We start from the raw sequence: 57,416 nt of genomic DNA on the forward strand, positions 1-57,416 counted from the left end.
CCACGAAGGCCGACAACTGCCCGGCCGACTTGTCGATGGGGCCGAGGCCGTAGAAGAGGGGGACGCCGGTCAGCTGGCCGTAGTCCAGGGAGTAGACGCAGTATCCGCGGTCCTTCAGGTACGGGGCGAGGGAGAGCCAGTTGTCGACCGAGTTGCCCAGGGTGCCGTGCACCAGGACGACCGGACGGGGGTGGTCGGCGGAGGGCTTGCAGGAGAAGTCGTTCCAGCCACTGCTGGGGGCTGAGTCGGCAGCGGCAGCCGTTGCGGCGGGAACAGTGGCGACGGCGGCGGTGAGGAGCAGCGCGGCGAGGGGTCTGAGCGCTCGCTTCCAGGGCAGCATCGTGTGATCTCCTTGCGGCTCAAGGGAGGTGGGGGCCTTACCCTGTGATCCGGATCACGAGGATGCTGTTCACTCGTCAAGTTACGGGCGAGTAGCACACGTGTGAAGTTACGCGTCAGTAAAAACTTTCAGTGATAACCGGATCGCCGCCGAACGCTGATGGAACGTCACCAGGCGGGCCTGATCGGACCACAGGGAGCGATCCGCGCCAAACGCTCCCCCAGCGCGCGGACTTCACCCTCGCCCAGCAGTGCGGCCCAGCCCGCCACGACCTCGGCCGCCGCCTCCTCCGCCGCCCGGGTGCAGGCCCAGCCGCGCTCGGTCAGCACGATCAGCCGGGCCCGCGCGTCCCGCGGATGCGGCCGCCGCTCGGCGTAGCCCTTGCGTACGATCTCGTCCACCAGCTGGCTCGCGGCCTGCTTGGTCACCCCGAGGTGCGCCGCGAGGTCGGTGACGGTGGCCCCGTCCGGGGCGAGCCGCGCGAAGGCGAAGCCGTGGGCCGGCCGCAGGTCGGTGAACCCGCGCGCCACCACCCCGTCATGGATGCGCTGCGTGAGGTCACCGGCGGCGGCGAGCAGGGCGGCGGACAGGGCGATGGCTTCGGAGTTGTGCACGGAGGCAATGAAACACCCTTGACACACTGGTCAAGCAGCTTGACCATATAGTCAAGCCACTTGACCACTTGAACGGAGACCACCGCCATGCCCATCGTCCGCTCGTCCGAGGCCACGACCCATGAGATCCACGGCGCCCGCTTCGTCTCGTACGCCGGCCCGCTCACCGGCAGCAAGGAGCTGTGCGCCTGGCGCGGGGAGATCCCGGCAGGCACCAGGGCACCCGCCCACACCGTCAGCCGCGAGGAGATCATCCACCTGCTCGTGGGCGAACTGCTGATCACCCTCGACGGCCGCACCGACCGCATCGGCGCGGGTGACACGGTGATCGTCAACCCCGGTACGACCCTCGCCGTGGAGAACCCGACCGATCACACCGCGCTGTCCTGGGTCACCACTTCCATCGGCCTCGAGGCGGAGTTTGCGGACGGCACCCGGATCACGCCGCCCTGGGCCAACTGACAGCCGTGGAGCCACCGCCGCGCCCCAGCGTCCCCGGCATCACCGCCCTGGGCCCGAACTTCGCCCGCGCGCGGTCCGCGACCTCCTCGATACGGCGGACCCTGTCGTCCACGGGGTCGAAGGTGAGCTGGTAGGAGGCCTGGTCGGCGGGGGCCAGGCCCTCGGCGCGCAGGGCGAGCGCGCGGACCCGGGCGCGCTGCAGGCCGAGCGCCTCGTACATGCCGTAGGCCGCCCTGGTCAGGGCCGCCGAGTGCGCGGTCGGCTCCTTCAGGGTGCGGCTGCGGGTGGTCGAGGACCGGTCGGCGTAGCGCACGGTGAGGGTCAGGGTCCGGCAGACCTTCTCCACCGCGCGCAACCGAAAGCCCAGCTCCTCGGCGGCGGACAGCAGCGCACGGCGGTGCCGGTCGGGATCCAGCTCGTCGATCTCAAAGGCCCGTTCGGAGACCAGCGACCGCGAGACGGCGTTCGGCACGACCCGGCCCCGGTCGATGCCGCTCGCCTTCGCACGCAGCTCGCGGCCGGCCTTCGCACCGATCAGCCGCTGGAGCGTGGACAGCGGCGCGGCGGCGACCAGGCCCAGGGTGTCCAGGCCGTACTCGCCCAGGGTGCGGGCGGTCGCCGCGCCGACGCCGGGCAGCGCGGACACGGGACGCTCGGCGAGGAACTCCGCGATGCCGTCCGGGTCCTCGGGCACGGCACACGTCACCCCGGGCCGGGCATCGCGCAGCGCCACACGGGCCAGCATCGGCCCCGGACCGGCACCGATCACACAGTCGACGCCGTACCGCGCGAGCGCCCGCACCCGGATCACCGAGGCCAGCTCCACCGCGCTGCGCCCGAAGTACCGCTCGGCACCGCGCAGATCGGCCAGCGCCCCGTCCGGTGGCAGCGCCTGGACGACCGGGGTGAAGTCCTCCAGCAACCCGAGCAGTCCCGGCAGGGCCGCCTCGTACATCGGCGGCAGCTGGAAACGTACGCAGAGAATGGTCATCCCGCACTCCCCGGACTCTGGTGCCACAACTTCCGTACGGCAGCAGGCCCTTGTGCGGCCTCCTGCCCCGCGGGCCGCAGATCGGCCCACGGATGCATCTCGTATCCGGTCGGCAGCTGGATCCGCCGCCCACCGGTCGGATCACCGCCCGCACCCTCGGCCACCGGCTCCGCGAGCCGCGCCGCCACCTCGTCAAGACCGCCCTCGGCACGCAGTTCCACCAGCTCGGCGAGGTTCCAGGCGGCGGACCCCACCACGCTCAGGCTGCGCGGACCACGCCGCTGCACCACTCCGCGCACCAGCAGCAGCCACGAGTGGAAGACGGTGTGGGCACAGGCGTCGTGCGAGTCGTCGAAGAACGCCAGATCGACCAGCCCCGTGCCGTCGTCCAGCGTGGAGAAGATGACCCGCTTGCCGGACCGGATCGGCGGGGTCTGGGTGGCCGCCTTGGCCCCCGCGACCAGCACGGTCTCGCCGTGCCGCAGCTCACGCAGCCGGCGCGCGCAGACCACGCCCAGCTCGTCGAGGAACGTGCGGTAGTCGTCCATCAGGTTGCGCGAGGCGTCCATGGACAGCACGCCCAGCTCGGCGCTGAGCTTCTCCGCCGAGGTGAGGTCGGGCAGCCCGGCCGAGGCGGTCTTGCGGCCGCCGGCGAGGGGGAGCTGACCGCCGCCACCGCCCCGGGAGCCCCGGTGCAGCTCGGTCAGATGCAGCTGCAGATCCCGCCGATTGGCGCCGAAGGCGTCCAAGGCCCCCACCTGGGCAAGCCTTTGAGCCAACGGCCGGCTCGGCCGCGCCCGCTCCCAGAAGTCCACCAGGGAGGAGTACGGCTGCCCGTCCGCGATCCGCCGCGCCTCCGCCTCGCTGATGCCGTGCACATCGCAGAGGGCGAGACGAAGTCCCCACACCCCCGAGGATTCAGACACCAGTTCGATCCTATGTGCGACTCCGGACGCGTTCACGTCCAGCGGCAGGATCGGCACCCCACGCCGCCGCGCGTCGGCCAGCAGCAGCCGCTTCGGGTACATCCCGGGGTCGTGCGTGAGCAGCCCGGCGTAGAAAGCGGCCGGGTGATGGGCCTTCAGCCAGGCCGACTGATACGTCGGCACGGCGAACGCGACGGCGTGCGCCTTGCAGAACCCGTAGGACCCGAACGCCTCCACGATCTCCCAGGTCCGCTGAATCGTTTCCGCCCCATACCCCCTGGCCGCGGCCTGCTGCGCGAACCACACCTTGATCCGCCCCTGCGACTCCGGGTCGGACAGCCCCCGCCGCACCCGGTCGGCCTCACCCCGCCCGCACCCGGTCATGACGGCGACGATGTCGATGACCTGCTCGTGGAAGACGACGACCCCGTACGTCTCCTTCAGCGGCCGCTCCAGATCCGGGTGCGGGTAGCGGATGGGCGCCCGCCCGTGCCGCGCCTCGATGAACGGCCGCACCATGTCGGCGGCGACGGGCCCGGGCCGGAACAGCGAAATATCCACGACGAGATCATGAAAGGTGCTCGGCTGCAGCCGCCCCACCAGATCCCGCTGGCCGGGCGACTCGATCTGGAAGCAGCCCAGCGTCTCGGTGGACCGGATCAGCCGATACGTCTCCACATCCCCCGCCGGCAACGCGTCCAGATCGATCCGCTCGCCCGTCACCCGCTCCACCTCGGCCACCGCGTGCGCCATGGCCGACTGCATCCGCACACCCAGCACATCGAGCTTGAGCAGCCCGAGGTCCTCCACGTCCTCCTTGTCGAACTGCGACATCGGCAGCCCCTCGCCGCTGGTCGGCACCACCGGCGTACGGGCCAGGAGGGAGGCGTCGGACAGCAGCACCCCGCACGGATGCATGGCGACCCCACGCGGCAGGGCGTCGAGCGCCTCGACGAGCTCCCACAGCCTGCCGTACCGCCGCTTCTCCCCCGCCAGCTCCTTCAGCTCGGGCAGCTCCTCCAGCGCCGCGCGGGCGTCCCGCGCCCGGATGTGCGGAAAGGACTTGGCCAGCCGATCGATCTCGGCCGGGTCCATGGACAGGGCGGCACCCACGTCCCGGATCGCATGCCGCACCCGATAGGTCTCCGGCATGGAGACGGTCGCGACCCGCTCCTCACCGAACCGCCCGATGATCGCCCGGTACACCTCGAGCCGCCGCGCGGACTCCACATCGATGTCGATATCGGGCAGCACCACACGCTCCCTGGAGAGGAAGCGCTCCATCAGCAGCCCGTGCTCGATCGGATCGGCGTGCGCGATACCCAGGAGGTGGTTGACGAGGGAGCCCGCACCGGAACCACGAGCGGCCACCCGGATCCCCATCTGCCGTACATCGTCGACGACCCGAGCGACCGTCAGAAAGTAGGAAGCGAACCCGTGGTGGCCGATGATGTCCAGCTCGTGGTGCATCCGCTCCCAGTACGCACGCCTCCCGCCGTACCCGAGCCGCACCATCCCCGCCACCGCCCGAGAGGCGAGCGCCCGCTGGGCGGTGCGCCGCCCGGCCCCCACCAGATGCGCCTCGGGAAAGTGAACGGTCCCGATGCCGAGATCCCCTTCGGGATCGACCCGGCACTCGGCGGCCGTGGCCAGGGTCTGCTCCAGCAGCCGATGGGCGGTGTCCCGCCGGTACCCGGCAGCCTCCACGACCCGCTCGGCCACCTGGAACATGGCGGCCGCGTCCTTGAGCCAGGCCTCTCCGGAGTCCAGCTCCTTGGCCGGGTCGATCGGAACCAGCCGCCGCGCGGCATCCAGCACGTCGGCGACAGGGCCCGCCCCCGGATCGGCGTACCGGACGGCATTGCTGAGCACCGGCCGCACCCCCTGCTCGGCGGCGAAGCCGACGGTACGGGCGGCAAGCCGCAGGGAACCGGGCCCGGTACCCATGCGCCCGTGCCAGAGGGCCTCCAGCCGCACCGCGTCGCCGTAGACCTCACGCCAGGGGGCGAGGAGCTCGGCCGCACGGTCGGGGCGGCCCGCGGCCAGGGCTCGGCCGACGTCGGAGGCGGGGCCGAGCAGAACGATCAGACCGTCGCCGTGGTTGTCGGGCCAGGACAGCACGGGGGCGTCCGCGCTCCGGTGCGCCGCCGTGACGAGCCGGCACAGGTCGGCCCAGCCCCGGGCGCCGTCCCGGGCGAGGAAGGTGACCCGGGGTGTCGACTCGTCGATGAAGGCACCGCCGCGGACCGGGGTGCGGCGCCTTTCCCGTCGTAGGAGCGCTTCCATGGGAGCCGCCGCGAGGTTCACCCCGAAGAGCGGCCGGATTCCGGACGTCGCGCACGCCTTGGCGAAGCGGACGCTGCCGGCGAGGGTGTCGCGATCAGTGAGGGCAAGCACATCCATCCCCCGGTCCGAGGCGCGCTCGGCCAGCCGCTCCGGATGGGATGCCCCGTACCTCAGGGAGAACCCGGAGACGGTGTGCAGATGCGCGAAGCCCGGCACACCCACCTCCCGCACTCGTGAGCCCCGAACGGCTCTCGAACATCAGTTCCCTACTTCCGCCTCCACCATACCCCCATTCCCGAACACGTGTGCGACATCCGTTCGACGGCTTCCCACCTGCGCAAACACCCCGCAGCCGGTGCCGCAGGCATGGCGAAGCCCCGCCCCCCTCGGGACGGGGCTCCACCGGACCACATCAGCCGATCTGCGCCCCCGTAGCGGACAGCGCGGCGGTGACCGGCTGGAAGAACGTCTCCCCACCGGAGGTGCAGTCACCACTGCCGCCGGACGTCAGCCCGATGGCATCGCTCCCGGAGAACAGCGAGCCCCCGCTGTCGCCGGGCTCGGCGCACACGTTCGTCTGGATGAGACCGCTGACGGTCCCCTCCTGATAGTTCACCGTGGCGTTCAGCCCGGTGACCGTACCGTCGTGCACCTGGGTCGTGGACCCACTGCGCGTCACCTTCATCCCCACCGTCGCCTCGGCGGCACCGGTGATCTTCTGGGTGGACCCGTTGTACAGGTCGACCTCGCTCGGGTGATCCACCGAAGCCGTGTACTTCACCAGACCGAAGTCGGTCCCCGGGAAGTGCGACTCCGCGTTCTGCCCGATCTCCTTACCGCTGGAGTCCGACCAGGAGGTGATCGCCGCGGTGCAGTGCCCGGCGGTCAGGAAGTACGGCTGCCCGTCCTTGACCACGTTGAACCCGAGCGAGCAACGCCCACCGGACCCGCTGATCGCGTCACCGCCGGCGATGAAGGGCTTGAACTCCCCCTTCGACCGCTTCAGCTCCGCCTTTCCGCCCAGCCCGTCGACCACCTTGCTCAGCTTGGCCCACTCCGCGCCGGAAACCGTCTTGTCGGCCGTGACGACGACCTTGTTGCCGACCGGGTCGGTCGCCCACGACGTCCCCGGAATGGTCGCGTCCTTCTTCAGCGTCGTCCGCGCAGCGTCGAGCGCGGCGAGCGAGTTGGTGACGAGTCTCGCCTTGGCCCCGGCCGCCCGAACGGCGTTCACGGCACTCTGGTCGAGCACGTTGACGACGAGGCTCTTGGCCGAGGCGTCGTAGTAGCTGCCCGCAGCCTCGGACCCGAGGCGGCTCAGCAGCGTGGAGGCGAGGTTTCCGGCCGCCGGGGCGGACAGGACCTTCAGCTCCGGAGCCGGCTTCGCAGGCTCACTGGCGTTCGCATTCTGCAAGGTGACACCCGCGGCGACCAGCGCGGCGATTCCCGCGCCGGCCATGGCGACCCGCCGCCTGGGTATGCGTCGGTGCTTCAACTCACGTCCTCCTGTGGGGGGATGGTCCGCGAGTTGTGGGGACTCGACAGACCGGAAGGCTGGTTGACGAGGGCCTACTCTTCCGAATGGCACAGGGAGCACACAAGGTTGACTTCAGGACGCGCGTAGCGGGAGCTCACACACGCCCCTCTATTTGACCGTGCACAGTCATGCCAGGAAATTTCGCACAGCAAACACGAGACGCAAGTAACCCACGCCGGACGGTGACGACAGCGCCTGGCCGAAACCAAACGCACCAGACCCAACAGGAAGCCCCCGCACACCACATGGCATGCGGGGGCTCCGAGAAGGCCGGGGGCCCAGAGCCGGACCCGGCCGGAGCAGGACGCGCTACGGCAGCGTGACCCCGTAGTAGCTCAGCGCCTCGGTCACCGGCTGGAAGAACGTCGTACCACCGGAGGTGCAGTCACCACTGCCCCCGGAGGTCAGCCCGTACGCCACGGTCCCCGCGTACAGCGGACCACCGCTGTCGCCGCCCTCGGCGCACACCGTGGTCTGGATCAGCCCGTAGACGATGTCACCGCCGCCGTAGTTGACGGTGGCGTTCAGCGCGGTGACCCGCCCGCTGTGCGTACCGGTGGTGGAACCGCGCCGGTACACGGTCGTGCCCACGGACGGCGTGGCCGCGCTGGTGATGGACTGGCCGCCCACGGAACTGGGGTGCGAGATCGAGGAGTTGGTGTACCGCACCAGGGCGAAGTCGTTGCCCGGGAAGCTGTAATTGACATTGGTGCCGAGCACCGTGCTGTGGCTGGAGTTGCTGTACCAGGTGGAGGCCACCTGGCCGCAGTGCCCGGCGGTGAGGAAGTAGTACGTGCTGCCGCTGTGCACGTTGAAGCCGAGCGAGCAGCGGTAGGAGCCGCCGTAGATGGCGTCGCCGCCGCTGATCAGCTTGCTGAACCTGCCGGGGGTGTGCTTGATGGTGAGCGCACCCGCCTCGGTGCCGGCCTGCTTCTTGATCTTGGCGATCTGGGCCGGGGAGACCCTGCTGTCGACGGTGAGGACGACACGGTTGGTCTTGCTATCCACGGCCCAGGCGGTACCGGGCACGTCGGCCTTCAGGACGGAGTCGCTCGCCTTGGCGAGCTGGGTTGCGCTGAACCTGCCGTCGTCGCTGGCGTTCGCGGTGGGGGCGGCGAACGCGGCTGCGGCGAGCAAGCCGGTGGCCACGGCGATCAGCCGGGTCCGTCTCGCAGTGCCCTTACGGGGAGTGATGCGCTTGATCCTCACTTTTCGTTCCCTCCCAGGGAAGTCGGGGGCCCGCGTGGGGTCGGGGCCCGTGAGTCGCAGCCAGGGGGGCCGCCGGATTCCGAACACGCATGCCCCCTGGCAAGCGCTGAGGGGGAGTATTCGGCCGAACGACCGGTCGCCACAAGGGTGCCTTTCGGTCGTCGGACTTTGAACCACTCTTACGCACCAGCCCTTGACATCGGCTCAGCACACGCTGACACCAGCCCGACATATCTGACAATCAGCCAAACGCACGCTCCCCCGCCTCGATCGCCACATCCAGGGTGTTGCCGGGCGGCGGGAAGGGGCAGATGAAGTGGTCGGAGAAGGCGCACGGCGGGAGTTGGGCACGGTTGAAGTCGACGGTCGTACGCCCCTCGGCGTCCGGCACGGCCGGGTAGAGGAAGCGGAACCGGAAACTGGTGTCGCCGCTGGTGGCGTCGGCGAACACCGCCCACAGCAGCCCGTCGCCCTGCCGCGCCACCTGCAGCGCCAGGTCCTGCCGGTCCAGCGTGAAAGCGAGCTCACCGGCGAGGGCGAGCCCCCGCTCGCGCCCGTCCGCGTTGCCGACCCGCACGACACGGGTGTCGTCGTACGGCGTGAAACGCCCCGGCACCGACCAGCGGGGGTCGTACAGGGTGGCCTCGATGCCCCTGAAGGCGCGCCGGGCCGCGGACTCCGGGTCGAAGACCCGCACGCCCCACACCCCCTCGCGGACCAGCACGACCAGCCGCTTCTCCCCCAGCGCGACCCGCGCCTCGGTCTCCGGCCCGCGATCGGCGGCGAGCCGGATGTCACCCGCGAAGGGCCGCCCGTCCACGCTCAGACCGTCGGCGTCGCCGGCGGTCAGTACGATCCCGTCGGCATCCACCACCCAGATCCCGGGAATGTCCGGAAGTAGCCCGTCCGGATAATCCTCGACCCAGTACGTGGCGGTCAGCGCGAGCGGCCCGTAGGGCGCGGAGACCTCTTCCAGGCGCTCTTCGTGCCACTGCTTCCACAGCTCGGAGTCATCCGTCGACATACCGAATATCCCTTTCGCCTGCACATTTTCTCCACATAACCGATCAACTCTGCTCTATCGGCCGGGGAAGCCCGAGATGGGAGCGAAGAGTGCTGCCCCCGTATTCCGCGCGCAGCGCACCGCGCTCCTGGAGCAGCGGCACCACCCGGTCCACGAACTCCTCCAGCCCGTCCGCGAGCTGGGGAAGCAGCAGGAAACCGTCGGCGGCCCCCTCCCGTACATACCGGTGCAGCTCGGCGGCGACCGCGTCGGGCGTGCCGACGAAGGACTGCCGCCCGCTCGCCTCGATCACGGTCTCCCGGATGGACAGCCCCTTCTCCCGCGCGAGCGCCCACCACCGCTCGGCGAGCGCGACGGTGTCGCGCTCCCGGCCACCCCGGCTGCGCGGAGCGGTCTCGGGCAAGGGGCCGTCGGGATCGCATCCGGACAGGTCCACACCCCAGATCCGCTCCAGCGCGAACAGCGCGTACTGCGGGGTGATCCGCTGCCGGCGCATCCCGGCGGCCCGCTCCTGCGCCTCGGCGGCGGTGTCCCCGAGAACGACGGTGACACCGGGCATGACCTTCAGGTCCTCCGGCGCGCGGCCGTGTTCCCCGAGCCGCCGTTTGACGTCGGCGCAGCGGACGCGGGCCGCCTCCGGCGGGCCGTGCCCGACGAGGAGCACATCGGCCGAGGCGGCGGCCAGCTCCCGCGCCCCCTCGGACTCCCCCGTCTGAATGATCACGGGCTGCCCCTGCTCGGAGCGGGGCAGCCCGAACTCGCCCGCGATGTCGAGGTACCGGCCCCGGTACGCGAACGGCCGCGGCACCCCGTCGGGTGTCCAGGAGTTCCACAACTTCCGTACCACGTCGACGACTTCACCGGCCCGGGCGGCCTCGGCCGCCTCGGTACGACCGCCGGAACGGAAGTTCTCCCCGGCGCGGGCGTCCCCCGCCGCCGCGTGCCAGGCCGCCCGGCCGGCGCTGAGCTGGTCCAGGGTGGCGAGGCGGCGGGCGAGTTCGTACGGCTCGCCGAACGTGGTGTTCACGGTGGCGGCGAGCCCGAGCCGGTCGGTGACCCCGGCGAGCGCGTTCAGCACGGCGACCGGCTCCGGCCGTCCCACCGGATCCAGCTCGTGCAGCCGCCCCCGGTACTCGGGCAGCCGCAGCGCCTCGTCGAGCAGCAGGAAGTCGAACCGCCCCCGCTCGGCGGCGCGCGCGAGGCGTTCGTAGGAGGGGAACCCGATCTGCGAGCCGGCCTGCGGATCGGTCCACATGGTGGTGTCGTCGGCGGCCGGGAACCGGACCGCGAGATGCATCTGCCGTCGTACGGTCATGACGTTCCCCCGGTCATGACGTTCCTCCCGGTCACGGCGTACCGGTTGGCGGGCCGGGCGAGGCCCAGGTGCTCGCGCAGGGTGCTGCCCGGATAGAAGGTGCGGAACAGACCGCGGTGCTGGAGCAGCGCCACCGTCCCGTTGACCAGCCGCTCCAGGTCACGGCGCGGCTCGACGGGCACGAGGTGGAAGCCGTCGGTGACACCGTCGGCGTGCCAGCCGGCGACCAGCTCGGCGAGGTCGACCGGGCCGCCCCGGTACAGCGGCCCCCGAGCGGTCGGCCGCGGGCCCCCGCCGCCGTGTCCGGGCTCGGCCGCGTGCTCCCCGTCGCCCAGGTCGACCAGCAGGCTCACCAGGATCCGCACGGTGTCCGGGTCCCGCCCGAACTCCGCGGCCCGGGAGCGCAGTTCGTCGCGTGCGGCAGCGGCCCGCTCCGGGGTCGCGGCGCGGACCAGGGCCACGTCCGCGTGCCGGGCGGCGACGGTACGGGCCTGGCTCTCGGTGGCGTCGACCACGCGGACCGGGTGGCCCTGCGGTGGCCGGGGCACGGTCGAGGGGCCCCGGACGGAGAAGGCGCTGCCGGTGAAGTCGACGTGGTGCAGCTTGTCCCGGTCCAGGAATCGGCCCGTCGGCACATCCCGGATCTCGGCGCCGTCCTCCCAGCTGTCCCACAGCCGCGCGGCCACGTCGGCGACTTCACCGGCCTCCTGCCACAGCGCCGGGACAGGCGCCGGGTCGCGGCGGCCGAAGAGCCGGGCCTCCTCCTCGCCGGCGGACACCTCGATCCGCCAGCCGGCCCGCCCACGGCTGACCCAGTCCAGCGTCGCCACCGCTGCCTGCACCGCGAAGGGCTCGGTGTGGGTGGTGGTGACGGTCGGGACCAGGCCGATGCGCCGGGTCGCGGGCGCCACCCGGGACAGCACGCAGAGGGCATCGGGCCCGGGCCGGGCGAAGGAGTCGTCCAGCGTCACGAAGTCCAGCCCACCGCGCTCGGCGAGCCGGACCAGCTCGACGTACGGCTCGGCACCGAAACAGTCCGGCAGATCGACGGCGGCGGCGAGATGCGGCAGTCCACGGCCGTACGAGGCAGCCATCCCTCACAGCACCTTCGCCAGGAACGACCGTGTCCGCTCCTCCCGCGGAGCGCCGAGCACCTCGCCCGGTGGCCCCTGTTCGACGATCCTGCCGTCGGCCATGAACACCACGGTGTCGGCTACCTCGCGGGCGAACGCGATCTCGTGTGTGACGACGATCATCGTGGTGCCCTGGGCGGCCAGGTCCCGGATGACGTCGAGGACTTCACCGACCAGCTCGGGATCGAGCGCCGAGGTCGGCTCGTCGAACAACAGCAGCCTCGGCTCCAGCGCGAGCGCCCGCGCGATGGCCACGCGCTGCTGCTGCCCACCCGACAACTGCCGCGGATAGGCATCGGCCTTGTCGCCCAGCCCCACCCGTTCCAGCAGCCGGCGCGCCTCGGACACCGCCTCCTTCCGGGGCCGTTTCAGCGCGGACACCGGCGCCTCGACGACGTTGTCCAAGACCGTGAGGTGCGCAAAGAGGTTGAAGTTCTGGAAGACGAACCCGATCCGGGTGCGCTGGCGCAGCACCTCGCGCTCGGGCAGCTCGTACAGCTTGTCCCCGGCGCGCCGGTACCCCATCAGCGAGCCGTCGACGCGGATCTGGCCCCGGTCGGCCTTCTCCAGATGGTTGATGGTGCGCAGGAGCGTGGACTTGCCGGAGCCGGAGGGACCGAGCACGACGGTGACCTCACCGGTGCGCACCTGGAGATCGATGCCCTTGAGGACGTCGAGCGAGCCGAAGCTCTTGTGGACCGACCTGATGTCGACCATGAGGCTCATCGCGTAGGTTCCCTTTCGAGTGAGGCGCCCAGGAAGGCGAGCACCGCCCGGGCGGTGGCGTCGTTCTGCCGGAACGCGGCCCCGCCGGTGCGCGGCCGGGTGAAGGCGCCGGGGGTGCGGGCATCGGTGTACGGGCCGAGCGCGAAGCGCCGGGGATGGGGGCGCCCGGCGCCGTCGAGGATCCGGCCGTCGCCGGGGTCGACCCGGAGCAGTCCGTCGGGGGTCTCGGCGGCGCCGTCGGCGTGCAGCTCGCGCAGCAGGCTGTCGCGGGCCCGCCCGACGGTGGGCTCGGGCAGCCGGGCCTCGACCAGCGCCCGGGCCTCGGCCCGGAAGCCCGGCACGGTCGGACTGGTGGCCCGGAACACCCCGTCCTCGGCGGTGACGGTCATGTCGGCGCCGACGAACCGGAGCAGTCCGGCCCGGGACAGCGCGAGCATCTGCCGCAGCCGGGGTCCGGGCGGCCCGGACGCCAGGTAGCTGAAGAACCCGTGCCACCAGGGGCCGATGTTCCCCAGCCGCACGAGCTGCCCGTAGACGGAGAGCAGCCCGAGAAAGACCCCCAGGTCGGCGCTGTACGAGGAGTCGTGCCGGCGCCGCAGATCGGCATCGATGTACGCCCGCATTCCCTCCTGGAAGTCCTCGTGGGAGGCGTGTCGCACCCCGTCGAGCGGGTGGTCGAGCGCGGCGAGGTCGAGGCGGTCGGCCGGGTCCGGTACGGCGGCGGCGACGAGCGCCCGGGTCTCGGCGAGGTCGCCGGCGGCCGCGTACTTCTCCTCGAAGTCGGCCCAGTTCATCGCCGTACGTCCGGCGTGGGCGGTGAACAACCGGTGGTAGTGGGCGAAGCCCAGCTCCTTCTCCACCAGCGGCCACACATCGCGCCGGAAGTCGAAGCCCTCCGGCCCGGCCGGCAGCGCCGCGATCTCGGCCGGTCCGAGGAAGCGGGGCAGCGGGGGCCGGTCGCCGGTCCAGTCGTAGCCGATCTTCGAGTGGTACGGCACTCCGCGCCGCGAGCCGACGTAGAGCACCGGCTCCCGTCCCGAAGGCAGGTAGGTGTCGCCCTCGTACCGCCCGCCGCGGCCCTCGGTGAGCAGCACCATCAGGTCGACGAAGGCCAGCCCGAAGCCCCGTACGAGGACGGGTTCGCCGGGCTTCAGCGGGGACAGGTCGCTGTCGGCGGTGAAGTCGGGCGGCAGGTGGACGAGGCCGTGCGCACGGGCGTATGTGCTCAACTCCCTCTGTTCTCCGTCGGGTTCGGCGTCCAGGTGGCCGAGCGCGAGGATCACCAGGTCGGCGGGGAGGGGACGCGGCAGGCCCTCCAGCCACACCTGCTGGCGGCCCTCGCGGGGGCCGCTGATCCGCAGGGCGCGCCGGGGGTGGTGGTGGACGGTGACGCCGGGCGGCAGGTCGGCGCGGGCCCGCTCGTACACCCAGCGCAGATAGCGGCCCTGGAGCTGCCGGTCGGCGAAGGTGCCGCCGTCCAGCCCGGCCCACTCGTGCAGGGTGGGACCCTCGCGCACCGGGCCGTCCATGAGCACCGTCTCGTCGGTGAACATGGTGACGTCCTCGGCGTGCGAGTTCATCCACAGCAGGGGCGACTGCTCCTGGCGCCAGATGCGGCCGCCGCCCGGTGGATGGGGGTCGACCAGATGGATGTCGAGGCCCGAACCGGCGTACAGCTCGGGGGCGTTGGCGGCGATACGTTCCAGCAGTCCGGTCCCCCGCGGCCCGGCTCCCACGATCACCAGCTGCGGCCTCATCGGGTGTGCTCCGTGCCGCGGGCGTAGTACTTCTCGACGTAAGTCTGGCCGAGGCCGAGCAGCGAGGTGACGACCGCGTACCAGAGGGTCGCGACCATCAGCAGCGGGATCACCCGGTAGGTGCGGTGGTAGATCAACTGGGCGGAGAACAGCAGGTCGTTGACGGCGATGACGCTGACGATCGAGGTGCCCTTGAGGGTGCCGACGAGCATGTTGCCGGCGGGCGGCACGATGGCGCGCATCGCCTGCGGCAGCACGATCCGCCACCAGCGCCGCGACCGGCTCAGGCCCAGCGCCTGGGCGGCCTCGATCTGCCCGCGGTCCACGGAGAGGATGCCGGCCCGGACGACCTCGGCGGCGAAGGCGGCCTCGTGCAGGGTGAGGCCGACGATCGCGACGGCGACCGGGGCGAGCAGGTCGACGGTCTTCACGCCGAACAGCTGCGGGTACAGCGCACCGATGTTGAACCACAGCAGCAGCTGCACCAGGATCGGGATCGACCGGAACAGCCACACGTAGCCCCAACTGACCGCCCTCAGCACGGGGTTGGCGGAGAGCCGGAACGCGGCGAGCAGGGTCCCGAGGGCGAAGCCGAGGACCATCACCACGGCGGTCAGCCACAGCGTGAGCCACAGTCCGCGCAGGATGGAGCCGGAGGTGAAGTAGTCGGCGACGACGTCCCACTGGAACGCCTTGTTGCGCAGGACGGAGTTGACGGCGATCCCGAGCAGCACGAGGACGACGACGGCCGCCGCCCACTGGCCGTAGCGGCGCCGCGGAACGATCCGCGGGGAGTCGGCGGGCTCGGGTATCTCCGGCGCCGTGGGGACTTTGGCGAGGGTGTCGGATGACATGCGAAGGCTCCATGACGTGAAGAGTCAGGGGTGGTGCCTTCACACGGCCGAGCCCCTCAGCAGGGCCGCCCACCGAGAGTACGTGGGCGTTTCGGTGCACTGTCAAGGCTGTCCGAACTGTGAGCCGTACGTCTCAAGTCAGTTGACGCAGAACCGGATGCCTGTTCCACTTGGCCCATGCATCCACAGCAGTGGCTGGTCACCCGCTCCCACATCGACTTCGGTCGCGTGTGGTCCTGTTCCTGTTGAGCTGACCCCCTGCGCGCGCCTGCCGTCCGGCGGGCGCCCTTCTCGCGTTCTCCCGCTTCTTACGTCACGCCTTCACACGCGCACCCCCCTCCCTCACGCCGTGCACCCTTTTCGCTCCAGGAGATCGCCCACCGATGCGTACGCGTCTTTTCAGACCCTTTGTCGCCATGACGTCCGCTGCCCTGCTCCTCGCCGCCTGCGGCTCGGGCAGCACGGACGCGCCCGACAAAGTACCCACCACGGACGTCGTCTCCGCCGAGAAGAAGGACGAGGCGGCGGCGAAGTTGCTGCCGCCCGGCACCACCCGCCTCACCGTCGCGATCAGCGTCGGCGGCACCCCGCCGGGCACCACCTACCTCTCCGACGGCAAGACACTGACCGGCCAGGACGTCGACTTCACCAAGGCGGTCGCCAAGGTGCTCGGCATCAGAGCGACGGTGGAGCAGGCGAGCTTCGAGGCGATCCTGCCGGCGCTGGACAGCGGCAAGTACGACTTCGGCGCGAGCAACTTCGGCGTCACGAACGAGCGGCGCAAGACCATCGACTTCGTCACCTACGTCAACGACGGCCAGGGCTTCGCCGCCCGCAAGGACAGCAAGCTCTCGACGATCAGCGACCTCGGGCAACTGTGTGGCCTCAACGTCGCGACCGGCGCCGGCACGACCTTCGAGGCCACGCTGGAGGAGAACAAGCACGTGTGCACCGACGGGGGCAAGAAGCCGTACCAGGTGCAGACGTACGCCGAGCAGAGCGCGATCTGGTCCTCGGTGCAGCAGGGCCGCAGCGACGTGGTGATGTCCACGATCAACGGCCTGCGCTACGCCGTGGCCCACCAGCCGGGCCTGAAGTTCCTGAACGAATTCCACCGCCTGGACGTGGGCTTCGCCTTCAAGAAGGGCACCCGGCTGGCGCCCGCCTTCCAGGCGGCGGTGAACAGGCTGATCGCGGACGGCACGTACGGCAGGATTCTGAAGAAGTGGGGGACGACGGGTTCGGCGATCGCCAGGTCGCGGATCTCTCCGCCCGAGCTGAAGAACTGAAGGGCGCGGTTACAGCCCGCAGTCACAGCACGAGCAGCACTCACAGCACTCGCAGCACTGGCAGGCCTCGCAGCACGACAGGTCGCAGTCGCAGTCACAGTCGGAGCAGCAGCCCTCGCGCTTCTTGCGCGACCAGGGGCCCTCGTACTCGTCGGCGCAGCACACCTTGCAGGTGCAGCACAGGCCGAGGGCGGCCGCGCAGCCGGCCCAGAAGCCCCGCTTGTCCGGGTGCGGCGGCTGCCCGCCGGAGGGGTTGCCGTACGGGTGGCCCGGCGCGTTCGGCGCGTGGTGACCGGGCGGCGGACCGAACGAGGCCTCGGGCGCGTGTCCGCACGAGCGCGTGCCGAAGGCGCGGTCCACGGAGCGTTCCAGCTCGTGCACGAGCAGCAGGTGGACCAGCTTGCCGTCGGCGAACTCGGCCTCCCGCAGCGCAAGCCGAATGCCGCGCAGCGCGTCGTCGGCCAGCCTGCGGGCCTCTGCCCGCGACGTCCCCGTGGCGGTCAGCGGATTCCACGCGCCCGTTGCGGCGTCGGCTTCCTGGTCCTCCACGGCGTCCAGCAGATGTGCGAGCCGGCCGAAGAGCCGGCCGGCCTCCGCGAGCGGCTGTGCGTTGCCCGCCCGGCCGGCCAGCACCGCGGTGTGCGCGAAGGCGGCCGCGGTCGCGGTCTCGGTCGGCTCGGTGACCGTCAGGATCGGGGTGCCGTACCCGGCGAGGGTCTCCAGGCCCAGTTGCCGGTCGACAGCCTCGACGAGGACGCCGGTGTCGAAGCCGACCGCGGCACCGCTGTGGGCGCCGGCCTTCCCCCAGCCCGCGGCGACCCGGCGCGCGGCGGCGGCCATGGGCCGGCGGGCCAGCAGCCCGTCCCGGTCGGCGACATGGTCGCGCACCTTCGCCGAGGCGAGCACCAGCGAGACGGCGGCGGCGAGCCGCGCGCCCTGGCCCTGGGCGACGGACGCCGTACGCATCCCGCGCAGCGCGCACGGACCGGCCGTTCGGCGGCCGTCGGCGGTCGTCCCGGTCTGAGCCTCCGTCAGAACCGAGATGAGAAGTCCGTCATAGTTCGTTACGATCCGCGCGAACTGGCCGTGATCCCGGCGCAGGGCGAGACAGAGCCCGCACAAATGCGCAAGCCACTGGGCCTTGAGGCGCTCACCGAGCCGATGAGAACACGGTCTGACGATTCCGAACACGACGATCCCCCGTGATGTGGTACGACGTTGGCGTTCACCCGTACGCAGTGAGCATCACCCATCCGCCTCCGACAATCATATTTCACTCTCAGTCAGCAGCCGTATGAGTCACGACCCTTGGGGCACAAGGGCTCTCGACGGATCGGCTGTGCACCAGTACCGTCACAAACCCCCCGCGCGGCGTCTATCCACTTGGCGCGCCGTCCGCATCATGGATGACCATAGGGATGCGGAAAGCAAGAAGGACCGCTGTGAGAGGAGGCGTCCATGGGATCGGTACGCAAGGCGAGTGCGTGGCTCGGCCTCGTCGACGACAACGATGACGAGCGCTACTACGACGACGAGTACGCCGAGGGCACAGAGTCCGAGGGCGCCTGGGTCACGGACCCCCGGGTGAAGGTGGCCACGGACACGGCCGAGGAGAAGGGCCGCCGGATCGCCACGGTCACCCCGGACGGTTTCCGGGACGCCCGCGCCATCGGCGAGCTGTTCCGGGACGGTGTCCCGGTCATCATGAACCTCACGGCGATGGAGCCCGCCGACGCCAAGCGCGTGGTGGACTTCGCCGCGGGGCTCATCTTCGGTCTGCGCGGCTCGATCGACCGGGTGTCCAACCGGGTGTTCCTGCTGACGCCCGCCGACACGGAGATCATCAGCGGTGAGGCGTCCGCCCACCGCGACGACGGCTTCTTCAACCAGAGCTGAGGCAGGGCCGCTCACCGGCCCCGCCTCCCCCCGGGGATCAGCGGAAGGCGTCGAGCCCGGTGAGCGCCTTGCCCAGCACGAGCTGGTGCATCTCGACGGTGCCCTCATAGGTGAGCACCGATTCCAGGTTGGTCGCGTGCCGCATCACCGGGTACTCCAGGGAGATCCCGTTGGCACCGAGAATCGTCCGCGCCGTACGGCAGATCTCGATCGCCTCGCGGACGTTGTTGAGCTTGCCGAAGCTGACCTGCTCGGGGCGCAGGCGGCCGGCGTCCATCCGCCGCCCGAGATGATGGGCGAGCAGGATCCCCTTGTGCAGTTCCACAGCCATGTCGGCGAGCTTGGCCTGGGTGAGCTGGAAGCCTCCGATGGGCCGCCCGAACTGCTCCCGCGTCTTCGCGTAGTCCAGCGCCGCCTCGAAACTGCTGCGCGCCGCACCCATCGCGCCCCAGACGATGCCGTACCGGGCGTGGGACAGACAGCCGAGCGGTCCGCGCAGTCCCGTGACCTCCGGGAGTACGGCCGTGGCGGGCAGTCGTACGTCGTCCAGCACCAACTCGCTGGTGACAGAGGCGCGCAGGGACCACTTGTGCTTGATCTCGGGCGCCGAGAAGCCGGGGGTGTCGGAGGGGACGACGAAGCCGCGGATCCCTTCCTCCGTCTGCACCCAGACGACCGCCACCCCGGCGACCGACCCGTTGGTGATCCACATCTTGCGGCCGTTGAGCACCCAGTCTCCCCCGCCGTCGCGCTTGGCGTGGGTGCGCATGGAGGCGGGGTCGGAGCCGTGGTCGGGCTCGGTCAGCCCGAAGCAGCCGATCACCTCGCCGGACGCCATCCGCGGCAGCCACTGGAGCTTCTGCTCCTCGCTGCCGAACCGGTGGATCGCGTACATGGCGAGGGAGCCCTGCACGGAGACCAGGGACCGGATGCCGGAGTCCGCCGCCTCCAGTTCCAGGCAGGCCAGGCCGTACTGCACGGCCGTGGCGCCCGCGCAGCCGTACCCGGTCAGGGACATGCCGAGGGCGCCGAGGGAGCCGAGTTCGCGGGCGAGGTCCCGGATGCCGGGCAGCTCGCCCTTCTCGTACCAGTCGGCGACGTACGGCAGCACGCGGTCGCTGGCCCAGCTGCGGACGGTGTCGCGGACCGCCAGGTCCTCCGGTTCCAGCAGGTCGTCGATCCCGAGCGGGTCGGCGGGATCGAAGGGGGGCAACTTCGAGGACGCGGACATGGGACACCCTCCGGCACACGGGAACTCGGCGAAAACTAGCACCGCTAGTCAGATGTGCCGCCGACGTTACGGTGCGCCGTCCCGCACGTCCAGTACGTCAGGCCGAGACGCGGGGCTCCGCCACTTCCCTCGGTGCGGGCAGCTCCACCGCCGCCACCGGCTCGCCGCACTGCATGACCCGCGGCAGCCGCAGCGCCATCACCGCGCCCAGCAGCAACAGCCCCGCGCTCACCAGCAGCGTGACATGCAGCCCGTGCACGAAGGAGTCCCGCGCGGCCCGGCGCAGCGCCGCCCCGGCGTTGCCGCCCAGCCGGCCGGCGACGTCGTAGGCCTCGCCGAGCGAGTGCCCCGCCCGGTCCGACGCGTGCTGCGGAACACCCTGTACCGAGCGCAGGCCGGGGGTGTAGGCCGCGTTCATCACGCTGCCGAGCAGCGCGATGCCGATACCGGCGCCGAGCTGGTACGACGTCTCGCCGATCGCCGCCGCGCCGCCCGCCTGGTCGGCCGGGGCCTCGCTGAGCATCGACTCGTACGCCCCGAAGAGTGTGGTTTCCAGACCGAAGCCGAGCAGCACGAAACCGGACAGCAGCAGGGGCGCGTTGTCGGTGCCGCCCATCGCGGTGAGCGTCAGGACCGCGGCGGCGGTGAGGAAGAAGCCGAAGCAGACCATCCGGCGCGGCCCGAAGCGGCGCAGCATCCGGGCGCCCGCCAGGCCGGCCGCCATCGCGGCGATGGTCAGGGGCAGCAGCCTGAGGCCGGTCCGCAGCGGGGAGAGCCCGAGCACCAGTTGCAGGTACTGGGCGGCGATCAGCTCCAGGCCGACGAGCGCGAGCATCGCCAAAACGATGCAGCCGACCGAGGTGCTGAACGCGGGCCGGCGGAACATCCGCAGGTCCACCAGCGGATGCCGCAGGCGCCGCTGCCGGCGTACGAAGAACAGGAGGAGGGCCGCCCCGGCTATCAGGGGCAGCGCGGTGAAGGGGCTCGCCGGGGCCGCGCCGCCGCCCAGCTGCTTCACGCCGAGGACGACTCCGAAGAGTCCGCCGGCCGCCGTCAGGGCGCCGACCACGTCCCAGGGGCCGTCGCGGTCACCGCGGGACTCGGGCAGCAGGATCCGGCCGATCGGCAGACTGACGAGCATCAGCGGGATGTTGACCAGGAAGACCGCGCCCCACCAGAAGTGCTCCAGCAGGAAGCCGCCGAGCAGCGGGCCGACGGCCGCGCCGACGGCGGCCACCGCGCTCCAGATGCCGATGGCGAGCGCGCGCTCGCGCCGGTCGGGGAAGACCTGGCGCAGGATCGACAGGGTCGCCGGCATGATCATGGCGCCGCCGACGCCGAGCAGCGCGCGGGCGAGGATCAGCATCTCGGCGGTCTGCGCGAAGGCCGCCACGGCGGAGGCGACACCGAACAGACCGTAGCCGAGCAGCAGGACGCGCCTGCGGCCGACCCGGTCGCCGAGGGTGCCGAAGAGGATCAGCAGCGAGGCGCAGACCAGGGGATAGACGTCGACGATCCAGAGCAGTTCTATGGCGCCGGGCCTGAGGTCCGCGGTGACGGCGGGGACCGCCACGTGCAGCACGGTCGCGTCGAGGGCGACGAGCAGCAGGCTGACGCAGAGGACGACCAGGACGACCCAGCGGTTGGCACCGGCCCCGGCCGCCCGACGGCGCGGCCGTGCGGCAGCCGTGGTCGTCCCGGACATGCGCGTACCTCCCAGATGTGCCGCGCGCGGGGCGGACCGACGGGGTGGGGACTCCCTGTCGTACGGCCGGAGCGGAGCGGGGTCTTCGGCCTGCGCAAACCCACGCGGGTGACTCGTCAGCGTACGCGAGTTCGGCACGGGGGCACGTGGCGGACCTCTCACCCGCATGACCGAACCCATGTGGCGTACGCCACTTCGCTCCCCCTTGACCACTCCCCGGGGGCCGGTCCGGTTCCGCGGCCGGTCGATAATCGGGTCCGTGACCGATCTTGACACGCGCGTGGTCCCACCCCACGCCCCACTCCTGCGCCGGGCGGCCCCGGCCCTCCTGGGCTATGCGGCGGTCCGCGCCCTGGGGCTGGTCGCGCTGGCGCTGTGGAGCGCCGCGCGCGGCAAGAGCGCGTACACCTTGCTGACCGCGCGCTGGGACTCGCTGTGGTACGCGCGGGTCGCCGAGCTGGGGTACGGCTACGAGGTGCGGCTGCCGAACGGCGACGTCCACTCCAACCTCGCGTTCTTTCCGCTGCTGCCCTGGCTGGAGCGACTGCTGCACGCGGTCACGCCGCTGTCGTACGCGGACGCCGGTTTCGTCGTCAGCCTGCTCGCCTCGCTCGCCGCGGCCTGCGGGATCTTCGCCGTCGCCGAGCGGGTGTACGGCGCCCGGGCGGGGATCTGTGCCGTGCTGGTGTGGGCGGTGCTGCCGGTCGGGATCGTGCAGTCGATGGCGTACAGCGAGTCGCTGTTCACGGCGCTGGCGGCCTGGTCGCTGTACGCGCTGCTGACCGGCCGGTGGGTCACCGCCGGCACGCTGGCCGCCCTGGCGGGCCTGACCCGGCCGGTGGGGGCGGCGGTGGTCGCTGCGGTGTGGGTGGCGGGCGTGATCTCCTTCGTGCGAAACCGGAGCACGACGCACGAGCCGGGCGCGCGCGATGACGAACACGCCTGGGCGCCTGCGCCCGGCGCGGATGCCAGCGCACACGCCTCGGCGCACACACTCGGCGCGTCCGACGGCACATACGCCCCGGCAGTCACTCTGGGCGCACATGTCCCCGCCTGGCGCCGGGCCCTCGGCATGCTCATCGCCCCCCTCGGGGCCGCCGGTTATGTGCTCTGGGTCGGGTACCGCACCGGCAAGGGCCCGCTCGGATACCTGGATGTTCAGGCCGGATGGCGCAACGGGTTCGACGGCGGCCTTGCGTTCGCACGCTTCGTGGCCGACAAGTTCACGTCAATTCCGTCCGCGCTCGCCGGTGCCGGACTGATCGCCGGGGTCGCGCTGCTGCTCTGGCTGTACGCGACCGGAGTCCGCCGGCGCCAGCCCGTCGAACTGCTGGTGTACACGGGTGTCGTGCTCGCGCTCGCCCTGTGCGCGTCGAGCTACTTCGGCTCCAAGCCGCGGCTGCTGATGCCCGCCTTCCCGGTGCTGCTGCCGCTCGCGTGCGCCCTCGCGCGGCTGCGCACCTCCCGATCCGTGCTGGTCACGGCCCTGTTGGCGATCGCCTCGGCGATCTATGGGGCGTTCTGGCTGAACGGCTCCGGTCCTCCATGATCGACATCGACGGCCGATGACGCTCCGGAGAATTCCGCGCCAGGACCGGGTTAACGCATTCATAAGCGCCATATAAACAACGCCCGGCATGATCAAAGGAATTGAAGAGAACAGCGTCACAGGATTGCGGAATACCCGGAATTCGGACCGCCCTTGAGAGGTTTGCCACATCACATCGTCATCACAAACCCGCTGATTCGACGGGGCGCACAGCTCACCGCCTGTAACGTCGATTGGGTGCGTACCGAACGAAACCTCACCCGGCGTCTGGACCGGGTGTTCGCCAGACTCGACCGTGAGCCGGAACGACCGGCCCACATCGATGTGCCGAGGATGAGCCGACACCGGGTCGTTCTGTTCACCGCGACCCTGGCTTTCTACCTGGCGATCGTGTGGGCCGTGGTGATCACGTCCTGGCTGGTCCGGCTCGACTGGCAGGTCATGTTCTTCCGGCCGTACCAGCAGTGGCCGCAGATCCACGCCTTCCTCGACTACTACGTGGTGCTCGGCCAGCGCGGCCCCACCGCGGTGATGGTCGCGGCCTGGCTCGGCTGGCGCTCCTGGCGGCAGCACACCCTGCGCCCGCTGCTCACCCTGGCCGCCTCTCTGCTGCTGCTGAACATCACGGTCGGCGCCGCCAAGCTCGGCATGGGGCGCCTCGGTCCGCACTACGCGACCGTGATCGGCTCGAACGAGATGGGTCTGGGCGGCGATATATTCCCCAGCGGCCACACCGCCAACGCGGTCGTGACCTGGGGCATCCTGGCCTATCTGGCCTCCACCCCGAGAGCGCGCCGCTGGCTGTCGGCGCTGTCCGCGATCACGTCGCTGGGCGTCGGCCTCACCACCGTCTACCTCGGTACGCACTGGCTGAGCGACGTGCTGCTGGGCTGGGCCGCCGGCCTGCTGATCATGCTCGCCCTGCCGTGGTGCGAGCCGCTGATCGCCAAGACCGAGGAATGGCTCTTCGACCTGCGGGACCGCTGGCGCGCCCGCCGCAGCCGGCCCGTGCCCGAGCCGGTCGTCCCGGTCACCCCGGTGGTGCTCAGGCCGCGCGGCGCACCGGCCGAATCGGCTCCGGCCCGCGAGCCGGTCGCCTCGACCCGCGCGTCCAGGGGAATGCCGCATCTGGCCCCGGGACCGCACACGACCCGTTCGGAACGCACCCCGGTCACCCCGGTGGGCAGCCGCCGCCCGCCCCACACCGACCACCGCCTCCCCCGCGGCACGACTCAGCCGGCCCGTCCCCTGACGGGCGGCTGACGTCCGAACGGCAGCGACGCCCCGTCGGCGCGGGGCTGCGCTACCCCTTCCAGGCGCGGGCCACCAGCCCGTCCCGTACCTCGAAGTTGAGCCGTCCCACCAGGTACTCCATGGTGATGATCGCGCCCGGCGGCAGCGACCGTACCGTCGACCAACCCCGCTGCCTGGCGAGCCGCTCGGCGTTCGCGGCGTCGAGGCCGACATACCCGTCCGGACTGTCCTGGGGCTCCGCTGGCGGAGTGGGAATCGATGCCATGCCGCCACGCTACCGCGCAGCCGCAGGGTAAGAGTCGTATCCAACTCTCGTCACACTTCTGTCACAGCCTGCCGGCCCGTTTCCGCGCCGTGACATTCGCCGTCGCCGCAGCGGGCATCACACGTACGAGGGTTTCCGCAGGTCCGCGCCGGGGTAATCGAACAGAATTCACGCGCCCCTTGAGCGACCCGTCGAATTACCCGACGGAAGGTTTCCAGGCGAGGTTCCGGACGGCTCCAAGAGTGATTCCCCGGGCAATGCGGCGCACTGCCACGCCGGCTGACGCCGCATAGGAATTTCACGGATTCAGCACATCTCCCCCCTGGGGCCACGGCCGCTCGCCGGAGTGGGTGGCGCCGCGGTCCGCGCCAGAGCCGCATCGAGCCGGTCCCGGATCCTCCTGATGGCTTCGGTCAGTTCGGCGGGCTCGACGACCTCGAACGGGAAGCCCAGCATCATGATGTGCACGACCATCACGTCCAGGTTCGCCGCGCCGGAGCGCAGCACGCACGCGTCCTCGCCGTCCGCCTCCAGGGTCCCGGCCGACGGCGAGATCCGCTCGGCGGCCTCGTGCAGCGGCACCAGCAGCCGCACGGCGGAGTGCGTGGCGTACGCGCGCGTGGAGACGCCCTTCGAGACGTAGGCGGCCAGATCCTCGGCGGGCGGCTCGCGCGGGGTGAAGCGGGGCCCGTACGGCGGCTTGGGGGTGATGCGGTCGACGCGGAAGGTCCGCCAGTCCGCCCGGTCGACGTCCCAGGCGACCAGATACCAGCGCCGCTCGGTGCACACCAGCCGGTGCGGCTCGACGGTACGGCGGCTGTCGGCGCCCTCGTGCGTGCGGTACTCGAACCGCAGCCGCTCGGCGTCCCGGCACAGGTGGGCGAGTTCGGTGAGCAGCGCCGGGTCGACGGCCGCGGTCGGCGGGCCGCCGCGCAGCATCGGCACGGTGTAGGCGCCCAGGGCGCCCACCCGGCGGCGGAGCCGGCTCGGCAGCACCTGTTCGAGCTTGGCGAGGGCGCGCACGGAGGTCTCGCCGATGCCCTCGATGCCCTGGCCTGCGGCGGTGCGCAGACCGACGGCCACGGCGACGGCCTCGTCGTCGTCCAGCAGCAGCGGCGGGAGTTCGGCGCCGGCGCCCAGCTGATAGCCGCCGCCGGTACCGGGGCTGGCGTTCACCGGGTAGCCCAGCTCGCGCAGCCGGTCCACGTCCCGGCGGACGGTGCGCGGGGTGACGCCGAGCCTCTCGGCGAGTTCGGCGCCGGACCACTCGCGGTGGGCCTGGAGCAGCGAGAGCAGACGCAGCAGACGTGCCGAGGTCTCCAACATGGGCCCGAGTCTGTCAGGGATCGCGGACAGCCGCTGTCCTCGACGGACAGCGGCTGTTCTGCGCGGCTGCTCGGTGCTCAGAGCGCGAGGCGCTGGCCGGGCATGATCAGGTTCGGGTCGTCACCGATGACCTTCTTGTTGGCGGCGTAGATGTGCTGCCAGGTGGTCCCGTGCCGGGCGGCGATGGCACTCAGGGTGTCGCCCTCGCGGACGGTGTAGTCACCGCGGGAGTCGCTGCGGCCGGTGTGGGCCGCCGGGCGCTGCGGCGTCTGCGCCGGAGCGGAGGTCGCCGGGGCGGACTTCACCGGGGCGGACTTCGTCGTCGCGCTGCCCTTCGAGGCGGTCGTGCCCGAGGAACCGTTGTGCGCCGCCGCGGGAGCGGCGCCATAGGCTCCGGCGCGGCCCGAGCAGACCGGCCAGGCGCCCCAGCCCTGGGCGTGCTGGACCTTGGTGGCGACGGCGATCTGTGCGCTCCTGGAGGCCTGGTCGGCCGTCGGGGCGTAGGCGGTGCCGCCGTACGCGCGCCAGGTGCCGGCGGAGAACTGGAGCCCGCCGTAGTAGCCGTTGCCGGTGTTGATGTGCCAGTTGCCGCCGCTCTCGCACTGGGCGATGCGGTCCCACACCCCGTTGTCCGCCGCGGCGGCGTTGCCGGTGGCGGCCAGCAGCCCCAGCGGGGCGAGCAGCGCGGCTCCGGCGAGAGCGGCCGTCGTACGGCCCTTGCGGGCGCCGTCGGGACGGGCGGTGTTGCGGGTGGTATCGGCACACTCGGACATGTAATTCCCTCTCCACGAACCCGGGTTCCCCCAGGCGGAGCACGCCTCGCCGCGCATGAACGCGGTTCCTCGTGCCCGCCCCGTCCGCGTGACCGGTGCCGGCGCTGTTGCGTTGCCGGTGCCGGCCGTCGGACGTACCCGAGCGGTGCTCGTTGCACACGGCGGAGGAATGTAGGGAGGTCGAGCAGCCGGAATCAACCAACTCGCCGTCATTCCAGGCCAGTTGCCTGTTACCGCGAGTATCGGCAATTTTCGGCCACCCACTACATGCCCTGATTTCCTGATTTGTCGACCAAGGACCGAAGCGGTCTGTGAGCCACTTCACCTCTTCAAGTTCCTTGACATCGCGACGAGTTGACCGTGAGTAGCGGATTCCGGAGCGCCGGTGACTGTGCGCGCCGGTTGGTTCGAACCGGTTGTCCTCGGGGCGTGACTCCCACCACAGGACGTCCGTTGTCTTCTTCATGAGCCCGGAACCCCGGGGCTCATCGGCCGGGAGCCACCCGGCCGACCCAGCACGCATCCCGAGGGAGCCACCGTGCCGCGCATGCTCGACGTCAGTGACGCCGTACGCGCCGAGATCGGCGACGAAGAAGCCGACCGGCTGCTCGCCGGAGAGAACGCCCCGGGCAGTTACGACTGCACGTCCTGCCGCACCCCGGGCGACTCCGAGCAGGAGCGCACCAGCACCGTTCTGTTCGTCGGCGACGAGACCGCCGTCCTCGCCTTCGCCCACGCCAGCTGCCTGCCCTCGCAGGTCGTCCAGGTCACCGAGGAGCAGCTGCAGGGCGCCGTCCGTTCCATCGGCGGCGGCACCGCCGCCGGGGGCGCGCCGCGGGCGGCCGTGCCCGAGCAGGCGGTGCTCGGCGTGACCAGCGGACTCGTCCTGGTCGAGGGTGAGTTGCACCCCGCGCTCGTCGTCGAGCCGACCTCGCCGATCGTGCGGCCGGGCTCCACCGGGGCCGGCGACGACTTCCTGCCGCTGCTCATCGAGCAGGGGTACATGCCGGTGACCGAGCTCGCGTCCGTACCGCCGGTGCTGCACGGCTGGTCGGTGCTGCTCGCGGTGGGCCAGCTGCACGCGGTGCTCCAGCCGTCGGCGCACGGCGGGCAGCCCGTCGCCTGGTGGCAGGCGCATCAGCCGCTGCAGGTCACGGACAGCTGGCGGGCCGCCGCGAACAAGCATCAGCAGGTTCTGCTGTTCGCGGCCCCGGTGGGGTCGATCGGGCGGCAGCCTCGGGAGGATCTGCTGCGGGAGTCCCTCGACAAGGCGGCGGCGAACGGGAAGTTGGTCGCGGCGGCGCTTCCCCTTGCGGGTACGTGATTCTCTTCGCCTGAGGGGTGGGGGCGGAGTCGCCTATCGACACAGCCCCACACCCCTGGGGGGTAGTAGTACCGCATCTCTTTGACGCCCCCGTCGTTTGGACAGACGTGCACGCATACGACATTCCTCCGCCGCGCCGGTCCGCCTTCGGCTCCGTTTCGTCCGCTCGGTCCATGCAGGACGGGGTCGGCAGCCCCTCGGCGACGCCGATCTACGACATGCTCTACGCGGAGTGGGTCAAGACCTTCCGCACCCTGCCGGGCGACCGCAGTGGGGAGGAGGGGCTGAGGTTCTGCCCCTTCGGGCTGCTCCCGGACCGTACGACCAGCTCCTACGGCGGCCACCGGCCGGGGTCGTTCAGCAGCTCGTACAGCGCCTACAGCGCCGGGGCCTACAGCGCGCGGCAGCAGTCCCAGTGGCAGCGGGTCAGCGGGCTCGGACGGCAGCCGCACGACACCGGGATGCACCACGTTCCGGCGGCGCTGCCTCCGGGGCCGCGCCGGGGCGAGTAAGCGGCGGACGGTGAAGGGCGGCTCCTGGTTCTTCAGGGGCCGCCCTTCACGTCGTACAGCTGCTACTTCTTCTTCGCGCCGCGCTTCTCGCGCACCCGCACCGAGATGTGGATCGGGGTGCCCTCGAAGCCGAACTCCTCGCGCAGGCGGCGCTCGATGAAGCGCCGGTAGCCGGCCTCGATGAAGCCGGAGGCGAAGAGGACGAAGCGCGGGGGCTTGGTGCCGGCCTGGGTGCCGAACAGGATGCGGGGCTGCTTGCCGCCCCGGACCGGGTGCGGGTGGGCCGAGACCAGCTCGCCGAGGAAGGCGTTCAGGCGGCCGGTGGGGACGCGGGTCTCCCAGCCGGCGAGGGCGGTCTCGATGGCCGGGACCAGCTTCTCCATGTGACGGCCCGTGCGCGCCGAGACGTTCACGCGCGGGGCCCAGGCGATCTGGGCCAGCTCGGTCTCGATCTCCCGCTCCAGGTAGTAGCGGCGCTCCTCGTCGAGGGTGTCCCACTTGTTGTAGGCGATGACCATGGCGCGGCCCGCCTCGACGGCCATGGTGATGATCCGCTGGTCCTGCACGGAGATGTTCTCGGAGGCGTCGATCAGGATGACCGCGACCTCGGCCTTCTCGACGGCCGCGGCCGTGCGCAGGGAGGCGTAGTAGTCGGCGCCCTGCTGGAGGTGGACGCGCTTGCGGATGCCGGCGGTGTCAACGAACTTCCAGGTCACGCCGCCCAGTTCGATCAGCTCGTCGACCGGGTCGCGGGTGGTGCCCGCCAGCTCGTTGACGACGACGCGCTCCTCGCCGGCCACCTTGTTCAGCAGCGAGGACTTGCCCACGTTCGGGCGGCCGATCAGCGCGATGCGGCGCGGGCCGCCGACGGCGGCGCCCCCGAAGGTCTGCTCGGGCGCGGTCGGCAGCACCTCCAGGACGGCGTCGAGCATGTCGCCGGTGCCGCGGCCGTGCAGCGCCGAGACCGGGTGGGGCTCACCGAGGCCCAGGGACCACAGGTAGGCCGCGTCGGCCTCGCCGCTCGGGCCGTCCACCTTGTTGGCGGCCAGCACGACGGGCTTGCCCGCCTTGCGCAGCAGTCGTACGACCGCCTCGTCGGTGTCGGTCGCGCCGACCTTGGCGTCCACGACGAAGACGACCGCGTCGGCCGCCTCGATCGCGTACTCGGCCTGGGCGGCGACGGAGGCGTCGATGCCGAGGACGTCCTGCTCCCAGCCGCCGGTGTCGACGACCTTGAAGCGGCGGCCGGCCCACTCGGCCTCGTAGGTCACGCGGTCACGGGTGACACCGGGCTTGTCCTCGACGACCGCCTCGCGGCGGCCGATGATGCGGTTCACCAGGGTCGACTTGCCGACATTGGGGCGGCCGACGACGGCGAGCACGGGCAGCGGGCCGTGGCCCGCCGCCTCGATGGCGCCCTCGACGTCCTCGATGTCGAAGCCCTCTTCCGCGGCGAGCTCCATGAACTCCGCGTACTCGGCGTCGCCGAGAGCCCCGTGGTCGTACTCGTGCTCAGCCGAGTCGCCGGGCTGGATGTCGTCGTTCATGAAGTCCGTACCTCGTTGTTCCATCGTGGTGGTCGGTGGATCATCCCGGTTTCGACCGGCTGATCCACTACTCAAGTGTCGCCTAGCGCCCGGTCAGGCGCCTGGCGTTTTCCAGGTGGCTGGTGAGCTGCTTCTGGATGCGCTCGGTCGCCTCGTCCAGCGCCTTGCGCGTACGCCGCCCGCTGCCGTCGCCCGCGTCGAAGGGGTCGCCGAAGACGACGTCGACGCGGGAGCGCAGCGGGGGCAGTCCCTTTATCAACCGCCCCGGCTTGTCGGAACTTCCCAGGACCGCCACGGGCACGATCGGTGCCCCGCTGCGGACCGCGAAGTACGCCAGCCCGGCGCGCAGCGAGGCGAAGTCGCCCTCGCCCCGGGTGCCCTCCGGGAAGATGCCCAGCACTCCCCCGGCCTCCAGCACCCCGAGGGCCTGGCTGATCGCGCTGCGGTCGGCGGACGCGCGGTCCACCTTCAGCTGGCCGATGCCGGTCAGGAAGGGGTCCAGCGGGCCGACGAACGCCTCCTTCTTGATCAGGAAGTGCGTCGGCCGGGGCGACACGCCCATGACCATCGGGCCGTCGATGTTGTGCGAGTGGTTCACGGCGAGGATCGCCGGGCCGGTCGCGGGCAGCTTCCAGGCGCCGAGCACGCGCGGCTTCCACAGCCCGTACATCAGGCCGACGCCGATGCGCCGCCCGACCTCGGCGCCCCGCTGCGACGGAACCGGCGGCCGGCTCACTTCCCGGCCCGCTTCTCCTCGACCAGGGTGACGACGCACTCGATGACCTGGGCGAGGGTGAGCTCGGTGGTGTCCACCTCGACCGCGTCGCCGGCCTTGGCGAGGGGCGAGGTCTTGCGGCTGGAGTCGGCCGCGTCCCGCTTGATCAGCGCCTCGCGGGTGGTGTGGATGTCGGCGCCCTTCAGCTCGCCGCTGCGGCGGGCCGCCCGGGCCTCCGGGGAGGCGGTGAGGAAGATCTTCAGGTCGGCGTCCGGGAGGACGGTCGTACCGATGTCCCGGCCCTCGACGACCATGCCGTGCTCGGCGGCGGCGGCCAGCGAGCGCTGCAGCTCGGTGATCCGGGAGCGCACCTCGGGCACCGCGCTGACCGCGCTGACCTTGGAGGTGACCTCCTGGGTGCGGATCGGGCCGGCCACGTCGACGCCGTCGACCGTGATGGTCGGGGCGGCCGGGTCGGTGCCGGACACGATCTCGGCCTTGCCCGCGACGGCCGCGATGGCGGTCGGGTCCTCCAGGTCGATGCCGTTGTTCACCATCCACCAGGTGATCGCCCGGTACTGGGCCCCGGTGTCCAGGTAGCTCAGGCCGAGCTGCGCTGCGACGGCCTTCGACGTGCTCGACTTGCCGGTGCCGGAGGGGCCGTCGATCGCGACGATCACGGGCTTGGCGGTCGGGGCGGCGCCGTTTTCCACGGAGGGACACCTTCCTGGTGCGGTGTGGGCGGGGTCGGGGAGCGAGAGCGCCCTGCACAAGGTTACTGGGTGCGGGTCACTCGTCCGGACGCGCGCGGGTGCCGTACGGCCTGCCCTACTGCCGCAGCGCCCAGCCGCGCTCCCGCAGCGCCTCCTTCAGCACCGGCACCGCCTTGGGCTCCACGCTCAGCTGCACCAGACCCGCCTGCTGCCCGGTCGCGTGCTCGATGCGTACGTCCTCGATGTTGATCCCGGCCCGTCCCGCGTCGGCGAAGATGCGGGCCAGCTGGCCGGGCTGGTCGTCGATGAGCACGACCACGGTCTCGTACACGCGCGGCGCGCTGCCGTGCTTGCCGGGCACCCGCACCTGGCCGGCGTTGCCGCGGCGCAGCACGTCCTCGATGCCGGCGCTGCCCTCGCGCCGCTTGCCGTCGTCGGAGGACTGCAGGGCGCGCAGGGCCTCGACGGTCTCTCCCAGATCGGCGGCGACGTCGGAGAGCAGGTCGGCGACCGGGCCGGGGTTCGCGGACAGGATGTCGATCCACATGCGCGGGTCGGAGGCGGCGATCCGGGTCACGTCCCGGATGCCCTGCCCGCACAGCCGCACGGCGGCCTCCTCGGCGTGCTCCAGGCGCGCGGCGACCATGCTGGACACCAGGTGGGGCATGTGGGAGACCAGGGCGACGGCGCGGTCGTGGGCGTCGGCGTCCATGACGACCGGTACGGCCCGGCAGTGCGAGACCAGCTCCAGGGCGAGGTTCAGCACCTCGGTGTCGGTGTCCCGGTTCGGGGTGAGCACCCAGGGGCGGCCCTCGAAGAGGTCGGCGCTCGCGGCCAGCGGGCCGGACTTCTCCCGGCCGGACATGGGGTGCGTGCCGATGTACGCCGTGAGGTCGAGGCCGAGCGCCTCCAGGTCGCGGCGCGGGCCGCCCTTGACGCTGGCCACGTCCAGGTAGCCGCGGGCCACGCCCCGGCGCATGGCGTCGGCGAGCACCCCGGCCACATGGGCGGGCGGGGCGGCCACGATCGCCAGGTCGACCGGGCCCTCGGGCGCCTCGTCGGTGCCGGCGCCGAGCGCGGCGGCCGTACGAGCCTGCTCGGCGTCGTGGTCGGCGAGGTGGACGCTGACGCCGCGCTGGACGAGGGCCAGGGCGGCGGAGGTGCCGATGAGGCCGGTGCCGATGACGAGAGCGGTTCTCACTGGGCGATGTCCTTACGCAGGGCGGCGGCGGCGCCGAGGTAGACGTGGTTGATGTCGGCGCGGTGCTTGTCGGACTCTATGTGCGCGAGGATCCGTACGACCCGGGGCATGGCGCCCTCGATGTCCAGTTCCTGGGCGCAGATCAGGGGTACGTCGACGATGCCGAGCTTGCGGGCGGCGGCCGCCGGGAAGTCGCAGTGCAGGTCGGGTGTGGCTGTGAACCAGATGCTGATCAGGTCGTCCGCGGTGAGCCCGTTGCGTTCCAGGACGGTGGTCAGCAGGGCTCGGACCTGCTCTCCCATGTGACCGGCCTCGTCCCGCTCCAGTTGGACAGCCCCCCGGACCGCTCGTACCGCCACGGCGCAGCCTCCCTGCTGACATGCGGATCTGTTGTTGGTCCGTCCAGCGTAGTCAGCCCGCGCGCTCGCGAGGCGCGGTGCCCGATCGCTGAGACGATGCGGGCAATCCGGTATCTACTGATTTGAACGTCTGTGTGGAGGCTGGCATGACCGAGGACGTGAGGCGGCGCACGGTTCTGGCGACGGGCGCGGCGGCTGCGCTCACCGCACCCGTCGCGGCATGCGGCGGCAAGAAGGGCGGCGGGAGCGCCACGAGTACCAGCAGCACCGAGAGCGGCAGCGGCGTGAAGACCGCGGGCACCGGACAGGATCTGGGCAAGACCAGTGACATCCCGGAGGGCGGCGGCAAGGTCTTCAAGGAGCAGAAGGTCGTCGTCACGCAGCCGAAGAAGGGCGACTTCAAGGCCTTCTCCGCGATCTGCACGCACCTGGGCTGCACGGTGAACAAGGTCGCGAACGGCACGATCGACTGTCCGTGTCACGGCAGCAAGTTCCATGTCGCCGACGGCTCGGTGGCCCACGGCCCGGCGACCAAGCCGCTGCCGGGCAAGTCGATCAAGGTGGAGAACAATTCGATCCGCCTGACCTGAGGTTCCGCGTACGCTCCGGGCATGCAGCCCGAGGCCCTGGTACGCGACCACACCGTTTACGCCTGCGTCATGGGTTCCCGGGCCTTCGGCCTGGCGACGGAGGCGAGCGACACCGACCGGCGGGGGGTGTTCCTCGCCCCCACTCCCCTGTTCTGGCGGTTCGAGAAGCCGCCGACGCATGTGGAGGGGCCGGGCGAGGAGCAGTTCTCCTGGGAGCTGGAACGGTTCTGCGAGCTGGCGCTGCGGGGCAACCCGAACATCCTGGAGTGCCTGCACTCGCCGCTGGTCGAGCATGTGGACGACACCGGCCGGGAACTGCTGTCCCTGCGCGAGGCCTTCCTCTCCCGCCGGGCCTACGACACCTTCACCCGCTATGCCCTCGGCCAGCGCAAGAAGCTGGAGGCCGACGTTCGCAGGACGGGCGCCCCGCGCTGGAAGCACGCCATGCACCTGCTGCGCCTGCTGATGTCCGCCCGCGACCTGATGCGCACCGGCGAGCTGCGGATCGACGTCGGCGACCAGCGGGAGCCGCTGCTCGCGGTGAAGCGGGGCGAGGTCCCCTGGGCCGAGGTCGAGACCTGGATGGCCCGGCTGGGCACGCAGACGGAAGAGGCCCTGCACCACACCCCACTCCCACCGGACCCGGACGAGGCCCGCGTGGCCGACTACCTGTTCCGCACCCGCCACACCTCAGCGCAGAAACCGCCCACACCGCCCCCGCCGAGGCCCCGCACAAACACCACATCCCGCTAGCCGCCCCTGCACGAGGACACCACACCACACCTCCCGGGACGCCCCCACCCGCCGGGACCGCACAGGACGCCGCATCCCGCCCGCCAGGCCCGCATATGGACGCCCCATCCCGCCGAACGACCCCCAGCAGGACGCCACGCCACTCCTGCTTGGGCCCGTACACAGACGCCACACCCCGCCCGCCAGGGCCGCAAGCGGGCGCCGCAGCCCGCCAGCCGCCCCGCACGAGGACGCCACGCCACTTCCACTGGGCCGCATATGGACGGCCCCATCCTGCCGACTGGCCCCCGACCAGGACGCCACGCCACCCCCGCCGGAACCGCACGCAGACGCCACACCCCACCCGCCAGGGCCGCAAGCGGGCGCCGCAGCCCGCCAGCCGCCCCGCACGAGGACGCCACGCCACTCCCGCCCGAGCAGCATGCAGACGCCACACCCCACCCGCCAGGGCCGCAAGCAGACGCCACAACCCCCAGCCGCCCCCGCACGAGGACGCCACGCCGCTCCCGCCGGAAGTGCACCCGCGGACGTCACGCCAAGCCTGGTGGAGCCGCAGGCGGACGGGGTCGGTGATGTCGCCGGGGGGCTCGGGTGTTCCTGGCTGGGCTGCGGGTGTCAGGCTGTCAGGCGGACGCGCACCACGAAGTCGTGCAGGGCGTCGTACGCGATCGGTGCGTCCGGTAGGGGTGAGGTGGACTGGGCCTCGTCGAGGACGGCGTGCAGCCGCTCCACGTCGGCTTCCACGCGCGCGTGAGGGACCTCGGCCGCGCCGTGCTCGCGCTCCGCCTTGGCGGCTATCAGCTCGGGCAGATAGCCGGGCGCGGCGTCCACCTCGTCCAGCAGCGTGGGCAGGTGGGCCTGGACCTCGCCGCTGCGCATGAGGTGGATGCCGGTGAGCAGCACCCGGAACGTGTAGAGCAGCGGCTTGAGTTCGCCGGTCTTCTCGAACAGCCGCCACTGGGTCACCGCGAAACCCCGGTAGTGGTGGGCGTGGTGGCTGGTGAGGACGCCGGGGGCGAGCGCGGCCAGCTCCCGGTGCGTGTCGCCGGTGTGCACGACCAGCGGCGAGAGCAGCTGCTCCAGCACGTAGCCGTTGCGGCGCAGCATCAGCCGGACGAACTTGCGCAGGTCGTGGGTGACGAGGTCCAGCTCGACGCCGTAGCGCACCCAGGCCCGCGAGCGGGTCTCGTCCGGCTCGCGCAGTCCGACGAGGTCGGCCGCCGGGAGCAGATGGACGCCCCGCAGGTCCACGTCGGAGTCCTGCGAGGGGAAGCCGTACAGATGGGCTCCGGAGACGGTCGCGAACAGCAGGGGGTCGGGCTGCTGCGCGACCACGGGCTTCAGGTCGATGTCGAGGTCGTCGATCATGGGCCTAAGCGTCCCAGAGTGCCCCCAGGGCCGACAGACCGTCCCGGTACTCGATCCGCTCCGCCCAGTCGGCCGGCCAGGCCTCCGCCCCCAGCCAGGCACCCGCGAAGGCGCCGGTGAGGCAGGCGATGGAGTCGGAGTCGCCGGAGGAGCAGGCCGCCCGGCGCAGAGCGGTGACGGGCGCGTCGGGGAAGAGCAGGAAGCACAGCAGACCGGTGGCGAGAGCCTCCTCGGCGATCCAGCCCGCGCCGGTGGCCAGACAGGGGTCGGTCTCCGGGGAGACGGTCCGCACGGCCTCCTGGAGCCGGTCGAGGACCCCCAGACACTCGTCCCAGCCGCGCGCGATGAAGTGCTCGGGGCTCGGGTCCTGGGAGCGGGTCCACAGGTCGCCCAGCCACGTGTGGTCGTAGTGGGTGCGGTGGTCGAGGGCGTACGAGCGCAGCTGTCCGACCAGCCCGGTCGGGTCGGTGCCCCGGGCGAGCAGGTGGACCGCATGGGCGGTGAGGTCGGAGGCGGCCAGCGCGGTCGGGTGGCCGTGGGTGAGCGCGGACTGCAACTGGGCGGCGCCGGCGCGCTGTTCGTCGCTGAGGCCGGGGGCGAGCCCGACGGGCGCGACCCGCATATTGGCACCGCAGCCCTTGGAGCCGACCTGGCTGGCGTCCTGCCAGACCCGGTCCTCCTCCTTCAGCAGGCGGCACGCGGTCAGGCAGGTGCGGCCCGGGGCGCGGTTGTTCTCCGGCGAGTCGTACCAGTCCACGAACTCCTCGCGCAGCGGCCGCTCCAGCCGCTTCGGTGCGAGGAAGCCGCGGTCCATGGCCGTCCTGAGCGCGCGGCCGACCGCGAGGGTCATCTGGGTGTCGTCGGAGACGTAGGCGTGCCGCGGCAGCTCCATCTCCCGCCAGGGCCCGCACTTGGCGAGGATCGACGGCACGTCGTTGAACTCGGTTGGGAAGCCGAGGGCGTCCCCGAGGGCGAGGCCCAGCAGCGTTCCGGTGGCCGTGTGCTTGGGCATAGGATCACCATCCCCCTTTATCGTCACACTGACAATAAAGGGGGATGGTGATCAGACGCAAGCGACTATCAGAGATCGACTTCCTTCATCAGCATCCCGACCTCGGTGTTGGACAGCCGGCGCAGCCAGCCCGACTTCTGGTCGCCGAGGGTGATCGGGCCGAAGGCCGTGCGGACCAGCCTGTCGACCGGGAAGCCGGCCTCCGCCAGCATCCGCCGCACGATGTGCTTGCGGCCCTCGTGCAGGGTCACCTCGACCAGGTAGTTCTTGCCGGTCTGCTCCACGACCCGGAAGTGGTCCGCGCGCGCGTACCCGTCCTCCAGCTGGATGCCGTCCTTCAGGCGCTTGCCCAGGTCGCGCGGGATCGGGCCGACGATCGCCGCGAGGTAGGTCTTCTTCACGCCGTACTTGGGGTGCGTGAGGCGGTGCGCCAGCTCGCCGTGGTTGGTCAGCAGGATGACGCCCTCGGTCTCGGTGTCCAGCCGGCCGACGTGGAAGAGCCGCGTCTCGCGGTTGGTGACGTAGTCCCCGAGGCACTGCCGCCCCTCCGGGTCCTCCATCGTCGAGACGACACCCGCGGGCTTGTTCAGCGAGAAGAACTGGTACGACTGCGTCGCCACCGTCAGGCCGTCGACCTTGACCTCGTCCTTCTCCGGGTCGACCCGTCGGCCCTGCTCCAGGACGATCTCGCCGTTGACCTCGACCCGCGCCTGCTCGATCAGCTCCTCGCAGGCCCGCCGCGAGCCGTAGCCGGCGCGCGCGAGGACCTTCTGCAGCCGCTCGCCCTCCTGCTCGGCACCCGGGAAGGTCTTGGGCAGCTTGATGTCCTTCTTGCCCGCGTAGCGCTCCCGATTGCGCTCCTCGACCCGTGCCTCGTACTCACGCGAGCGCGCGGGGGCCGTACGGCCGCGCCCGCCGCCCTGCTGGGACTGCTTGGGGCCACCCTTGGCACCGCCGCGGGCCGCACCGCCCCGGCCGGACTTGGGGCCGTCCTTCGTGGCCCCGGGGCCCACGTCGTAGCGGCGCTCCTCGGGGCGGGGCTTGCTGGGACGGCCCTGCCCCTGCCGCTCGTCCCTGTTGTTGCCGGCTCCGCGGTAGTTACCGCGCCCGCCACTCTTGCCGCTGCCGCTGCTTCGCATCAAAGTTCCGTCTTAGTCGTCTGCGTCCTGAGCACCGGGCGCGTCGGGCGCGTCCGGGTCGAACGACGGAACGCCTTCCTGGGTCTCGGCCTCGATCGCCTCCGCCTCCGGGAGGAAGGGCGCGAGCTCCGGAAGCTCGTCCAGGCCGCGCAGGCCCATCCGCTCCAGGAAGTAGTTCGTCGTCCTGTACAGGATCGCACCTGTTTCGGGTTCCGCGCCCGCGTCCTCGACCAGACCGCGCTGCAGGAGGGTGCGCATCACACCGTCACAGTTGACTCCGCGCACGGCGGAGACGCGGCTGCGGCTGACCGGCTGGCGGTAGGCGACGACCGCGAGGGTCTCCAGCGCGGCCTGGGTGAGCCGGGCGGTCTGGCCGTCCAGGACGAGCCGCTCCACGGCAGGCGCGTACTCGGCGCGGGTGTAGAAGCGCCAGCCGCCCGCGACGAACCGCAGCTCGAAGCCGCGGCCCTGCACGGTGTACTCGTCGGCCAGCTCCCGCAGCGCGTCCGCGATCTGCCGTTTCGGCCGCTCCAGCAGCTTCGCCAGGTGCTCCTCGGTCGCGGGCTCGTCCACGACCATGAGCATGGCCTCCAGGGCGGGCTTGAGGTCGAGATCGGCGACGCCGCGCAGCCCTGGGGGGAGCTCTGTGGTCTCGCTCATGCCTTCTTCTCCTCCTTGGGCTGCTCGGGCGGCCGGTCGAACTCGTCGGTGACCATCGGCGCCGCGTCGGTGTCCCCGCCGGTCCAGCGCACGAGCAGCTCCCCGAGCGCGGCCTCCTGCTCCAGGGCGACGGCCTTCTCGCGGTACAGCTCCAGCAGGGCGAGGAACCGCGCCACGACGGTGAGCGTGTCCTCCGTGTCCTCGATCAGCGCCCGGAAGCTGGCCTCGCCCAGCTCCTTCAGCCGGGCGACCACGATCCCGGCCTGCTCCTGCACGCTGACCAGCGGGGCGTGGATGTGGTCGACGTAGACCTGCGGCTTGGGCTTGGGCTGCATCGCCTTGACCGCGAGCCTGGCGAAGCCCTCGGGGCCGATGCTGATGACGACCTCGGGCAGCAGCTCGGCGTGGTGCGGTTCCAGACCGACGGTACGGGGCCAGCGGCGGGCCTCGTCGTCCAGGCGCCGGTTGAAGATGTCCGCGATCTGTTTGTACGCGCGGTACTGCAGCAGCCGCGCGAAGAGCAGGTCGCGGGCCTCGAGGAGCGCGAGGTCGGCTTCGTCCTCCACCTCCGCGGCAGGCAGCAACCGGGCGGCCTTCAGATCGAGCAGCGTCGCGGCGACCACCAGGAACTCGGTCGTCTGGTCCAGGTCCCAGTCCGGCCCCATGGCCCGGATGTGGGCCATGAACTCGTCGGTGACCTTGGACAGGGCGACCTCGGTGACATCCAGCTTGTGCTTGGAGATGAGCTGGAGGAGGAGGTCGAAGGGTCCCTCGAAGTTGGCGAGGCGGACCTTGAAGACACCGTCGGAAGCGGGCTCGCTCTCCGCCCGAGGCGCGGGAGCCGGCACTTCGGCAGCCCGGCGTTCCTGGGGCGGTGTCGCCACGGGTTCCGTGATCGGCTCGGTGCCAGGGACCGGTTCGGTCCGCGGCGCTCCCGGCCCGCGCCCCAGCGCACGCCTGCGACCGGCAGCGGGGCCGGAAGCGGGAACGTCGGACGAGGTCATGGCCCCCGCAGGCTACCCCTACCGCCCCCGCAGCCGTCGTACGAGGATGCTCGCGTCCCCGCGGGACTCCAGGTCTGCCAGGACCACGGCCACCGCCTCGCGGACGATCCGCCCGCGGTCAACGGCCAGCCCGTGCTCGCCCCGGAGCACCAGACGGGCGTGCTCGAGGTCCATCAGCTCCTCGGCCGACACATACACCGTGATCTTCTCGTCGTGCCGCTCACGCCCACTGGGCCGCCGGGCCGCCGCCCGCCCCCGCTTGCGCGGCTGCGCGGCGGCGGCAGAGCCTTCCTGCCCGGCCTGCCGTCGCGCCGGGCGGTTGCGGGACTCGCCGGCGCCGTCCTGCTCGGCCTCCGCCGCGGCATGCTCCGCGCCCTCGCCGTCACCGCCCTGCACGGGCACCGACTGCGGTGCGTCCTCGGCGGCGGCCACGTCGTCGCTCTCCCCCGCGGGAGCCGGCACCCGGGCCTCACCGTTGGCCGCGCGGCGGGGAGTCGACGGCTGCAGTGCCGTCCCCCCTGTCGTACGGAAGAGTTCGTCGGCCCCGGGCAGACTCACTCGGCGTGACACCGGGCGAGCACCTCCCTGGCGAGCTGGCGATAGGCGGCGGCACCGACGGAGTTGGAGGCGTAGGTGGTGATCGGCTCACCGGCCACCGTGGTCTCCGGGAAGCGGACCGTGCGGCCGATGACCGTGTGGTAGACGTGGTCGTCGAACGCCTCGACCACACGGGCCAGGACCTCGCGGCTGTGGACCGTGCGCGAGTCGTACATCGTGGCGAGGATGCCGTCCAGTTCGAGTTCGGGGTTGAGCCGCTCCTGGACCTTCTCGATGGTCTCGGTCAGCAGGGCCACCCCGCGCAGGGCGAAGAACTCGCACTCCAGCGGCACGATCACCTTGTGCGCGGCCGTCAGGGCGTTGACGGTGAGCAGGCCGAGCGAGGGCTGGCAGTCGATCACGATGTAGTCGTAGTCGGACATCAGCGGCTTGAGCGCCCGCTGGAGGGTCGACTCGCGCGCGACCTCGGAGACCAGCTGGACCTCGGCGGCCGACAGGTCGATGTTGGAGGGCAGCAGGTCCATGTTGGGGACCGCCGTCTTCAGCAGGACCTCGTCCGCGGACATGCCCCGCTCCATGAGCAGGTTGTAGACCGTCAGGTCGAGTTCCATCGGGTTGACGCCGAGACCCACCGACAGCGCGCCCTGCGGGTCGAAGTCCACGAGCAGCACGCGCCGTCCGTACTCCGCGAGCGCGGCACCCAGGTTGATGGTCGACGTCGTCTTGCCGACGCCACCCTTCTGGTTGCACATCGCGATGATCGTCGCGGGGCCGTGGTCGGTCAGCGGGCCCGGGATCGGGAAGTACGGCAGCGGGCGTCCGGTCGGGCCGATGCGCTCACGGCGCTGGCGGGCCGCGTCGGGCGCGAGCGTGGCCGCGTACTCCGGATCGGGCTCGTACTCGGCGTCGGGGTCGTAGAAGTGCCCCTCGGGCAGTTCGTCGTAGTCGGCGAAGTGGTTGTGGGGCGCGCCACTTCCGTCGCCGGCCATGGCGTTCACGTGATGGCCATCCATGCTCTGGTGTGCTGTCCGGGCGGTCTGCGGACCCGGACTCTGGTGGGCTGCGAAGGTGCGCACAGCTACGGAGCCGACAGCCTCGAATCCCGCGGAGCCCTGGCCCCGTGCAGGCATTCCTGGTTGACCACCCCCGGGAGAAAATGTCGACTCATTCACAAGTCGTCTTACCTCCTTGGTGACCAGGAAACTTCTAGACAAGGTCAGCGTGGCACCATGCCGACGGTTGGCGACTCTATGGCGTGTCGGCGGTCCGCAGCAACACAATCCGCCGGACCCGGCAGGATGTGTCGGCAATGAAACATCTCGCTGTCAAGGGCGTACGGCCGTCGCACAGCAGGTTTCACCGGTGTGCGAATCGGTCGAAGGGTTACGTTCGAGGCGAGTTGACCGAGAGTCGCAAAGTGACCATACACACATCCGGCCGGACCTTGTCGGGCAAGGTCCGGCCGGGTGCGCGGTGTTGACGAGCCGTGTTGACGTATCGCCTTTTACCTGATGGTGACTTAACGACTCACCAGGTCAACAGGGTCGGTCGAGCGTCAGCCGAGCAGGGTCTCCAGCGCGACGTACTCCAGGCCGTGCGCCTCCGCGACCTCCTTGTAAACAACCTTGCCCTCGTGGGTGTTGAGGCCCTTGGCGAGCGCGGGGTCGCGGCGCAGCGCCTCGACCCAGCCGTTGTTGGCGAGGGAGACGATGTAGGGCATCGTCGCGTTGGTGAGCGCGTTGGTGGAGGTGTTGGGCACCGCGCCGGGCATGTTGGCGACGCAGTAGAAGACCGAGTTGTGCACCTTGAAGGTCGGCTCGGCGTGGGTCGTCGGGCGGGAGTCCTCGAAGCAGCCGCCCTGGTCGATCGCGATGTCGACAAGGACACTGCCGGGCTTCATGCGGGACACCAGCTCGTTGGTGACCAGCTTCGGGGCCTTGGCGCCCGGGATGAGGACCGCGCCGATGACGAGGTCGGCGTCGAGGACGGCCTTCTCCAGCTCGAAGGAGTTGGACATGATCGCCTTGACCTTCGTACCGAAGATCTTGTCGGCCTCGCGCAGCTTGTTGATGTCGCGGTCCAGCAGGGTCACCTCGAAGCCCATGCCGACGGCGACCTGGGTGGCATTCCAGCCGGAGACACCGCCGCCGATGACCACGCACTTGGCCGGGGTCACGCCCGGGACTCCGCCCGGCAGCACGCCACGGCCGCCGGCCGCGCGCATCAGGTGGTAGGCGCCGACCTGCGGGGCCAGCCGGCCCGCGACCTCGGACATCGGGGCGAGCAGCGGCAGCGCGCGGTTGGGCAGCTCGACGGTCTCGTAGGCGATGGCCGTGGTGCCGGACTCGATGAGCGCGTCCGTGCACTCCTTGGAGGCGGCCAGGTGCAGGTAGGTGAAGAGGATCTGGTCCTTGCGGAGGCGGTGGTACTCCTCCGCGATGGGCTCCTTGACCTTCAGCAGCAGGTCGGCGGTGGCCCAGACCTCGTCGGCGGTGTCCAGGATCCCGGCACCGGCGGCCACGTACTCGTCGTCCGTGATCGAGGAGCCGAGGCCGGCGCCGCGCTCGATGACGACCTGGTGGCCGTTGCGCACCAGCTCGTGCACGCCGGCGGGGGTGATGGCCACCCGGAACTCGTTGTTCTTGACCTCGCGGGGGATGCCGACCTTCACGTCGATCACGGTCCTTGGCTCAGAGGGTATGGGGGTGCTTTGCAGACGTACCCAGACATGCGGGGGCATACCGGGAGACACCGCAGGAGAACGTGCGGCAGAGCCAGTTTAATGAAGGCGTTCCGGCTGTCTAGCCTTTCATTGCATCAATCTTCATTGGATGGACTGCGGATTTCGCAGGCGTTCCTGTCCTGTTCCGGCCTTGTCTCGTCGTCCGGGACGTTCTCGACCAGCATGCGCCCCGCCGCCGCGCGGTGCAGACGGGCCGCGGCGGGGTCGCCCAGGTGCTCCAGGGTGTCGGCCAGCCTCAGCTGCAGCGCGGCCTGCAACCGGACGTCGTCCGCGCGCCGCGCCCACTCCACCGCCTCCTGGCAGGTGCGCAGCGACTCCTCGAACCGGCCCGCGTACTCCTGCACCCGGGCCAGCTCGCTCAACGCCCGTGCATGGGCGGCCACATCGCCGCCCTTGCGGTAGCCGGCGACGGCGGCCCGCCAGTCCCGCAGGGCCTCGCCGTAGCGGCCCGCGTAGGTGTGGGCGGTGGCGATCCGGCCGTACAGCCGGGCGGCCTGCTCGCGCTCGCCCCGGGCCAGCCGCTCGGCCAGCGCCCGGCCGAACCAGTCGGCGGCCCGGTCGTAGTCCCCCAGCTCCTGATAGGCGCCACCTACGGATTCCATTGCGCGGCCAGCCGCATACGGGTCATTTGCTCTGCGTCCGGCGGCCAAAGCCAACCGATATCGTGCCAGTGCGTCCCGGGTACGGCCGGTTTGCGCGTCCACGTCGCCCAGGTTCAGCAGCGCCGCGGCCTCCTCCCGGGCCAGCCCGCGCCGCTCGGCGACATCGAGGACCAGGCCGTGCACGTCGTACAGGTCGGCGGCCGCCGCCTGCGTGCCCTCATGCGCCACCATGGCCTTGACCAGCTGGGACATCAGCCGCCGCGCGAGGTTGTCCAGCTCGCCGTCGGCCACCGCCAGATACGCGGACGCCAGCAGCGCGGGGCGCCGGACGCGCAGCCAGTCGGCCGCGGCCCTGGGATTCGGGAAGCGCACCTCGCGGGGCATCGCGTTCAGCTTCTCCCGGGCCTGCGGGCTGTCCGTCTCGGTGATCGCCCGGCACGACTGCAGCAGCCGTACGGTCCGCTCCAGCATCCGGGCCCGGGCCAGCTGCAGCTCCGCGGGCCGCTCCTGGCTCTCGGCCGAGGCACGCAGCAGCGGATGCAGACAGCCGGGGACGCCGTACTGGGGCAGCGGGGAGTCCAGCGGACGCAGCAGACCGAGGGCGACGAGATCGTCCAGGGTGTCGCGGGCGGTGTTCACCGAGCAGCCGGCGAGGGCCGAGGCGGTGTGCGGGTCGACCAGGCCGGCCGGGGCGAGGGAGAGCAGCCGCAGGATCCGGGCGGCCGGGCCGGGCAGGTCGGCCTGGACATGCCGGAAGACACGGGCCAGCGGGGTGCCGTCCGAGCCGTCGTCGGCGCCGGTGTGCAGCCGTTTGGCGAGGTCGGAGACGGCGGCCTTGGGCCGGGCGGCGAGCCAGCCGCCGGCCAGGACGAGCGCGGCCGGATGGCTCTGGCAGGCCTCGACCAGGCTCTCGGCGGCGCGCGGGTCGACCGTGATGCGGACGGCGCCGGTGTAGCGGGTGAGCAGCTCCACCGCGGACTTGGTGTCCAGGCCGCCCAGGGTGCAGGGGCGGACGTCCGCGATGCCGGTCAGCGGGCCCGAGGAGACGGCCACCACCAAGCAGTCCGGGGCCTGCGGGAGCAGCGCGTCGACCTGCTCGGCACCGGCCGCGTCGTCCAGCAGCAGGAGCGTGCGCCGCTCGGCGAGGGCGGTGCGCAGCGCCTCGGTCAGCTCGTCCTCGGCGGCGCCGGCCGGGGCGGGCAGCCCCAGCGCGGTGAGCAGCTCGCGGGCGGCGCGCCCGGCGGGGACGGGGGTGCCGTCGGGCTCGCTGAGCCGGGCCCGCAGCACCCCGTCGGGGTAGCCGTCCTCGACCTGCCGTACGAGCTCCTCGGCGAGGGCGGTCCGGCCGGAGCCGGGGCGGCCCGCGATCAGGAGCACGCGCGCGCGTGGTGCCTTGCGGCCGGAGAGGGTGTCCAGGCCCGCGCGCTCGATGTCGGCGCGCAGCTCCTTCAACTCCCTTGTACGGCCCAGGAAATGGTGTTGCGCGCCCTCGTCCGCCGACAGTCGCACGCCGCCTGTGTCCACCGCCTGATCCGTCACGGGCCACGCTCCCGTCCCACCGCACGCGCAAGCCCGCCGGATCTTCCGCCACGGGCGTGTCAAGAGCCTAGTTCACGCTCTGCGACGTGCCGTCAGGAGCGCGGCGGACAGATCCCCTGATCGGATCAGGAGATCGTCACACCAGTACGCCGGACGGGTACGGTTCAGCGCTCGAACGGGCGGGCCGGCCAGGGGGCGTCGGCCGGGCGCAGGGCGTCGAGGCCGTCGCCGGTGCGGGCGGCCACCAGGGAGAGGACGCCGACCACCAGACAGTTGTTGTGCACATCCCCGGCCAGGACGCGGCGCACCAGTTCCCCGACCGGCACGCGCGCGTACTCCATGTCGGTCTCCTCGTGCTCCGCCTCGAAGCGCTCGCCCTCGGCCTCGGACAGATCACGGGCGAGGAAGACCCGTACGGCCTCGTCGCAGCCGCCGGGCGTGGTGTACACATCGGTCAGCACCCGCCAGTCCCCGGCCTTGACGTGAGCCTCCTCGTACAGCTCGCGCTGGGCGGCGTGCAGCGGGTTCTCGCCGGGGACGTCGAGGAGGCCGGCCGGGATCTCCCACAGCTTGTGCCGCACGGGGTGGCGGTACTGGTTGATCAGCAGGACCCGGTCCTCCTCGTCTAGGGCGAGGACCGCGACCGAGCCGGGGTGGACCTGGTAGTCGCGGCGGGCCACCGAGCCGTCGGGCATGACCACCTCGTCCGTGCGGACGGAGGTCTTGTTGCCCGTGAAGGGGGTCTCCGTCGCCCGGATCTCCCACTCCTCGGCGGTGTCCTTGATCGTCATGCCCTGTCCTTCCCCACGTGCGCAAGCGGCCGGGACGCGATCGTTTTGAATGCGCGCGCCCCGGCCACCGTACAACTCTTGTGTTACTTCGAGATCTTCTGCGCGCCCTCGGCCTGCTGACGCTCCACGGCCGCCTTCACCAGGCCCGCGAACAGCGGGTGCGGGCGGGTCGGGCGCGAGCGCAGCTCCGGGTGGGCCTGGGTCGCGACCAGGTAAGGGTGCACGTCCCGGGGGTACTCCACGTACTCGACGAGCTTGCCGTCGGGCGACGTCCCGGAGAACAGGATGCCGGCCTTCTTCTCCAGCTCCGCGCGGTAGGCGTTGTTCACCTCGTAGCGGTGCCGGTGCCGCTCCTCGATGTACTCCTTGCCGTCGTACACCTCACGGACGATCGAGCCCTCGGCCAGCTTCGCCGGGTACATGCCGAGCCGCATCGTGCCGCCCATGTCGCCCTCACCGGCGACGATGTCCAGCTGCTCGGCCATGGTGGAGATGACCGGGTGGCCGGTGGCCGGGTCGAACTCGGTGGAGTTGGCGTCCGGGATGTCGGCCAGGTTGCGCGCGGCCTCGATCACGATGCACTGCAGGCCGAGGCAGAGGCCGAGCAGCGGGATCTTGTTCTCGCGGGCGTAGCGGATGGCGCCGACCTTGCCGAGCACACCGCGGTCGCCGAAGCCACCGGGGATGCAGATGCCGTCGACGTCGCCGAGCGCCGCCTTGGCGCCGGCCGGGGTCTTGCAGTCGTCGGAGGTGACCCACTTGATCTTCACCCGGGCGCGGTTGGCGAAGCCGCCGGCGCGCAGCGCCTCGGTGACCGACAGATAGGCGTCGGGCAGGTCGATGTACTTGCCGACCAGGGCGAGGGTGATCTCGTGGTCGGGGTTGTGGACGCGGTCCAGCAGGTCGTCCCAGGTCGTCCAGTCCACATCGCGGAACGGCAGGTCCAGCTTGCGGACGACATAGGCGTCCAGGCCCTCGCCGTGCACGGTCTTCGGGATGTCGTAGATCGAGCGGGCGTCGGGGCACGCGACCACGGCGGCCTCGTCGACGTCGCACATCAGCGAGATCTTGCGCTTGATGGCGGTCGGGACCTCGCGGTCGCAGCGCAGCACGATCGCGTCGGGCTGGATACCGATGTTGCGCAGCGCGGCGACGGAGTGCTGGGTCGGCTTGGTCTTCAGCTCGCCGGAGGGGCCGATGTACGGCAGCAGCGAGATGTGCACGACGAAGACGTTGTCCCGGCCGACCTCGTGGCGGACCTGGCGGACGGTCTCCAGGAACGGCAGCGACTCGATGTCACCGACCGTGCCGCCGACCTCGGTGATGACGACATCGACCTCGTCGGTGGCCATGCGCCGGATGCGGTGCTTGATCTCGTTGGTGATGTGCGGGATGACCTGCACGGTGTCGCCGAGGTACTCGCCGCGCCGCTCCTTGGCGATCACCGTCGAGTAGACCTGACCGGTGGTGACGTTGGCGGAGCCGTCGAGGTCGCGGTCGAGGAAACGCTCGTAGTGGCCGATGTCCAGGTCGGTCTCGGCGCCGTCGTTGGTGACGAACACCTCACCGTGCTGGAAGGGGTTCATCGTGCCCGGGTCGACGTTCAGGTACGGGTCGAGCTTCTGCATCACGACACGCAGGCCACGGGCCTTGAGCAGCATGCCCAGGCTGGAGGCGGTGAGGCCCTTGCCGAGCGAGGAGGCGACACCCCCGGTGACGAAGATGTGCTTGGTCGTCGTAGATTTCGGCGGCATGGCCAAGAGGGGGCTCCCGTGGTCGCGGTCTGTCATGCGGTGCGGCTGCCGGTCCGGAGGAATCCGGGGGTGCCGTCGCTGCGGTTCGGGGGTTTCGGGCCCACCGGTCCACGGGCTACCAGGGTATCAGCGCCTGGGCGGGATGGCTTCCGGCCACGCTCCGCGCTCGCCCGGGCACAGAACCACTCGCCACAGGTGTCAGCACAGGCACGCACAGGTCACACGGTTATCACCCGCTGCTCACCCGTTCGGCCCACACGGGTTGCCCGGAGCGGCACGCAGATCATCTACGTGCGTCGTATCCTGCTCGGACACTCGCTGCCGAGCCCGGCCGGAACGACGGCACACCCCCGCCTGCACCACCCGGAACAACGAGAGCGCGGCAGTTCGTTGAGCAAAGACTGTCGTGTTGCCTTAAGGATCGGCGGGCTGCTTTGCTTCACCGCTCAACGACGCATAACAACGACCCCTTGACCGCACTAGCGACAGCCCCCTGCGCGGGGGTGACGTGGCCGTTCGACTGGAGTTGCACGTGGCCGGGCGCATCGAAGACTACGCACTCATCGGAGACATGCAGACCGCGGCACTGGTCTGCCGGGACGGCACAGTGGACTGGCTGTGCCTGCCCCGCTTCGACTCGCATGCCATCTTCGCCGGCCTGCTGGGCACCGAGGAGCACGGCTTCTGGCGGCTCGGCCCGGCGCACGCCGCCGACGCGCAGCCGCCCGCGGCCGCCCGGCGGAGCTACCGGGGCGACTCGCTGGTCCTGGAATCGGAGTGGGACACCCCGCGGGGCACGGTCCGCGTGACCGATTTCATGCCGCCGCGCGAGGGCGCGCCGCAGCTGATCCGGATCGTGGAGGGCGTCACCGGCCGGGTGCCGATGCGCTCGGCCCTGCGGATGCGGTTCTCCTACGGCCGTGTCGTGCCCTGGGTGCACAAGCACGAGGGCCGTACGGTGGCGGTCGCGGGCCCGGACTCGGTGTGGTTCGACACGGAGGCCGAGACCTACGGAAAGTCACTGACGACGTACGCCGACTTCACGGTCGCCCCGGGTGACCGGATCGCGTTCACGATCTCGTGGCAGCCCTCGCACAAGGAGCCGCCGCCGCTGCCGGAGCCGGAGGCCTCGCTGGAGGCGACGGAGGACTTCTGGCGCGAGTGGGTGGAGCACTGTACGTACCACGGGCCGTACCGCGAGGCGGTGATCCGCTCCCTGATCACGCTGAAGGCCCTCACCTACGCCCCCACGGGCGGCATCGTCGCGGCCCCGACGACCTCCCTGCCGGAGGACATCGGCGGCGTGCGCAACTGGGACTACCGCTACACCTGGCTGCGGGACGCCGCGATCACCCTGTCGTCCCTCCTGCGCACCGGCTACCGCGAGGAGGCCCGTGCCTGGCGCGAGTGGCTGCTGCGCGCGGTGGCGGGTGACCCGGAGAACCTGCAGATCATGTACGGCATCGCCGGCGAGCGCGAGCTGGGCGAGGCCGAGCTGGACTGGCTGCCCGGCTACGAGCACTCCGCCCCGGTCCGGGTCGGCAACGGCGCCGCCCACCAGCTCCAGCTGGACGTGTACGGCGAGGTCACCGAGGCCCTGCACCTGGCGCACATGACGGGTCTGGCCCGTAGCGACTACGCCTCCCTGCTCCAGCTGAAGCTGATCCGCTACCTGGAGGACCACTGGCAGGAGCCGGACGAGGGCATCTGGGAGGTGCGCGGCCCGCGCCGGCACTTCGTGCACTCCAAGGTGATGGCCTGGGTCGCGGTGGACCGCACCATCAAGCTGATCGAGTCCGGGGACGTGGACGGCCCGCTGGAGCGCTGGAAGGAACTGCGCGACGACATCCACCGGGACGTGTGCGAGAAGGGCTACGACAAGGAGCGCAACACCTTCACCCAGTCCTACGGCTCCCAGGAGCTGGACGCCTCGCTGCTGCTGATCCCGCAGATGGGCTTCCTGCCGCCGGACGACAAGCGGGTGATCGGCACGATCGAGGCGATCCAGCGCGAGCTGTCCACCCCGGACGGGTTCATCCTGCGCTATCCGACCGAGGGCGACCACGAGGGCGTCGACGGCCTCCCGGGTGACGAGGGCGCCTTCCTGGCCTGCTCCTTCTGGATGGCGGACGACCTGGCGATGATCGGCCGCGTGGACGAGGCGAGGAAACTCTTCGAAAAGCTCCTCGCCCTGCGCAACGACCTCGGCCTGCTCGCCGAGGAATGGGACCCGCGCCTGCAACGCCAGGTCGGCAACTTCCCGCAGGCCTTCAGCCATGTGCCTTTGATCGACACGGCGCTGCGGCTCACGGCGTCCGGGGCGTACGGCGGCTGAGCGTTCCGCCTAGGCTGAACAGCAGCACCCTGTCCGGAAGGGGGCTGCCATGGCTTCCCGTTCCACGGCGCACGCCGCCCTCACCGCGCTGCGCCAGGATCTGTGCGGCGACGTCTTCGCCCCGGGGGACGCGGGCTACGACCACGCCCGTACGGTCTTCAACGCGCTGTTCGACCGGCGCCCGGCCGTGATCGCGCAGTGCGCGAACGTGACCGATGTGGTCCGGGCCGTGCGCTTCGCGCGCGACCTGGACCTGCACATCGCGGTGCGGGGCGGCGGGCACGGCCTGGCGGGGGCCCGGGTGGACGGCGCGCTCGTCGTGGACCTGCGCCGGATGCACGCGGTCACCGTCGACCCGGCGGCCGAGGCGGTCCGGGTCGAGGGCGGGGCGACGATGAGCGACCTGGACCGGGCGACCCAGCCCTACGGCCTGGCGACCACCGGCGACCGTGCCTCGGGTGCCGGGATCGCCGGCTTCGTCCTCGGCGGCGGCACCGGCTGGCTGGACCGCGCCTTCGGCCTGGCCGTGGACAACCTCCTCGGCGTGGAACTGGTGACCGCCGACGCCGAGCGGGTACACGCCAACGCCGACGAGAACCCGGAGCTGTTCTGGGCGCTGCACGGCGCAGGCGGCAACTTCGGCGTGGCGACCGCGCTCACCCTGGAGCTGCACGAACTGCCGGAGTTCTCGGTCGCGCTCATGCTGTGCCTGCCGGAGTTCGGCCCGGACCTGGTCCGCACCTTCCGCGAGATCATCCGCACCGGTCCGGACGAGGTGGGCGGCACCGTGCTGTACCTGGCCGGTCCGCCGAAGGAGTTCACGCTCCTGTGCGGTGCCCTGCTGACGTACGCGGGCGGGGAGACCGGCCTGCGCAAGCTCGCCGAGCCGCTGCTGGCGCTGCCGCACGAGACGGAGGTCGTCGGCGCCCTGCCGTACGCGGATGTGCAGTGCATGCTTGACCCCCCGTCCGGCTTCCGGGACGACTGGTCGGCCGAGTGCCCGACGGACCTGCCCGACGAGCTGGTGGACCTCTTCTGCGCCCGTGCGGACGGCATGCCCGGAGCGAACGGCAGCCGGCACGCGATCTTCCCGCTGGGCGGCGCGATCGCCGCCGGACCCCATGAGTACCCGGTGCCGTACCGGGACGCGTCCTGGCTGGTGCACCCCTTCGCCTGCTGGACGGACCCGGCCGACGACGCGCGGGCGACGGCCTGGGTGCGGGACGCGTGCGCCGACGTACGGCCCTGGAGCGCCGGTGCCGTCTGCCTCGGCCTCATCGGCGACGAGGGCCCCGAGCGCGTCCGGGCGGGCCTGGGTGCCGGGAACCTGCTGCGGCTGCAGAAGGTGAAGCGGCGCTGGGACCCCGACAACGTCTTCCGGTTCAACCACAACATCGAGCCGGTGTAGCCAGGAGATGTGCGCAGAGATGTTCTCCGGGCGTTCACGCAGGTAGCGTCCGCTGCATGGACAGCCGTACGGACAACCGATTCGACACCCAGGGCGCCGGGATCACCGTGCAGCGGGCACTGGAACTGCCCGGTCTGCGCAGCGGGCTGCCGGAGATCCTGGCGGGTGCCGACCGGCTGGGGCGCACGGTGCGCTGGGTGCACGCGGGCGAGGTGCCGAACATCGCATCCCTGCTCAAGGGCGGCGAACTGCTCCTCACCACCGGCTACGGCCTCGGCACCCGCCCGGCCGAGCAGCGGGCGTTCGTACGCACCCTCGCCGAGCGCGGGATCGCCGCCCTGGTGGTGGAGCTGGGCCCGCGCTTCACCCGGCTGCCCGCCGCCCTGGTGGACACCGCGCGCGCCGCCGGACTGCCGCTGGTCCAGCTGCACCGCGAGGTGCCGTTCGTGACGGTGACCGAGGAGATCCACACCGAGATCGTCAACGGCCACTACGCCCTGCTGCAGCGCGCGGAGGAGGTGCACCGGCGCTGCACCGAGGCACTGCTGGGCGGCGGCGGGGTACCGCAGGTGCTGGGCATCCTGGCCGACTTCAGCGGCAACCCGGTGTTCCTGGAGACGGCCGACGGCCGCCTGCTGTACGCCGCCGGGGAGGGACCCGAGGGGGCGGACCCGCTCCAGGTGTGGGAGGGGCTGCGCGGCCCGCACAAGGACGCGCCGCCGCCCGCCGGTTCGGTGCTGGTGGACGTGCCAGGCGGCGGCCCCGGTACGGCGGGTTCGGTGCGTGCCCGCCTCGTCCTGCTGCCGGTCCGCGCACCGCTGGCCCCCGTGCACCGGATCGCCGCCGAGCGGGCCGCGGGCATCCTGGCCGTGGTGCTGATGCAGGCCCGGCAGGAGGAGGAGCTGGCGGCCCGCGGGCGCGGTGACTTCCTCACCGATCTCGCCGAGGGCCGGATCACCGCGGAGGACGCCCCGGCGCAGGCCCGGGTCCTCGGCTTCAAGCCCGGCGACAGCCCGCTGCTGCCCGTGGTCATGCGGATCGGGGACAGCCTCTCCCCCGCTGGGGGTACCGCCCGCGCGAGCGAAGCCGAGCGTGGGGGAGGCTGGGCGGTGCTGGCGCGGGCCGTCTCCGAGGAGCTGGCCGCGGTGGGCGTGCCGGTGCTGCTGGGCGTACGGCCGGTGGAGGGCCGGGTGCTGGTGCTGCTCGGGCTGCGCTCGGAGTCGGAGCGTTCGGCGGTCGCGGACCGGGTGGCGGCCGCACTGCGGGCGGGCGTGGAGCGGGCCGGGATGCAGCGGCCGGGCTCGCCGCCGCCGGTCGTGGTCGTCGGCGTGGCGGGCGGCTGGACGGCGGCGTCGGCCGGGCTGCGGCACGCGGCGGAGACGGCGACGGCCGCGCAGGGCCTGACCGACCGGCCCTGGTACGACGCCCGCCGCCTCGACATCGACCTGCTGCTGTGGCGGCTGCGCGACCACCCCGACCTCGCGGCCTTCGTGGACCGGGCGATCGGCCCGCTGCGCGACCACGACCGCCGCTCCAGGCCGCCGTTGCTGCCGACCCTGGAGACCTACCTCGCGCACGCCGGCCGCAAGGCGGAGACGGCCCGCGAGCTGCACCTCAACCGGCAGACCCTGTACAACCGGCTCGCCCGTATCGGGGAGTTGCTGGGCACCGACCTCGACGACCCGCAGACGGTCCTGGCCCTGAGCCTGGCACTCCGGGCCCGCCGCCATGTCCCCTAGGTCCTGTCGGACCTAGGCGAGTGGCCGGGGCTGGGTCAACTCGTCGTAGATGCTGAGCACTTGGGCGACGGTCTCGTCCTCGGTCGGCCAGGTGGCGGCCTGCCGGACACCCGCCGCGCGCAGCTCCTCCCGGCGCTCCTGATCCGCGAGGAGGCGTACGACGGTGTCCGCGAGCGCCTCCGGGTCGCCGTACGGGACGAGTTCGGCCGCGTCGCCGACGAGGTCGGGGATGCCGCCGACCCGGGTCGCGACGAGCGGCACGCGCGCGTGCAGAGCCTCCTGGGCGAGGACGGACCGGGACTCCCAACTGCTCGTCAGCAGCGCCAGATCGGCGGCGGCGAGCAGTTCGGGCACGTCCTCGCGGCGGCCGATGAGCCGCGCCGGCAGCGCCTCGTCCTCGATCCGCTGCTGGAGCACCGGCCGTAGCGGGCCTTCCCCGGCGATGACGACGAGCGGCACGGGGTCCAGCTCCCGCCAGGCGCGGGCCGCGTCGAGCAGCACGTCGTAGCCGCGTTGCCGGTCGAGGGAACCGACCGCGAGGAGCAACGGGCGTCCGGCGGCGCCGAGTTCGGCCCGGACCTTGGGGCGCAGCCGGTCGGGGTCGTCGAGGACGACGGGCCGCCGCTGCCCGGGCAGGCCGACGGCGGCGAGCCGGGCGTCCCGCGCCCCCGTTCGCCGGGCCCGGTCCACCAGGTCGGAGCTGGTGCCGAGGACGACGGCCGCCGTCCGCACCACCCGCCGCTCCAGCAGCCTCAGCAGATGCGCCCGCGGGCCCTCCGCCTGGGCCCGGTTGTGCCAGGTGACCACCAGCGGGGTGCGGCGGCCGCTGAGCGCGAGCACGGCCCGGAAGGAGGCGTGCAGCCCGTGCGCGTGCACCAGGTCGGCGTCCGCGCAGGCCGTCCTCAGCGCGGCCACCGACACGGGGTCGCTGCTGCGCGGCACATGCACATGATCGGCACCGGCACCGGTGAAGTCGTAGGCGCGGTCGGCCTCCACAGGGGCGCACACCGTGACCCGCACGCCCCGGGCCACGAGCCCCTCGGCCAGCGAGCGCACATGCGCGCTGCTGCCGGCGTTGCCTCCGCCCAGCACCTGCACGGTGCGCAGCGGCGACTGGCCGTGCGGTGCGTTGCTGCTCACGGGGCTCACGGGCCGGGGGCTCCTGGTTCGGCGTGGGCGGTCACGAGGAAACGTACAGAAGGTAGCGGGCTCAGGGGGGCGGAAGAACGTACCCCGCGCGCCTCCCGCGCGGACCGTGTGCCCTCAAGCATGCCAGGGGGAACGGGGGTTACGGGAAATCCGGAGGGCGCACTCTGCGGCGGGCCGGGGCAATACGCCGGAGCACGTCACCCACACGAGTGAGGAAAGCCGCGCCGTGGCCGAACGCCGTGCGAAGGTATACGGCGAGGTCAGCCCTTACAACGCCCGCGCCCGGGCACTCACCCGGTCCCCGTACACGGCGGCGGCCACGACCGCTACGGCGTGCGCGAGCAGCCCCGCGCGCCGGTTGCCCGCCACCACGGCCGCCCCCAGCGCGGCGCCGAGCGCGTGCGCCCCCGTGTCCCCGATCATCGCGCGCTCCCCGAGGTCGTCGGGCAGGACGGCCGCGGCGGCGCCCATCGCGGCGGCCGACAGCCCGGCGCCGGGCCCCGTGCGCAGCAGCCCCGGCGCACCGAGCGCGAGCACGGCGCCGGCGGCCCGCCCGGGTCGTACGTCGACGAGGTTGACGAAGTGCGCGGCACCGGCGATCACGATCCCGGCGAGGAGCTTGTCCAGTGGCCGCTCCTTCATGAGCGCTCCCGCGACCAGCCCGGCGGCCGAGATCCCGAACAACTTGACGGCCCCGCTGGTGACTTCGCCGTCCCACAGCGCCCCGAGGTGCGCCCGGAAGCCGCGCCGGGTGTCCCCGGAGACGTAGCCGGCGACATCGTCGTAGGCCCCGCAGGCGCCCGCGGCGAGCACGGCGGCCCCGGCCGCGGGTTGCGCCCTGGCGGCGGACAGCGCCACGCCGACCACGCAGGCGGCCCCGGCGTACAGCTCGACGGTCCGACCGGCGTAGTTCTTCCGCTCCCAACGCGCGTGCGAACCCGGCGCGTAGTGGCGCAGGGCGGCGATGCCCGTCCGGGTGACGGCGGCGGCCAGCGCGAAGGCGGCCGCCCGGCTCCTCACGCCTCCGCCCGGGCCGTCGCCAGTAGTTCCTCGGCGTGCGCGCGGGCCGTCTCGGAGTCCTCCTGGCCGGCCAGCATGCGGGACAGCTCCCGGATGCGGTCCTCGCCCTCCAGGACCTTCACGCCGGAGCGGGTGACGGTGCCGTCGTTGGTCTTCTCGACCAGCAACTGGCGGTCGGCGAACGCGGCGACCTGGGGCAGGTGGGTGACCACGACGACCTGCGCGGTCCTGGCGAGCTTCGCCAGGCGCCGCCCGATCTCGACCGCGGCCTTGCCACCGACACCGGCGTCGACCTCGTCGAAGAGGTACGTCGGCACGGGGTCGGTACCCGCGAACACGACCTCCACGGCGAGCATCACGCGGGACAGCTCACCGCCGGACGCGCCCTTGGCGATCGGCCGCGGCGGCGCGCCCGGGTGCGGGGCGAGCAGCAGCTCGACCTCGTCCACGCCCGCCGGTCCGTACGCCACCGCGCGCCCGCCGACCTCGACACCCTCCGGGTCCTCGGTCTGCCGGATGGCGAAGGACACGCGCGCGTGGGGCATCGCCAGCGAGGCCAGCTCGGCCGTCACCGCGGCGGCGAACCGCTCGGCGGCCTCCGTCCGCGCGTCCGTCAACGCCTGTGCCAGGCCGCCCAGTCCGGTGCGGAGCGCGTCCCGTTCGGCGGTCAGCTCCTCGATCCGGTCGTCGTCGCCGTCCAGCTCGGTGAGGCGTGCGGCGCTCTGCTCGGCCCAGGCGAGGACGGCGTTCACGTCCTCCCCGTACTTGCGGGTCAGCGCGGTCAGCGCGGCCCGGCGCTCCTCCACCGCGGCCAGCCGCAGCGGGTCGGCGTCCAGGTCGTCGGCGTACCCGGCCAGCTCACCGGCCACGTCACCGAGCAGGATCCCGATCTCCCCGATCCGCTCGGCGAGGGCGGCCAGCGCCGGGTCGTGCGAGCGCACGGCCTCCAGCGCCCGATGGGCGCCCGCGACGAGGGTCGAGGCGTCGATCCCCTCGGGGTCCTCGGGATTGCCCGCGAGTGCGGCGTGCGCGGCCGTCGCGGCGGACGACAGCGCCTCCGCGTGCCCCAGCCGCTCGGCCTCCTCGGCCAGCTCGGCGTCCTCCCCGGCCCGCGGCTCGACGGCGGCGACCTCCTCGAGCCCGTACCGCAGCATGTCGGCTTCCTGCGCCCGCTCACGCGCGCGCGTGGTGATCTCCTCCAGCTCGGCGGAGACGGCCCGCAGCCGCCGGTAGGCCTCGGTGTACTTGGCGAGCGGCACGGCGACGGCGTCGCCTGCGTACCGGTCCAGGGCCTGCCGCTGCCGGGACAGCTTCAGCAGCCCCTGCTGGTCGGTCTGCCCGTGCACGGCCACCAGGTCGTCGGCCAGCTCGGCGAGCAGTCCCACGGGCACGCTGCGCCCGCCCAGGTGTGCCCGCGAGCGTCCCTCGGCGGAAACGGTACGGCTGATCAGCAGGGCGCCGTCGTCCAGCTCAGCCCCGGCCTCCTCGGCGCGTACGACGGCGGAGGCGTCCGCGGGAATGGTGACCCGCCCCTCCACGACCGCCTTCCCGGCCCCGATCCGTACGAGCGCCGGGTCCGCCCGACCGCCGAGCAGCAGCCCCAGGCTGGTGACCACCATGGTCTTGCCCGCACCCGTCTCACCGGTGACGGCGGTGAACCCCGGCGACAACTCGACGACGGCATCGTCGATGACCCCGAGCGACCGTATCCGCATCTCCTCCAACACGGAACAGACCATACGAGGTCCGGGGTGCGGAGTGCACATGCCCCACCCATGTCACTCGGCCGAGTGGTGCGGCGCCCCCCGCCACCCGGTGGTCGGCAGCGCGAACTTCGCCACCAACCGATCCGTGAAGGACGAATGGTGCAGCCGGGCCAGCCGCACCGGCACAGCCCCCCGCCGCACCTCCACCCGCGCGCCCGGCGGCAACTCCACGGTCCGCCGCCCGTCACACCACAGCACGCCCGGCGGAATGTGCGGCAGGACCTCCACCGCCAGCACCGAATCCGGGGACGTGACCAGCGGCTTCGCGAACAACGCGTGCGCGCTGATCGGCACCATCAACAGCGCCTCGACCTCGGGCCACACCACAGGCCCACCGGCGGAGAAGGCATAAGCGGTGGACCCGGTCGGCGTGGACAGCACGACACCGTCACACCCGAACCCCGTCACCGGGCGGCCGTCGATCTCCAGCACGACTTCCAGCAGCTTCTCGGCTCCGGCCTTCTGCACGGCCGCCTCGTTCAGCGCCCAGTCGGTGTGCACGATGTCCCCGTTGCGATGCACGACGACATCGACGGTCATCCGCTCCTCGACCTCGTACGACCGCGCCACCACCCGGTCGACCACCCGATCGAGGTCGTCCCGCTCGGCCTCCGCGAGGAACCCCACCCGTCCGAGGTTGACGCCGAGCATCG

Annotated in this window: 50 protein-coding genes (2 of these 50 only partly in view); 12 read left to right on the plus strand and 38 right to left on the minus strand. The window is 71.8% G+C overall.

What is annotated here, in order from left to right; translation table 11 throughout:
• Window positions 1–340: the 5' portion of an esterase/lipase family protein gene (locus tag ACWC0C_RS28430; RefSeq protein ID WP_450866770.1), read on the minus strand. 524 nt of this gene lie to the left of the window's left edge; the window shows 340 of its 864 coding nt (coding positions 1–340); its start codon is at window positions 338–340; its stop codon lies off the left edge, out of view.
• 167 nt (window positions 341–507) lie between these two features.
• Window positions 508–954, minus strand: coding sequence for a MarR family winged helix-turn-helix transcriptional regulator (locus tag ACWC0C_RS28435; protein ID WP_450866772.1), 447 nt, complete (start codon window positions 952–954; stop codon window positions 508–510).
• 87 nt (window positions 955–1,041) lie between these two features.
• Here ACWC0C_RS28435 and ACWC0C_RS28440 point away from each other — a divergent pair, with 87 nt between their 5' ends.
• A complete protein-coding gene (locus ACWC0C_RS28440; protein ID WP_450866774.1) occupies window positions 1,042–1,416 on the plus strand; it encodes a cupin domain-containing protein in 375 nt (124 codons plus the stop codon).
• On the opposite strand, the gene ACWC0C_RS28445 is transcribed toward ACWC0C_RS28440, so the two are convergent.
• The 10 genes from ACWC0C_RS28445 to ACWC0C_RS28490 all read right to left on the minus strand — a co-directional run bounded on the left by ACWC0C_RS28445 (window position 1,394) and on the right by ACWC0C_RS28490 (window position 15,174).
• Complete coding sequence (locus ACWC0C_RS28445; RefSeq protein WP_450866776.1) at window positions 1,394–2,407, minus strand: DNA polymerase Y family protein; 1,014 nt, start codon at window positions 2,405–2,407, stop codon at window positions 1,394–1,396. The genes ACWC0C_RS28440 and ACWC0C_RS28445 overlap by 23 nt on opposite strands.
• Window positions 2,404–5,835, minus strand: a complete 3,432-nt coding sequence (locus tag ACWC0C_RS28450; protein ID WP_450866778.1) for a DNA polymerase III subunit alpha — start codon at window positions 5,833–5,835, stop codon at window positions 2,404–2,406. Before ACWC0C_RS28450 ends, ACWC0C_RS28445 begins: the two co-directional genes overlap by 4 nt.
• 196 nt (window positions 5,836–6,031) lie before the next feature.
• Window positions 6,032–7,114, minus strand: a complete 1,083-nt coding sequence (locus tag ACWC0C_RS28455; protein ID WP_450866780.1) for a S1 family peptidase — start codon at window positions 7,112–7,114, stop codon at window positions 6,032–6,034.
• 351 nt (window positions 7,115–7,465) lie between these two features.
• Window positions 7,466–8,365 carry a S1 family peptidase gene (locus ACWC0C_RS28460; protein ID WP_450866782.1) on the minus strand — a complete coding sequence of 300 codons (900 nt, stop codon included), beginning with the start codon at window positions 8,363–8,365 and terminating at the stop codon, window positions 7,466–7,468.
• 241 nt (window positions 8,366–8,606) lie between these two features.
• Window positions 8,607–9,389 carry a DUF1684 domain-containing protein gene (locus tag ACWC0C_RS28465; protein WP_450866784.1) on the minus strand — a complete coding sequence of 261 codons (783 nt, stop codon included), beginning with the start codon at window positions 9,387–9,389 and terminating at the stop codon, window positions 8,607–8,609.
• Between the two features lie 43 nt (window positions 9,390–9,432).
• The gene (locus ACWC0C_RS28470; protein ID WP_450866786.1) at window positions 9,433–10,704 is read right to left on the minus strand and encodes an NtaA/DmoA family FMN-dependent monooxygenase; all 1,272 of its coding nucleotides are present in this window, start codon (window positions 10,702–10,704) and stop codon (window positions 9,433–9,435) included.
• Complete coding sequence (locus ACWC0C_RS28475; RefSeq protein ID WP_450866788.1) at window positions 10,701–11,798, minus strand: LLM class flavin-dependent oxidoreductase; 1,098 nt, start codon at window positions 11,796–11,798, stop codon at window positions 10,701–10,703. Before ACWC0C_RS28475 ends, ACWC0C_RS28470 begins: the two co-directional genes overlap by 4 nt.
• Before the next feature lie 3 nt (window positions 11,799–11,801).
• Entirely contained in the window at window positions 11,802–12,563 is a 762-nt protein-coding gene (locus ACWC0C_RS28480; protein ID WP_450866790.1) for an amino acid ABC transporter ATP-binding protein, read from the minus strand.
• Entirely contained in the window at window positions 12,560–14,320 is a 1,761-nt protein-coding gene (locus ACWC0C_RS28485; protein WP_450866792.1) for an FAD/NAD(P)-binding protein, read from the minus strand. Before ACWC0C_RS28485 ends, ACWC0C_RS28480 begins: the two co-directional genes overlap by 4 nt.
• A complete protein-coding gene (locus tag ACWC0C_RS28490) occupies window positions 14,317–15,174 on the minus strand; it encodes an amino acid ABC transporter permease (protein WP_450866794.1) in 858 nt (285 codons plus the stop codon). Before ACWC0C_RS28490 ends, ACWC0C_RS28485 begins: the two co-directional genes overlap by 4 nt.
• Window positions 15,175–15,590: 416 nt before the next feature.
• Here ACWC0C_RS28490 and ACWC0C_RS28495 point away from each other — a divergent pair, with 416 nt between their 5' ends.
• Complete coding sequence (locus ACWC0C_RS28495; protein ID WP_450866796.1) at window positions 15,591–16,463, plus strand: ABC transporter substrate-binding protein; 873 nt, start codon at window positions 15,591–15,593, stop codon at window positions 16,461–16,463.
• 9 nt (window positions 16,464–16,472) lie between these two features.
• Here the strand turns inward: ACWC0C_RS28495 and ACWC0C_RS28500 are convergent, their stop codons facing one another.
• A complete protein-coding gene (locus tag ACWC0C_RS28500) occupies window positions 16,473–17,654 on the minus strand; it encodes a DUF5685 family protein (RefSeq protein ID WP_450866797.1) in 1,182 nt (393 codons plus the stop codon).
• Between the two features lie 267 nt (window positions 17,655–17,921).
• On the opposite strand from ACWC0C_RS28500, the gene ACWC0C_RS28505 reads away from it, so the two are divergent.
• Window positions 17,922–18,359 (plus strand): cell division protein SepF, encoded by a 438-nt coding sequence (locus tag ACWC0C_RS28505; RefSeq protein WP_449198081.1) that lies wholly within the window; start codon window positions 17,922–17,924, stop codon window positions 18,357–18,359.
• 37 nt (window positions 18,360–18,396) lie between these two features.
• On the opposite strand, the gene ACWC0C_RS28510 is transcribed toward ACWC0C_RS28505, so the two are convergent.
• Both ACWC0C_RS28510 and ACWC0C_RS28515 read right to left on the minus strand, forming a co-directional pair.
• Window positions 18,397–19,590: an acyl-CoA dehydrogenase family protein gene (locus ACWC0C_RS28510; protein WP_450866799.1), complete on the minus strand. Its 1,194-nt coding sequence runs from the start codon at window positions 19,588–19,590 to the stop codon at window positions 18,397–18,399.
• A gap of 97 nt (window positions 19,591–19,687) precedes the next feature.
• A complete protein-coding gene (locus ACWC0C_RS28515) occupies window positions 19,688–21,295 on the minus strand; it encodes an MFS transporter (protein WP_450866801.1) in 1,608 nt (535 codons plus the stop codon).
• 259 nt (window positions 21,296–21,554) lie between these two features.
• On the opposite strand from ACWC0C_RS28515, the gene ACWC0C_RS28520 reads away from it, so the two are divergent.
• Together ACWC0C_RS28520 and ACWC0C_RS28525 are read left to right on the plus strand one after the other, a co-directional pair.
• Complete coding sequence (locus tag ACWC0C_RS28520; protein WP_450866802.1) at window positions 21,555–22,844, plus strand: mannosyltransferase family protein; 1,290 nt, start codon at window positions 21,555–21,557, stop codon at window positions 22,842–22,844.
• A 237-nt stretch (window positions 22,845–23,081) separates the two neighbouring features.
• Window positions 23,082–24,107 carry a phosphatase PAP2 family protein gene (locus tag ACWC0C_RS28525; RefSeq protein WP_450866804.1) on the plus strand — a complete coding sequence of 342 codons (1,026 nt, stop codon included), beginning with the start codon at window positions 23,082–23,084 and terminating at the stop codon, window positions 24,105–24,107.
• Window positions 24,108–24,147: 40 nt separating this feature from the next.
• Here the strand turns inward: ACWC0C_RS28525 and ACWC0C_RS28530 are convergent, their stop codons facing one another.
• The 3 genes from ACWC0C_RS28530 to ACWC0C_RS28540 form a co-directional block, all read right to left on the minus strand.
• A complete protein-coding gene (locus ACWC0C_RS28530; protein ID WP_450866806.1) occupies window positions 24,148–24,363 on the minus strand; it encodes an I78 family peptidase inhibitor in 216 nt (71 codons plus the stop codon).
• Between the two features lie 306 nt (window positions 24,364–24,669).
• Complete coding sequence (locus ACWC0C_RS28535) at window positions 24,670–25,689, minus strand: helix-turn-helix transcriptional regulator (protein WP_450866807.1); 1,020 nt, start codon at window positions 25,687–25,689, stop codon at window positions 24,670–24,672.
• A 77-nt stretch (window positions 25,690–25,766) separates the two neighbouring features.
• Window positions 25,767–26,462, minus strand: a complete 696-nt coding sequence (locus ACWC0C_RS28540) for a transglycosylase family protein (RefSeq protein WP_450866809.1) — start codon at window positions 26,460–26,462, stop codon at window positions 25,767–25,769.
• A 538-nt stretch (window positions 26,463–27,000) separates the two neighbouring features.
• Here ACWC0C_RS28540 and ACWC0C_RS28545 point away from each other — a divergent pair.
• Both ACWC0C_RS28545 and ACWC0C_RS28550 read left to right on the plus strand, forming a co-directional pair.
• A complete protein-coding gene (locus ACWC0C_RS28545; protein WP_450866810.1) occupies window positions 27,001–27,786 on the plus strand; it encodes a hypothetical protein in 786 nt (261 codons plus the stop codon).
• Between the two features lie 107 nt (window positions 27,787–27,893).
• Window positions 27,894–28,298: a hypothetical protein gene (locus tag ACWC0C_RS28550; protein ID WP_449198072.1), complete on the plus strand. Its 405-nt coding sequence runs from the start codon at window positions 27,894–27,896 to the stop codon at window positions 28,296–28,298.
• A 62-nt stretch (window positions 28,299–28,360) separates the two neighbouring features.
• On the opposite strand, the gene der is transcribed toward ACWC0C_RS28550, so the two are convergent.
• The 5 genes from der to aroH all read right to left on the minus strand — a co-directional run bounded on the left by der (window position 28,361) and on the right by aroH (window position 32,833).
• The gene (gene der, locus ACWC0C_RS28555; protein ID WP_449198071.1) at window positions 28,361–29,845 is read right to left on the minus strand and encodes a ribosome biogenesis GTPase Der; all 1,485 of its coding nucleotides are present in this window, start codon (window positions 29,843–29,845) and stop codon (window positions 28,361–28,363) included.
• Between the two features lie 82 nt (window positions 29,846–29,927).
• The gene (locus ACWC0C_RS28560; protein WP_450866842.1) at window positions 29,928–30,515 is read right to left on the minus strand and encodes a lysophospholipid acyltransferase family protein; all 588 of its coding nucleotides are present in this window, start codon (window positions 30,513–30,515) and stop codon (window positions 29,928–29,930) included.
• Window positions 30,516–30,577: 62 nt separating this feature from the next.
• Window positions 30,578–31,273 carry a (d)CMP kinase gene (gene cmk / locus ACWC0C_RS28565; RefSeq protein ID WP_449198070.1) on the minus strand — a complete coding sequence of 232 codons (696 nt, stop codon included), beginning with the start codon at window positions 31,271–31,273 and terminating at the stop codon, window positions 30,578–30,580.
• A 115-nt stretch (window positions 31,274–31,388) separates the two neighbouring features.
• A complete protein-coding gene (locus ACWC0C_RS28570; protein WP_449198069.1) occupies window positions 31,389–32,474 on the minus strand; it encodes a prephenate dehydrogenase in 1,086 nt (361 codons plus the stop codon).
• Entirely contained in the window at window positions 32,471–32,833 is a 363-nt protein-coding gene (gene aroH / locus ACWC0C_RS28575) for a chorismate mutase (protein WP_449198068.1), read from the minus strand. The genes ACWC0C_RS28570 and aroH overlap by 4 nt, the downstream gene beginning before the upstream one ends.
• A gap of 146 nt (window positions 32,834–32,979) precedes the next feature.
• Between aroH and ACWC0C_RS28580 the strand changes: the two genes are divergently transcribed.
• Both ACWC0C_RS28580 and ACWC0C_RS28585 read left to right on the plus strand, forming a co-directional pair.
• On the plus strand, window positions 32,980–33,423 hold the full coding sequence (locus tag ACWC0C_RS28580; protein ID WP_450866812.1) for a Rieske (2Fe-2S) protein: 444 nt from the start codon (window positions 32,980–32,982) through the stop codon (window positions 33,421–33,423).
• Between the two features lie 21 nt (window positions 33,424–33,444).
• Window positions 33,445–34,176: a nucleotidyltransferase domain-containing protein gene (locus ACWC0C_RS28585; RefSeq protein ID WP_450866814.1), complete on the plus strand. Its 732-nt coding sequence runs from the start codon at window positions 33,445–33,447 to the stop codon at window positions 34,174–34,176.
• 615 nt (window positions 34,177–34,791) lie between these two features.
• On the opposite strand, the gene ACWC0C_RS28590 is transcribed toward ACWC0C_RS28585, so the two are convergent.
• From ACWC0C_RS28590 to ACWC0C_RS28640, 11 genes are all read right to left on the minus strand, one after another.
• Window positions 34,792–35,544, minus strand: coding sequence for a nucleotidyltransferase domain-containing protein (locus ACWC0C_RS28590; protein ID WP_450866816.1), 753 nt, complete (start codon window positions 35,542–35,544; stop codon window positions 34,792–34,794).
• 4 nt (window positions 35,545–35,548) lie between these two features.
• Entirely contained in the window at window positions 35,549–36,556 is a 1,008-nt protein-coding gene (locus ACWC0C_RS28595; protein WP_450866817.1) for an ADP-ribosylglycohydrolase family protein, read from the minus strand.
• Between the two features lie 68 nt (window positions 36,557–36,624).
• Window positions 36,625–37,695, minus strand: a complete 1,071-nt coding sequence (locus ACWC0C_RS28600; protein ID WP_450866819.1) for a pseudouridine synthase — start codon at window positions 37,693–37,695, stop codon at window positions 36,625–36,627.
• A gap of 12 nt (window positions 37,696–37,707) precedes the next feature.
• Window positions 37,708–38,355: an SMC-Scp complex subunit ScpB gene (gene scpB / locus ACWC0C_RS28605; protein WP_450866821.1), complete on the minus strand. Its 648-nt coding sequence runs from the start codon at window positions 38,353–38,355 to the stop codon at window positions 37,708–37,710.
• On the minus strand, window positions 38,352–39,359 hold the full coding sequence (locus tag ACWC0C_RS28610) for a segregation and condensation protein A (RefSeq protein ID WP_450866823.1): 1,008 nt from the start codon (window positions 39,357–39,359) through the stop codon (window positions 38,352–38,354). The genes scpB and ACWC0C_RS28610 overlap by 4 nt, the downstream gene beginning before the upstream one ends.
• A gap of 18 nt (window positions 39,360–39,377) precedes the next feature.
• The gene (locus ACWC0C_RS28615; RefSeq protein WP_449198060.1) at window positions 39,378–39,929 is read right to left on the minus strand and encodes a hypothetical protein; all 552 of its coding nucleotides are present in this window, start codon (window positions 39,927–39,929) and stop codon (window positions 39,378–39,380) included.
• Complete coding sequence (locus tag ACWC0C_RS28620; protein ID WP_449198059.1) at window positions 39,914–41,047, minus strand: ParA family protein; 1,134 nt, start codon at window positions 41,045–41,047, stop codon at window positions 39,914–39,916. The genes ACWC0C_RS28615 and ACWC0C_RS28620 overlap by 16 nt, the downstream gene beginning before the upstream one ends.
• A gap of 425 nt (window positions 41,048–41,472) precedes the next feature.
• Window positions 41,473–42,588 (minus strand): alanine dehydrogenase, encoded by a 1,116-nt coding sequence (gene ald, locus ACWC0C_RS28625; protein ID WP_449198198.1) that lies wholly within the window; start codon window positions 42,586–42,588, stop codon window positions 41,473–41,475.
• 146 nt (window positions 42,589–42,734) lie between these two features.
• The gene (locus ACWC0C_RS28630; protein WP_450866826.1) at window positions 42,735–44,801 is read right to left on the minus strand and encodes a tetratricopeptide repeat protein; all 2,067 of its coding nucleotides are present in this window, start codon (window positions 44,799–44,801) and stop codon (window positions 42,735–42,737) included.
• Window positions 44,802–44,965: 164 nt separating this feature from the next.
• Entirely contained in the window at window positions 44,966–45,592 is a 627-nt protein-coding gene (locus tag ACWC0C_RS28635; RefSeq protein ID WP_449198057.1) for an NUDIX domain-containing protein, read from the minus strand.
• 83 nt (window positions 45,593–45,675) lie between these two features.
• Complete coding sequence (locus ACWC0C_RS28640) at window positions 45,676–47,346, minus strand: CTP synthase (RefSeq protein WP_449198056.1); 1,671 nt, start codon at window positions 47,344–47,346, stop codon at window positions 45,676–45,678.
• 532 nt (window positions 47,347–47,878) lie between these two features.
• Here ACWC0C_RS28640 and ACWC0C_RS28645 point away from each other — a divergent pair.
• Genes ACWC0C_RS28645 through ACWC0C_RS28655 form a run of 3 tightly spaced genes read left to right on the plus strand, consistent with a single transcriptional unit; the run spans window position 47,879 to window position 52,828 of the window.
• Window positions 47,879–49,681 (plus strand): glycoside hydrolase family 15 protein, encoded by a 1,803-nt coding sequence (locus ACWC0C_RS28645; RefSeq protein ID WP_449198197.1) that lies wholly within the window; start codon window positions 47,879–47,881, stop codon window positions 49,679–49,681.
• A 49-nt stretch (window positions 49,682–49,730) separates the two neighbouring features.
• Entirely contained in the window at window positions 49,731–51,089 is a 1,359-nt protein-coding gene (locus tag ACWC0C_RS28650) for an FAD-binding oxidoreductase (protein ID WP_450866828.1), read from the plus strand.
• Window positions 51,090–51,145: 56 nt separating this feature from the next.
• Window positions 51,146–52,828 (plus strand): PucR family transcriptional regulator, encoded by a 1,683-nt coding sequence (locus tag ACWC0C_RS28655; RefSeq protein WP_449198054.1) that lies wholly within the window; start codon window positions 51,146–51,148, stop codon window positions 52,826–52,828.
• Window positions 52,829–52,840: 12 nt separating this feature from the next.
• Here ACWC0C_RS28655 and ACWC0C_RS28660 read toward each other — a convergent pair whose 3' ends face one another.
• The 4 genes from ACWC0C_RS28660 to ACWC0C_RS28675 all read right to left on the minus strand — a co-directional run.
• Window positions 52,841–53,977 (minus strand): glycosyltransferase family 4 protein, encoded by a 1,137-nt coding sequence (locus ACWC0C_RS28660; protein ID WP_450866829.1) that lies wholly within the window; start codon window positions 53,975–53,977, stop codon window positions 52,841–52,843.
• A 267-nt stretch (window positions 53,978–54,244) separates the two neighbouring features.
• Window positions 54,245–54,997 (minus strand): hypothetical protein, encoded by a 753-nt coding sequence (locus tag ACWC0C_RS28665; RefSeq protein ID WP_450866831.1) that lies wholly within the window; start codon window positions 54,995–54,997, stop codon window positions 54,245–54,247.
• Window positions 54,994–56,736, minus strand: a complete 1,743-nt coding sequence (recN, locus tag ACWC0C_RS28670; protein ID WP_450866832.1) for a DNA repair protein RecN — start codon at window positions 56,734–56,736, stop codon at window positions 54,994–54,996. The genes ACWC0C_RS28665 and recN overlap by 4 nt, the downstream gene beginning before the upstream one ends.
• A gap of 39 nt (window positions 56,737–56,775) precedes the next feature.
• On the minus strand, window positions 56,776–57,416 hold the 3' portion of the coding sequence (locus ACWC0C_RS28675; RefSeq protein WP_449198050.1) for an NAD kinase. Its footprint extends 277 nt past the window's final position; only the last 641 of its 918 coding nucleotides appear in the window; its start codon lies off the right edge, out of view; it ends in the stop codon at window positions 56,776–56,778.

Source organism: Streptomyces sp. NPDC001709 (assembly GCF_053596375.1).

Bases quoted from the DNA above. Each gene is read 5' to 3' on its own strand.
- recN (WP_450866832.1), bottom strand. From the start codon at position 56,736: ATGGTCTGTTCCGTGTTGGAGGAGATGCGGATACGGTCGCTCGGGGTC.
- der (WP_449198071.1), bottom strand. From the start codon at position 29,845: ATGAACGACGACATCCAGCCCGGCGACTCGGCTGAGCACGAGTACGAC.
- ACWC0C_RS28495 (WP_450866796.1), top strand. From the start codon at position 15,591: ATGACGTCCGCTGCCCTGCTCCTCGCCGCCTGCGGCTCGGGCAGCACG.
- ACWC0C_RS28465 (WP_450866784.1), bottom strand. From the start codon at position 9,389: ATGTCGACGGATGACTCCGAGCTGTGGAAGCAGTGGCACGAAGAGCGC.
- ACWC0C_RS28440 (WP_450866774.1), top strand. From the start codon at position 1,042: ATGCCCATCGTCCGCTCGTCCGAGGCCACGACCCATGAGATCCACGGC.
- ACWC0C_RS28535 (WP_450866807.1), bottom strand. From the start codon at position 25,689: ATGTTGGAGACCTCGGCACGTCTGCTGCGTCTGCTCTCGCTGCTCCAG.
- ACWC0C_RS28590 (WP_450866816.1), bottom strand. From the start codon at position 35,544: ATGATCGACGACCTCGACATCGACCTGAAGCCCGTGGTCGCGCAGCAG.
- ACWC0C_RS28610 (WP_450866823.1), bottom strand. From the start codon at position 39,359: ATGACCTCGTCCGACGTTCCCGCTTCCGGCCCCGCTGCCGGTCGCAGG.
- ACWC0C_RS28530 (WP_450866806.1), bottom strand. From the start codon at position 24,363: ATGGCATCGATTCCCACTCCGCCAGCGGAGCCCCAGGACAGTCCGGAC.
- ACWC0C_RS28595 (WP_450866817.1), bottom strand. From the start codon at position 36,556: ATGCCCAAGCACACGGCCACCGGAACGCTGCTGGGCCTCGCCCTCGGG.
- ACWC0C_RS28475 (WP_450866788.1), bottom strand. From the start codon at position 11,798: ATGGCTGCCTCGTACGGCCGTGGACTGCCGCATCTCGCCGCCGCCGTC.
- ACWC0C_RS28580 (WP_450866812.1), top strand. From the start codon at position 32,980: ATGACCGAGGACGTGAGGCGGCGCACGGTTCTGGCGACGGGCGCGGCG.
- ACWC0C_RS28510 (WP_450866799.1), bottom strand. From the start codon at position 19,590: ATGTCCGCGTCCTCGAAGTTGCCCCCCTTCGATCCCGCCGACCCGCTC.
- ACWC0C_RS28635 (WP_449198057.1), bottom strand. From the start codon at position 45,592: ATGACGATCAAGGACACCGCCGAGGAGTGGGAGATCCGGGCGACGGAG.
- ACWC0C_RS28480 (WP_450866790.1), bottom strand. From the start codon at position 12,563: ATGAGCCTCATGGTCGACATCAGGTCGGTCCACAAGAGCTTCGGCTCG.
- ACWC0C_RS28620 (WP_449198059.1), bottom strand. From the start codon at position 41,047: ATGCCTGCACGGGGCCAGGGCTCCGCGGGATTCGAGGCTGTCGGCTCC.
- ACWC0C_RS28485 (WP_450866792.1), bottom strand. From the start codon at position 14,320: ATGAGGCCGCAGCTGGTGATCGTGGGAGCCGGGCCGCGGGGGACCGGA.
- ACWC0C_RS28650 (WP_450866828.1), top strand. From the start codon at position 49,731: ATGGCTTCCCGTTCCACGGCGCACGCCGCCCTCACCGCGCTGCGCCAG.
- ACWC0C_RS28515 (WP_450866801.1), bottom strand. From the start codon at position 21,295: ATGTCCGGGACGACCACGGCTGCCGCACGGCCGCGCCGTCGGGCGGCC.
- ACWC0C_RS28490 (WP_450866794.1), bottom strand. From the start codon at position 15,174: ATGTCATCCGACACCCTCGCCAAAGTCCCCACGGCGCCGGAGATACCC.
- scpB (WP_450866821.1), bottom strand. From the start codon at position 38,355: ATGAGCGAGACCACAGAGCTCCCCCCAGGGCTGCGCGGCGTCGCCGAT.
- ACWC0C_RS28470 (WP_450866786.1), bottom strand. From the start codon at position 10,704: ATGACCGTACGACGGCAGATGCATCTCGCGGTCCGGTTCCCGGCCGCC.
- ACWC0C_RS28655 (WP_449198054.1), top strand. From the start codon at position 51,146: ATGGACAGCCGTACGGACAACCGATTCGACACCCAGGGCGCCGGGATC.
- ACWC0C_RS28585 (WP_450866814.1), top strand. From the start codon at position 33,445: ATGCAGCCCGAGGCCCTGGTACGCGACCACACCGTTTACGCCTGCGTC.
- ACWC0C_RS28505 (WP_449198081.1), top strand. From the start codon at position 17,922: ATGGGATCGGTACGCAAGGCGAGTGCGTGGCTCGGCCTCGTCGACGAC.
- ACWC0C_RS28560 (WP_450866842.1), bottom strand. From the start codon at position 30,515: ATGTACGGGCTGTGGAAGCCGCGCGTGCTCGGCGCCTGGAAGCTGCCC.
- ACWC0C_RS28445 (WP_450866776.1), bottom strand. From the start codon at position 2,407: ATGACCATTCTCTGCGTACGTTTCCAGCTGCCGCCGATGTACGAGGCG.
- ACWC0C_RS28540 (WP_450866809.1), bottom strand. From the start codon at position 26,462: ATGTCCGAGTGTGCCGATACCACCCGCAACACCGCCCGTCCCGACGGC.
- ACWC0C_RS28640 (WP_449198056.1), bottom strand. From the start codon at position 47,346: ATGCCGCCGAAATCTACGACGACCAAGCACATCTTCGTCACCGGGGGT.
- ACWC0C_RS28600 (WP_450866819.1), bottom strand. From the start codon at position 37,695: ATGCGAAGCAGCGGCAGCGGCAAGAGTGGCGGGCGCGGTAACTACCGC.